The sequence below is a fragment of the Membranihabitans marinus genome (assembly GCF_019802045.1).
Taxonomy (GTDB): Bacteria; Bacteroidota; Bacteroidia; order Chitinophagales; family Saprospiraceae; genus Membranihabitans; species Membranihabitans marinus_A.
In genome coordinates this window covers 1-57,671 of sequence record NZ_JAHVHU010000005.1, presented here as the reverse complement: position 1 = coordinate 57,671, position 57,671 = coordinate 1, and the positions used below count along the sequence as shown (strand labels likewise).

Annotated in this window: 43 protein-coding genes and 1 tRNA gene (1 of these 44 running past the window's edge); 24 read left to right on the top strand and 20 right to left on the bottom strand. The window is 43.4% G+C overall.

The genetic code is table 11. The features are described 5' to 3' along the window. From KUV50_RS04700 to KUV50_RS04680, 5 genes are all read left to right on the top strand, one after another. Window positions 1-1,668, top strand: partial view of a TonB-dependent receptor plug domain-containing protein gene (locus KUV50_RS04700; RefSeq protein WP_261395000.1) — the 3' portion only. It extends 354 nt beyond the left edge of the window; only the last 1,668 of its 2,022 coding nucleotides appear in the window; its start codon lies off the left edge, out of view; its stop codon occupies window positions 1,666-1,668. Between the two features lie 100 nt (window positions 1,669-1,768). Continuing rightward, window positions 1,769-2,797, top strand: a complete 1,029-nt coding sequence (locus KUV50_RS04695; RefSeq protein WP_222578944.1) for a DUF4249 family protein — start codon at window positions 1,769-1,771, stop codon at window positions 2,795-2,797. Window positions 2,798-2,996: 199 nt separating this feature from the next. After that, complete coding sequence (locus KUV50_RS04690) at window positions 2,997-5,312, top strand: TonB-dependent receptor plug domain-containing protein (RefSeq protein WP_222578943.1); 2,316 nt, start codon at window positions 2,997-2,999, stop codon at window positions 5,310-5,312. 6 nt (window positions 5,313-5,318) lie between these two features. Then, window positions 5,319-6,326, top strand: a complete 1,008-nt coding sequence (locus KUV50_RS04685) for a DUF4249 family protein (protein ID WP_222578942.1) — start codon at window positions 5,319-5,321, stop codon at window positions 6,324-6,326. 1,019 nt (window positions 6,327-7,345) lie between these two features. Then, window positions 7,346-7,774 carry a DUF4249 family protein gene (locus KUV50_RS04680; protein WP_222578941.1) on the top strand — a complete coding sequence of 143 codons (429 nt, stop codon included), beginning with the start codon at window positions 7,346-7,348 and terminating at the stop codon, window positions 7,772-7,774. A 124-nt stretch (window positions 7,775-7,898) separates the two neighbouring features. Here the strand turns inward: KUV50_RS04680 and KUV50_RS04675 are convergent, their stop codons facing one another. The 12 genes from KUV50_RS04675 to KUV50_RS04620 all read right to left on the bottom strand — a co-directional run bounded on the left by KUV50_RS04675 (window position 7,899) and on the right by KUV50_RS04620 (window position 20,890). Beyond that, the gene (locus KUV50_RS04675; protein WP_222578940.1) at window positions 7,899-9,221 is read right to left on the bottom strand and encodes a Gfo/Idh/MocA family protein; all 1,323 of its coding nucleotides are present in this window, start codon (window positions 9,219-9,221) and stop codon (window positions 7,899-7,901) included. A 396-nt stretch (window positions 9,222-9,617) separates the two neighbouring features. Beyond that, window positions 9,618-10,730, bottom strand: coding sequence for a DUF748 domain-containing protein (locus KUV50_RS04670; protein ID WP_222578939.1), 1,113 nt, complete (start codon window positions 10,728-10,730; stop codon window positions 9,618-9,620). Window positions 10,731-10,734: 4 nt separating this feature from the next. Beyond that, window positions 10,735-12,729, bottom strand: a complete 1,995-nt coding sequence (locus tag KUV50_RS04665) for a T9SS type A sorting domain-containing protein (RefSeq protein ID WP_222578938.1) — start codon at window positions 12,727-12,729, stop codon at window positions 10,735-10,737. 282 nt (window positions 12,730-13,011) lie between these two features. Then, entirely contained in the window at window positions 13,012-13,977 is a 966-nt protein-coding gene (gene ftsY / locus KUV50_RS04660) for a signal recognition particle-docking protein FtsY (protein ID WP_222578937.1), read from the bottom strand. A gap of 156 nt (window positions 13,978-14,133) precedes the next feature. Continuing rightward, complete coding sequence (locus KUV50_RS04655; RefSeq protein WP_222578936.1) at window positions 14,134-14,310, bottom strand: DUF4295 domain-containing protein; 177 nt, start codon at window positions 14,308-14,310, stop codon at window positions 14,134-14,136. 3 nt (window positions 14,311-14,313) lie between these two features. Beyond that, complete coding sequence (gene rpmG, locus KUV50_RS04650) at window positions 14,314-14,502, bottom strand: 50S ribosomal protein L33 (protein ID WP_222578935.1); 189 nt, start codon at window positions 14,500-14,502, stop codon at window positions 14,314-14,316. A 13-nt stretch (window positions 14,503-14,515) separates the two neighbouring features. Further along, the gene (rpmB, locus tag KUV50_RS04645) at window positions 14,516-14,764 is read right to left on the bottom strand and encodes a 50S ribosomal protein L28 (protein WP_222578934.1); all 249 of its coding nucleotides are present in this window, start codon (window positions 14,762-14,764) and stop codon (window positions 14,516-14,518) included. Between the two features lie 40 nt (window positions 14,765-14,804). Then, window positions 14,805-14,878: transfer RNA gene (locus KUV50_RS04640), tRNA-Arg, on the bottom strand. 300 nt (window positions 14,879-15,178) lie between these two features. Further along, the gene (locus KUV50_RS04635) at window positions 15,179-16,795 is read right to left on the bottom strand and encodes a S8 family peptidase (protein ID WP_222578933.1); all 1,617 of its coding nucleotides are present in this window, start codon (window positions 16,793-16,795) and stop codon (window positions 15,179-15,181) included. A 13-nt stretch (window positions 16,796-16,808) separates the two neighbouring features. Then, entirely contained in the window at window positions 16,809-17,678 is an 870-nt protein-coding gene (locus KUV50_RS04630) for a hypothetical protein (protein ID WP_222578932.1), read from the bottom strand. A gap of 6 nt (window positions 17,679-17,684) precedes the next feature. Beyond that, on the bottom strand, window positions 17,685-19,253 hold the full coding sequence (gene lepB / locus KUV50_RS04625; RefSeq protein WP_315899935.1) for a signal peptidase I: 1,569 nt from the start codon (window positions 19,251-19,253) through the stop codon (window positions 17,685-17,687). Between the two features lie 635 nt (window positions 19,254-19,888). After that, window positions 19,889-20,890 (bottom strand): hypothetical protein, encoded by a 1,002-nt coding sequence (locus KUV50_RS04620; RefSeq protein WP_222578931.1) that lies wholly within the window; start codon window positions 20,888-20,890, stop codon window positions 19,889-19,891. A gap of 328 nt (window positions 20,891-21,218) precedes the next feature. Between KUV50_RS04620 and rpe the strand changes: the two genes are divergently transcribed. The 4 genes from rpe (at window position 21,219) to KUV50_RS04600 (ending at window position 27,131) form a co-directional block, all read left to right on the top strand. Then, on the top strand, window positions 21,219-21,908 hold the full coding sequence (gene rpe / locus KUV50_RS04615) for a ribulose-phosphate 3-epimerase (RefSeq protein ID WP_261394998.1): 690 nt from the start codon (window positions 21,219-21,221) through the stop codon (window positions 21,906-21,908). Further along, window positions 21,898-24,423 (top strand): carboxypeptidase-like regulatory domain-containing protein, encoded by a 2,526-nt coding sequence (locus KUV50_RS04610; protein ID WP_222578930.1) that lies wholly within the window; start codon window positions 21,898-21,900, stop codon window positions 24,421-24,423. Before rpe ends, KUV50_RS04610 begins: the two co-directional genes overlap by 11 nt. A gap of 746 nt (window positions 24,424-25,169) precedes the next feature. Then, on the top strand, window positions 25,170-25,622 hold the full coding sequence (gene rpsP / locus KUV50_RS19575) for a 30S ribosomal protein S16 (RefSeq protein WP_222578929.1): 453 nt from the start codon (window positions 25,170-25,172) through the stop codon (window positions 25,620-25,622). 117 nt (window positions 25,623-25,739) lie between these two features. Further along, window positions 25,740-27,131, top strand: coding sequence for a hypothetical protein (locus KUV50_RS04600; RefSeq protein ID WP_222578928.1), 1,392 nt, complete (start codon window positions 25,740-25,742; stop codon window positions 27,129-27,131). A gap of 249 nt (window positions 27,132-27,380) precedes the next feature. On the opposite strand, the gene hemL is transcribed toward KUV50_RS04600, so the two are convergent. Continuing rightward, a complete protein-coding gene (hemL, locus tag KUV50_RS04595) occupies window positions 27,381-28,658 on the bottom strand; it encodes a glutamate-1-semialdehyde 2,1-aminomutase (RefSeq protein ID WP_222578927.1) in 1,278 nt (425 codons plus the stop codon). Window positions 28,659-28,729: 71 nt separating this feature from the next. Here hemL and KUV50_RS04590 point away from each other — a divergent pair, with 71 nt between their 5' ends. The 5 genes from KUV50_RS04590 to KUV50_RS04570 all read left to right on the top strand — a co-directional run bounded on the left by KUV50_RS04590 (window position 28,730) and on the right by KUV50_RS04570 (window position 33,093). After that, complete coding sequence (locus KUV50_RS04590) at window positions 28,730-29,776, top strand: hypothetical protein (protein ID WP_222578926.1); 1,047 nt, start codon at window positions 28,730-28,732, stop codon at window positions 29,774-29,776. Between the two features lie 6 nt (window positions 29,777-29,782). Continuing rightward, window positions 29,783-30,604 carry a 3-deoxy-8-phosphooctulonate synthase gene (gene kdsA, locus KUV50_RS04585; RefSeq protein WP_222578925.1) on the top strand — a complete coding sequence of 274 codons (822 nt, stop codon included), beginning with the start codon at window positions 29,783-29,785 and terminating at the stop codon, window positions 30,602-30,604. 142 nt (window positions 30,605-30,746) lie between these two features. Beyond that, window positions 30,747-31,559 carry a universal stress protein gene (locus KUV50_RS04580; protein WP_222578924.1) on the top strand — a complete coding sequence of 271 codons (813 nt, stop codon included), beginning with the start codon at window positions 30,747-30,749 and terminating at the stop codon, window positions 31,557-31,559. Between the two features lie 31 nt (window positions 31,560-31,590). Continuing rightward, on the top strand, window positions 31,591-32,016 hold the full coding sequence (locus KUV50_RS04575) for a DoxX family protein (protein ID WP_222578923.1): 426 nt from the start codon (window positions 31,591-31,593) through the stop codon (window positions 32,014-32,016). A 114-nt stretch (window positions 32,017-32,130) separates the two neighbouring features. Continuing rightward, entirely contained in the window at window positions 32,131-33,093 is a 963-nt protein-coding gene (locus tag KUV50_RS04570; RefSeq protein WP_222578922.1) for a D-alanine--D-alanine ligase, read from the top strand. On the opposite strand, the gene KUV50_RS04565 is transcribed toward KUV50_RS04570, so the two are convergent. Further along, window positions 33,094-33,954, bottom strand: coding sequence for an ion transporter (locus tag KUV50_RS04565; protein WP_222578921.1), 861 nt, complete (start codon window positions 33,952-33,954; stop codon window positions 33,094-33,096). 176 nt (window positions 33,955-34,130) lie between these two features. Continuing rightward, window positions 34,131-34,739, bottom strand: coding sequence for a tetratricopeptide repeat protein (locus tag KUV50_RS04560; RefSeq protein ID WP_222578920.1), 609 nt, complete (start codon window positions 34,737-34,739; stop codon window positions 34,131-34,133). 423 nt (window positions 34,740-35,162) lie between these two features. Between KUV50_RS04560 and KUV50_RS04555 the strand changes: the two genes are divergently transcribed. Continuing rightward, complete coding sequence (locus tag KUV50_RS04555) at window positions 35,163-35,576, top strand: hypothetical protein (RefSeq protein WP_222578919.1); 414 nt, start codon at window positions 35,163-35,165, stop codon at window positions 35,574-35,576. Between the two features lie 31 nt (window positions 35,577-35,607). Further along, entirely contained in the window at window positions 35,608-36,144 is a 537-nt protein-coding gene (locus KUV50_RS04550; protein ID WP_222578918.1) for a T9SS type A sorting domain-containing protein, read from the top strand. 5 nt (window positions 36,145-36,149) lie between these two features. Here the strand turns inward: KUV50_RS04550 and KUV50_RS04545 are convergent, their stop codons facing one another. Further along, window positions 36,150-37,184, bottom strand: a complete 1,035-nt coding sequence (locus KUV50_RS04545) for a LacI family DNA-binding transcriptional regulator (RefSeq protein WP_222578917.1) — start codon at window positions 37,182-37,184, stop codon at window positions 36,150-36,152. A 107-nt stretch (window positions 37,185-37,291) separates the two neighbouring features. Between KUV50_RS04545 and nagB the strand changes: the two genes are divergently transcribed. After that, on the top strand, window positions 37,292-39,226 hold the full coding sequence (nagB, locus tag KUV50_RS04540) for a glucosamine-6-phosphate deaminase (RefSeq protein ID WP_222578916.1): 1,935 nt from the start codon (window positions 37,292-37,294) through the stop codon (window positions 39,224-39,226). A 206-nt stretch (window positions 39,227-39,432) separates the two neighbouring features. On the opposite strand, the gene KUV50_RS04535 is transcribed toward nagB, so the two are convergent. Then, the gene (locus KUV50_RS04535) at window positions 39,433-40,125 is read right to left on the bottom strand and encodes a spermidine synthase (protein WP_222578915.1); all 693 of its coding nucleotides are present in this window, start codon (window positions 40,123-40,125) and stop codon (window positions 39,433-39,435) included. Continuing rightward, complete coding sequence (locus tag KUV50_RS04530) at window positions 40,122-41,255, bottom strand: putative sugar nucleotidyl transferase (protein WP_222578914.1); 1,134 nt, start codon at window positions 41,253-41,255, stop codon at window positions 40,122-40,124. The genes KUV50_RS04535 and KUV50_RS04530 overlap by 4 nt, the downstream gene beginning before the upstream one ends. A 198-nt stretch (window positions 41,256-41,453) precedes the next feature. On the opposite strand from KUV50_RS04530, the gene KUV50_RS04525 reads away from it, so the two are divergent. The 5 genes from KUV50_RS04525 (at window position 41,454) to KUV50_RS04505 (ending at window position 52,235) form a co-directional block, all read left to right on the top strand. After that, window positions 41,454-42,440, top strand: a complete 987-nt coding sequence (locus KUV50_RS04525; protein WP_222578913.1) for a Gfo/Idh/MocA family protein — start codon at window positions 41,454-41,456, stop codon at window positions 42,438-42,440. A gap of 242 nt (window positions 42,441-42,682) precedes the next feature. Further along, complete coding sequence (locus KUV50_RS04520; RefSeq protein WP_222578912.1) at window positions 42,683-43,708, top strand: PorP/SprF family type IX secretion system membrane protein; 1,026 nt, start codon at window positions 42,683-42,685, stop codon at window positions 43,706-43,708. A 14-nt stretch (window positions 43,709-43,722) separates the two neighbouring features. Continuing rightward, the gene (locus KUV50_RS04515; RefSeq protein ID WP_222578911.1) at window positions 43,723-46,119 is read left to right on the top strand and encodes a hypothetical protein; all 2,397 of its coding nucleotides are present in this window, start codon (window positions 43,723-43,725) and stop codon (window positions 46,117-46,119) included. 15 nt (window positions 46,120-46,134) lie between these two features. Continuing rightward, window positions 46,135-51,705 (top strand): PKD domain-containing protein, encoded by a 5,571-nt coding sequence (locus KUV50_RS04510; RefSeq protein ID WP_222578910.1) that lies wholly within the window; start codon window positions 46,135-46,137, stop codon window positions 51,703-51,705. A 197-nt stretch (window positions 51,706-51,902) separates the two neighbouring features. Continuing rightward, window positions 51,903-52,235, top strand: a complete 333-nt coding sequence (locus KUV50_RS04505) for a four helix bundle protein (protein ID WP_222578909.1) — start codon at window positions 51,903-51,905, stop codon at window positions 52,233-52,235. Between the two features lie 69 nt (window positions 52,236-52,304). On the opposite strand, the gene KUV50_RS04500 is transcribed toward KUV50_RS04505, so the two are convergent. Beyond that, entirely contained in the window at window positions 52,305-53,339 is a 1,035-nt protein-coding gene (locus KUV50_RS04500; RefSeq protein ID WP_222578908.1) for an NAD(P)H-dependent glycerol-3-phosphate dehydrogenase, read from the bottom strand. A 16-nt stretch (window positions 53,340-53,355) separates the two neighbouring features. Next, a complete protein-coding gene (gene yidC / locus KUV50_RS04495; protein WP_222578907.1) occupies window positions 53,356-55,230 on the bottom strand; it encodes a membrane protein insertase YidC in 1,875 nt (624 codons plus the stop codon). A 64-nt stretch (window positions 55,231-55,294) separates the two neighbouring features. Between yidC and KUV50_RS19570 the strand changes: the two genes are divergently transcribed. Further along, the gene (locus KUV50_RS19570; RefSeq protein ID WP_222578906.1) at window positions 55,295-55,723 is read left to right on the top strand and encodes a DUF3293 domain-containing protein; all 429 of its coding nucleotides are present in this window, start codon (window positions 55,295-55,297) and stop codon (window positions 55,721-55,723) included. Between the two features lie 84 nt (window positions 55,724-55,807). Next, a complete protein-coding gene (ffh, locus tag KUV50_RS04485) occupies window positions 55,808-57,157 on the top strand; it encodes a signal recognition particle protein (RefSeq protein WP_222578905.1) in 1,350 nt (449 codons plus the stop codon). Window positions 57,158-57,671: the final 514 nt, after the last annotated feature.

The window sequence follows — 57,671 nt, the reverse complement described above, 5'->3', positions numbered from 1 at the left end:
TCCGTGGTCGAGGTCATTATGCGGGACGGTCATTTGAATGAATTTCACGGCTCGGGCCAGATCGGATTGGTTTCCTCCAAGCTTTTATTCGAAGGTCCCATCGTCCCGGAGAAGAGTTCATTTCTAGTCTCCGTACGACGATCTTACATTGATATTATCGGCCGACCTATCGCGAAGCTCGCTCAGAAAGATATGAAGGAAAAAGTAGTTCCGACTGCTTATTTTCATGACCTTACTGCTAAAGCCAACCACCGGTTCAATAAAAAGCACCGGTTGCTGTTCAGCGGGTATTACGGCGCAGATAATTATGGGGTGAAGTACCGGGATGTCACCAACGAAACAGATGCCTATGTCAAGTGGGGCAATTATTTGGGATCGCTGAATTGGAATCACCGCATGGCCCCAAAACTATTTGCGAATACCACCCTGACCTATACCCGGTACCGGCTGAATAATGATATTGGTTACTCATACACAGATGGAGAAGACCGTGAATTTTTGAATTCTCTGTACTATTCTGGAATCACGGACTTAGGATTTAAGTATTCGCTGGATTATGCGCCCGGAAACCGACATTCTCTGAAGATGGGGATGGAGTGGACCCATCATACCTATAGCCCGGGTGCTTTGACGTATCGTTATGAATTGGACGGAGAAAAGGATGACCAGGATTACAGTCAATACCATTTGAAATCAATGGAGGGTGCTTTTTATGTGGAAGATGATATGGAATTTGGCCGGCTCAAAATGAATGCCGGATTGCACTATTCCCAGTTTTTTACGGAGGGGGAGTTCCATCATTCTCTGCAACCGCGTCTGAGCATGCGGTATAAACTTCCGGGAAACTGGGCATTAAAAGCATCTTATGCCAGGATGGCTCAGTATGTCAACTTGTTGACCAGTGAAGCGCTAAGTCTTCCCACAGATCTGTGGGTGCCCAGTACGTCGAGCATCCGGCCTCAGACCAGCTGGCAGGGAGCCATCGGTGCAGCAAAAACCCTGTGGGGTGATTATGAACTTTCCATAGAAGGGTATTACAAAGAGATGAATCATGTATTGTCGTATAAACCCGGGGTGAGCTTTATCATTGATCCGGTATCCGCTTCGGATTGGCAGGAGAAGATCACGGAGGGGCGCGGATGGTCCTATGGGGCAGAATTTCTTTTTCAGAAAAAATTTGGTCGGACCACGGGTTGGGTGGCATACACATTGTCCTGGAACAACCGGCAGTTTGATGAGATCAATAAAGGGGAAGTATTTCCTTTTAAATATGACCGACGGCACGATATCAGCGTGGTTCTGTCGCATGACCTTTCCGATAAGTGGTCGTTTTCCGGGGCTTGGATTTATGGAACGGGCAATGCCTACTCCATTCCCGATACTCATTTTCCGGCACCAGACGGTTATTTTGGCGTATATGGAGGCTATTCGGTGTATTCGGATAAAAACAACTACCGGATGTCGGATTATCATCGGTTGGATGTTTCATTCAAGCGGACGAAGGAGAAGAAATGGGGAGAAACCTTCTGGACCTTTGGAGCGTATAATACTTATTCCAGGATGAACCCGTTTTTTGTCACTATGAGTGAGGATTTCTACGGAAGAAGGTTGAAAGAAGTAGCCATATTACCTGTCATTCCATATTTCAGCTGGGGATTTAAATTTTAAAGGAAATAAGCTGTTAACAGGAGCTTGTATCAAAAGGGGGAGCTGGGTGGTGTCTTTAGTTTTAATCGGGGTATTTATTTTTGAAAATGAATTTTAATTGATGAGAATAGGAATATATTTTATAGTTGTTTCATTGAGTATGATCGTACTGCAGTTTTCCTGTGACGGATTTACCAAGCTAATTGATGAAGATTATAGAGATCACAAAGCAAAAGGTGTCCTATTTAGTGTGCTGACCAATACGGACGAAAGAGATACGGCTTTTCTAAGCGGGGATTATTATTCATCATTCGTCACAGAGAATTATAAGAATCGGATTTACATCACGAATAGTGTGCCCCCCTATTTTTCTGGTCGGTCCGGCGATATCTATTATCAAGCAGAACTGGCCTTGAAAACCCACAATATGGAAATCCCGTTGACATTCATCCAACAGAATAGGCCGGAAAATATTCGAAATTCATTCTACGCTGTGGAGGGTGAGATGGTGCCCGGAGCGGTTTACCACATTAGAGCAGCGTATGATCCTGAAAACTCCAAACCAGAGGACTATTATTTTAGCAAATGGTCGCCAGTATCGGCCACGGATACCATGCCTGAGGTGGTGGAATTTGAATTGGAAAATGCAAAACTGGAATATCCCAAGAATGATGTATCACCCAGCGGGGGCTATGTCGATGTCATAGTTAAAGACGATTCGGAACGGAACCAGAGTTACCAAATAGCCATATCAGTTCTTTTGAAGTATTATGATGGACGCCATTCTACTACGCGATTGGTGCATTCGCAGATAGAGCAGCCCGTGGAGAATATCGATTTGGAAATTTTCGGGCCATCGAGAAGTGATATTTTCAAACGGGATGAATTCACTGATAATGGAAAAAAGCGAATCCGATTTAGTTTCAATAGTCAATTTGGACCCTACACCAAGGAGTCCTCTTCGGTGATTTTGGTCCGATTGACTACGCTTTCGAACCATTATGCTCAATTTCTAAAAAGTTCAGATCAATACGTTGTGAACGAAGACAATCCATTTGCCGAGCCGGTCGAAATCTATTCCAACGTCGAAAACGGGTATGGTATTTTTGCATTGGGTTCGCGAAGTTATGGTCGGATTGAAGTAAAATAAAGTAGTAGGCAGGCCGTTACTATAACTAAATAACGGAGGACCTTACGGTCAATGTGTGTTGAATGATTTGGTGATTCAGTTTTGTTTTACTCTGATTGTTAATCATATTATTTATGGTTTGATGTAATTGCGGTATAATATTTGCCGTGGTGTCAGTGCTGTGCTTTTCCCCAAAGCTTTTTTTAATGAAGAGATATCTATGGAAAAGCGTTATCTTATTATTGTGCTTTTATTGATGAGCCTGGGTGTACATGGACAGCCTGTCATCCTGGACGGTACCGTCACAGAATCCGGATCCGGAACGACCTTGATCGGTGCTAATGTGCGGGATATGGGGTCGGACAAAGGGACGATGACCGATGGAGACGGTTCTTTTTCACTGCAGGTTTCTGGGGAAGAAGGTCTTCTGGTCATTAGTTACGTGGGGTATCAGGTGGATACCGTATTTTGGTCCTCATCTCAGGACACGATGTTTCATATAGAACTTGTTTCTTCTGTTTATCTCGGTGAAGTAACGATACAGTCCGGGCGTGCAGGACGGATTGAAGACGAAAGCCAGGCCAGTATGCACCGCATATCAATGGAGCAAATCGAAAAGCTGCCCGGTCTTCTGGGTGAAACGGATGTGCTCAAGTCTTTGCAACTGATGCCCGGGGTCCAGAGTGGAACGGAAGGTACCTCCGGGATTTTCGTACGGGGTGGAAGTATTGATCAAAATCTTATTTTAGTCGATGGCGTCGCGATGTACAATCCATCCCATGTGCTCGGTCTGTTCAGTTCATTCAATTCGGACGCTATTCAGAGTGTGCGTATGACGAAAGGCGGATTTCCGGCTCGCTATGGCGGGCGTTTATCTTCGGTCGTAGAGGTTGATATGCGTGCAGGGGACACAAATGATTTTCATGGTTCTGGCCAGATCGGCCTGATTTCCTCCAAGTTGCTTCTCGAAGGACCCATTGTTCGCGGTAAAAGTTCGTTTCTGTTTTCCGTACGCCGATCTTACACCGATCTGATCGCTCGTCCTGTGATCCGAATGACCCGATCTGAGGATAAAGAACAAGTACTTCCTACCGCCTATTTTCATGATGCCAGCATCAAATTGACCCATCGGTTTAGTGATACCGATCTGTTGACCGTCACTGGCTATATGGGTGCTGATAACTACGGCGTCAAGCGAAGTGATGATACGGAGACCACCGATGCTTTTGTGACATGGGGTAATTATTTGGGCACACTCAACTGGAAACACCGAATTAATCCAAAATTATTTACCAATGCTTCCGTGACTTATTCCCGATACCGGCTCGACAATGACGTGGCTTACTCCTTTTTTAAAAATGGGAAGGAAGATTACTTCAATTCCATATATTATTCCGGGATTAGTGACATAGGACTTAACTACTCCTTTGATTTTATGCCCAATCGACACCATTCGCTCAAGATGGGCATGAAGTGGACCCACCACATCTACAGTCCGGGCGCATTGACGTATGGATATGAATTGGATGGAGAGAATATTCGTGAGGATTACCAACAGGGAGAAATGACTTCTCAGGAACGTGCTTTTTTCCTGGAAGATGACTTGGAATACGGGAATTTTAAAATCAATGCCGGATTCCATTTTTCCCAATTCTATACCGATGAAAAACTGTACTATTCCTTCCAGCCCAGATTGAGCATACGTTATTTATTGCCGGGTCGATGGGCAGTCAAAGCTTCCTATGCACAAATGCAACAATACATCAATCTACTGACGAGTGAGTCCTTGAGTCTGCCCAGTGATCTTTGGATACCCAGTACGGATCGCATCGAACCGCAAACCAGCTGGCAGTGGGTGGTCGGTGTGGCTAAAACACTGTGGAAGGACTACGAATTTACTCTGGAGGGGTATTACAAGGAAATGAATAATGTGCTTTCTTACCAACCCGGTGTCAGCTTTATTTTGGATGTGGCTTCTTCCCATGATTGGCAAAGCTCTATAGCTCAGGGAAGGGGGTGGGCCTATGGTGCCGAATTTTTATTCAAAAAGAAGTATGGCCGCACTTCGGGTTGGGTGGGGTATACGTTGTCCTGGAATTACCGTCAATTTGATGAGATCAATCAAGGCGAAAAATTCCCGTTCACCTATGACCGCCGACACGACCTCAGTCTGGTGTTGTCTCATGAGTTGTCGGATCGCTGGTCGGTGTCCGGTGTCTGGATTTATGGGACCGGCAATGCGTATTCGGTACCCGATCGTTATTTTCCAGCTCCGGAAGGGCTGCCAACTGAGATGGGAGGCTATGCGGTATATTCTCAAAAAAACAATTATCGAATGTCTGATTACCATCGATTGGATGTTTCCTTCACACGTACAGGGCAAAAAAAGTGGGGATCGACTACCTGGGAGTTTGGGGCATACAACACTTATTTTCGTAAAAATCCATTTTATGTGTCTCAGGATCAGAACGGGACTGTGAAAGAGGTGTCCATTTTACCGATTATTCCCTACATCAGCTGGGGATTTAAATTTTGAATTGATATGTACAAAATATTGTTTTTTCTGAGCTTTGCTGCCAGTGCATTGTACTGCAGCTGTGAAGGCGATTTTACCCGGGAGGTTACATTGAAACAGATTGAAGTCAGTACCCGGGGGGTCGTATATGGTTTTCTGACCAATACCGATCCACGTGATTTGGCTTTTCGCAGTTTTGGTCATCCTGTAAAACAGGGGCAGGAGCTGGCCGCCAACCGGATTTATATTTCGCACAGCAGTTCGGTGAAACACAAGCACCAATTGTTTTACCAAGCGGAAGTACGTCTTGATTCGGGAGGTTCGGAGATGGAGCTGATTTTTAACAATAGAATCAATGAAAATGGGAATGGCGGGTCGTATTATTCCATTGTCGATGAGATCCACTCAGGAGGGGTTTATTCTTTGAAGGTCCGATTTTCGGATGGTTCCACTGAAACCTCGTTAAATCATTGGCCTGAAGTGTCTGGGATGGATAGCGTTCCCGAACCAGTTCCTTTTATTTTGGAAGGGGGTTCCCTGGAGGTTTCGGAGAAGAATTCCCAATATTTGGAGGGGTATGTCGACCTGAAAGTGGAAGATGAGCGACATCGGCAGAATGTATATCAGATCGAAATTTCTGCGGTCACTGGAGAAGATACATCGGTCATTCAACCGGGGGACAAGCCGGTCTATGGTGTGATCCAAAAACAAGCGAACCGGGTGGAATCCGAAGTCTATGGCGTGTTGCCCAACGATATGTTTGAAGAGATCAATTTTACCCGGGCGGGGCGAAAGCGGGTTTATTTCAAACTGGATAACGGAACCGGTCAGTTTAATTCCGGTCAGCCTGTGCGTATACTGGTCCGTTTGTCCAATCTGTCCGAAGACTACATCCGGTTTTTAAAAAGTTCGAGGCAGTATACAGCGAATCAGGACAATCCTTTCACGGAACCTGTCGAGATTTATTCCAACATCAAGAATGGGTATGGTGTTTTTGCATCGATGGCGAGGAGCTATGGAGAGATTGGGTTGTAGATTGTAGACTCACACCCGTCCAAAATAAATTTCAGAGATAAATAAAACTGTTCAAAACAAGTAAATTAGACTAAGTAGAATACTCTACTTGGAAATCAAACCTATTTCCAGGATCCCATTTTTTTATCATTTTGCTGAAGCAATTTTAATTTTATTCTCTATAAGCACCCTGATCATTTTCACTCTAAAGCTTAACATTGAACCCCGTACGGGGTTCTTAATTGGGATGGTCTCTATTTCCCCCGGCTGTACTTCGCTTGCCGGGGGTTATTCACTTTGAACCCCATCCGGAGTTCTGAGTAGCGGTGATCTCTAATTATCGTGAGATTTTACTGTATTTGATCCCATATTGACTACCCAAAAACGCCGGAGGTGTTGAAGGTGAATAACCCCGAATAAGCCGATAGGCGCCATTCGGGGAGGGCAATGTTAGTGCTTTGAACTCTGTAGGTGTTCAACCTGACCATCTTATTTTTTTGACTGGGTTTTGGTATTTTAATCACCTGATTATATGGAATTATCAACCACATCTTATTTACTTATTTTGGACGCTTCTATTGTAGACTGTAGATTTTAGATGTTGGCACACATTCGCTGTGGGTAGTTGATACGCTGGGTGTTTCCTTGCTTTGCTACAGGAGATAAACCTTGTCTGGGATCTTTATAACAATCTTCGTGGACACGATCTTTGTTTGTGTGTCGCCTTGAGAAAGTGCCATAGGCTCGATTCCATGTGGTAGCCGCTGGTTTTATAAAAATAAGATTATACTTCCACTTACCCTTTTTCGTTATTATTCATAATTAACTCTTTTTACCACATTAGGGATTGGGATGAAATAAAATAACAGGAATTGACTACGCTATTTTGTGCATTAACGAGACAAAAAATACAGCTATAGCCATATCTAAAGCGAGGCTTTTTAACGAAGTAAATGTGCATTAGAGCAAGTCAAAACTGTTAGGTTATTCCGTACCGGACCCTTAATAATTTTTTCTTTTTTGAAGAAGATGAATTCTGAATGAGAACCATTATAATTATTGGATATATAGCAGGTGTTGTAATACTACTTTTCCAGTCCTGCACCAAAGAAGTTTCTTTCAAGCAAAAGGAAGTAGAACACCGCTTAGTGGTCAACGGGTTGATCGAGCCGGACAGCCTGATCACGGTGCGCATCAGTGGCACGGTGTCGATTATGGAAGACAAGGCTCCGCAGATCGAGGATGCGGTGGTGAACCTGAGCATTGACGGAAATTTTTCAGAGACTTTGCAGTATCAGGGAGAAGGAATGTATTCATCAACGACCCGGGCAATTCCTGGGAGTTCGTATGCCATCGAGGTATCCGCTCCCGGGTATCCGGATGTGTATGCAATGGATACGCTGCCCGTCGCCGTTCCTGTACTGGGTGGTAGTCACCGCTACTCTGGTTCCTGCCAGCTTTTTCGCTAAAGGATGCATGCCTTATTCAGAATCTTTATTTTGAATTATAATCACCATTGATCAATACCCAATGACCATCAACCATTCACCAATACCCATTGACCAATGATCATCAACCAGTCACCATCAATAATCACCTCGGCATTTTCCACCCGTTGTGATAGTCTGCTGCGAGTAATTTATTTGCCGATTTTTCCTTGAATTTATGCTTTTTGTCATCCCAGTGAACCTTCTCGTTGGACTTGAGTGCTATATTGCCCATGTGGCATACCACTGCAGCATCGTAGCCCACTTGCATGGGGGTGTTCAGTGCTGATGCATCCCTGGATTTGACCACATCGATAAAATTGGCGGTATTCAGATCCAGTCCATTGTCTACGGATGGATTCCAATCGATGGCTTCGATTTTATCCTTTCCGCCTTCTTGTTCGGGCATGACTTTCCAGCCGCTGCGGTTCAAAGCTAACGTCCCGTCATTTCCGATAAATCCGATCCCGTGGTTCATGCCAAAGTTTCCTGAATTGATTCCCGTACCATGCTCCCATAACATTGAAAAGTCACCATAATCATACACGGTTTGCATGGTGTCCGGGGTCTCCTCTGCGGTGTCGGGGTACCCGTATTTGCCACCAATGGCCATGACACTCTTGGGGTAGACGACATTCATACCATAGATTCCGTAGTCCATCAGGTGAACCCCCCAATCGGTCATCATCCCACCAGCATAATCCCAGAACCAGCGAAAATTGAAATGAAACCGATTTTCGTTGAAAGGTCTTTGGGGCGCCGGACCCAACCACATGGCGTAATCGACGCCCTCAGGCACCGGTGTGTTGGGTTTGAACGGAACGGGTTTCATCCAGCCTTGAAAAGACCAGACCTTGACTTCCCGTATTTTGCCCAGTTTGCCGGAACGAACATATTGGATGGCATCATTGAAGTGTTTTTGACTCCGCTGCCATTGACCGATCTGGACCATCCGGTCTGAACTATTTACTTTATCCAACATGACATCGCATTCATGAATGGAATTGGCAATCGGTTTTTCACAATAGATGTCTTTTCCGGCATCCAGTGCATCGGTGAGCTGCAAGCAATGCCAGTGGTCCGGTGTGCCGATAACTACCACATCGATGTCTTTATTCTCCAGCATTTTACGGTAATCCGTGTATTGCGCGGGTTTCTTCAACCCATTTTTTTCCAGGTCAGCTGTTCGACGATCCAGCACACGTTGATCGACATCACAGAGTGCAATGCATTCGGTTTCTGGCAACTTAAGTAACGATGAAAGGTCTGAGAATCCCATTCCATTGCATCCGATCAATCCAATTTGTATTTTGTCATTCGGTGCTGTTTTTCGTTTTTTTTGGAGAAAGGAGGTCCAGGCCGATCCGCTGAACAGGCTTCCTGCCGCAAGGGTCATTCCACTGTGTTTTACAAATTTTCTTCGTTTCATGTTGATTGGATAATAGGTATTTAAATAAATGTTTCAGGCCGTCTCCTTCCCAGCAATAGTCCATCATGCTAACTTCTTCCAATATAAAAAAAATATGTCGTTTCTCAGATAAGCAAATTAAAATCCGTGAAGATTAGATGACAAATAAATTAAGATTACATCTCGTCAGATTCTTTGAGGTCTTATAGCGAATTTACGCATCCTTGAGTGCTCAGTTTCATAAATTATTTTAATTAATCCAGGCGCTTCCAGTTCGTTTCACGCTCCCGAATCGCCTGGCTCAATCTGCGATTCGTGAGCCCGTAGGGATCTGGAAGCGCATTTTATTAAATATATAGATTTATGAAACGCACCACTAGTTGGACTATTTGGTATGGGCACAATCTCCTATTGCTGCTAATCATCTTTTTTGAGAAAATCAAAAAATCCTTTTTCCTCCTTCTCCTCATCGACCGTATGGATATCGACCTTATCGTCGATTTGTGCATCAAAGGCTTGTATAAATGCGTTTTTAAGTACGTTTCCAATCGTCGCCAGAATTCCAACATCACTTTCAGTGGTGGTTCCGCTGAATGGGACTTCCGTTGCAAATTGGTCCTTTTTTTGGTTTTGAAATATCTTCATAGTCGTACCGACCACCACTTCCCAGGCTTTTCTCCAGAAACTGGCTGATTCATTGCTAAGATCAATCACCTGGATTTCCTTTAAGATCGGTTTGACATATCCTTCATATTTCCCATCATCCATGGCTACCTCTGAAAACACATCCAGGATGCCTTCTTTAAAGGTGAAAAGAGCATACGCTTCGGTAAAATCATTGAGAAATGGTAAATCAATCTGTTCGATGGCAATATCCAGGTCAAAATCAGGAATCGCTTTGAGCATGTTCAAATCCATCTCCACTGTTAGACTTCCGTTCCCGCTCGTGTTCGCGGAGGCCTCAATGTGAGAAGGCAGCTTCTTTTTCTTTTTGTCCACTGTACTTAAATTCGTTGCTGTTCCATTTAATCCAGAAACCTCAATAGCAACTTCTGGGCTTGCCTGAAGATCCTTATAATGGACTGATCCATGTATTATCTCAAACCGGTTTATTTTGATGGGAACCAAGGCATCCAACGTTTCCAGCCAGTTTTCATCTTCACCCGATTGTTGTTCACCAGCCGGACTTTTGGTGAAGTTAAGAGCTGGGTTCTCCATGAAGACTTCGGCCACGATGGCTCCCCGGAATAAGGCATTCCATTCTATAGAGATATCCGTCAGTGGTATTTCGACAAAGGGTTCTGGAAACTCACCATCTATTTTCTCAATGGTCAGTGAGTCAATGCGATAAGCTCCCCGATATAGGGCAATGTCGATATCATCTACATGCCCACGGTAGCCTTCCAGGTTGTCCAACGCTTTATTAACGTAGTGCAGTGCGACGGGTTCCAGGGCAATGCGAATAGCTACTATCAGAAAGAGGATCAAAGCAATTATCCACCATATTCTTTTTCTGGGTCGTATTTTCATGGGATCAGAAGCGAATAAACTTCTTACTGAATGCAATGCCATCTTTTCTGAAAAATTGAATGAAGTACATTCCCGGCGGGTAAGACTCTAAAGAAAGAATTATTTCATCCTGAAGTTGATCTATTTCTTTAATAATCTGCTGTTGTCCGTTGATCACCCTTATTCTATCATAAGATTGACTGTCATCGGTAAAGCGAATATACAGGGAATTCGAAGATACCGGGTTCGGGAAAAGCTGGATTTTATTCTCGAAATTCTGGGTGTACGCTGAGGTCATGGTGCGGTCTACAATAAGCGATTGGTTGACACAACCCCGGGCATCGGTCACTTTGAGCTGGTATTGTTTCCCATCAGTCACGTTCAACAGATTTTTATTGTCACTGATGACTTTTCCTTCGCGGTACCATTGGTACTGAAGGGGGGAATTGCCACCCGTAATATTTGGAATGATATCTATAAAACCATCGTTTTCAACTACTTTGTTTACTTCGACTTCCAGTGGGGCGGGACCTTCTATATATGCTGATAATTCAAAAACACAGCCTTTGCCCTCTGTCACGGTCACCTTATATTCTTTTTGGTTGACAATGCCATAAATGTAATCCTGGTCCGACCCATCCCCCCACTCATAGGTAACAGGGGTGGCTGAATTTCGTAAAGCTACAGCGATGGAACCATCTTCCCCGGTACTACACTGGGGTTCTTCAATGATCAGAAAAGATCGAACCCTTGAATTAGCCACGATGACCGTGACTTCAGCCCGTAAGGTGTCACCAGGTTTGATCACGTAGTAATACCGGTCCACATAGGTGCCAGATGTGGTAATTTCCCGGGTAGTCGTTTTTACAATACCTCCTGAAGTGGAGTTGGCACAATTCCCCCGGACCATGGGTGGTGTATATTGGGCCACACCGTTGCACAATGCCGTATAAACCGTGTCCTGGTAGATGAGTTGAATCGAGTGGGTGTCTTTGACTTCCACTTGAATTGATTTGGTTGTTGTATTTCCCACACCATCAGAAATGTAAAAGTTAATGTTGTTCACACCCAGATCCTCACAAGTAAAAGCATCAAAATCGAATTCATAGCTCAGGTCATTGTGACAATTATCGCGGGCATTGATCAACACGTCCGATGGACTAATCGTGGCTTTCCCATTGGCATCAAGATGTCGGATTAATCGGGGTCTTACCAGTGCTGCGGGCGGAACCTGGTCTTCGTTGATAATCACAATACTATCTGAAACCGAACATCTTCGCCGGTCGCGAATCGTAAAATGATAGGTCCCGGCTGACAGATTATTTCGTACAACTTGGTTGTTTTGATCTCGCCAATCTACCTGATAGGGCTCTACGGCATCCTCTATGATCAGTTCGATGCGCCCCGATGTCTGTGATTCACATTCTGAAGGATCAACCAATGCGGTGACTAGTAATTGGCAGGGACGTGCATTGACATTAAAGCGGGTCGAATCGACACATCCGTGTGCATCGACTACTGAAAAAAAGTATGCCCCTGTGTCCACTTGCTCCAGGGTATGCATCGAGTCCGTGATGACCTCCAGGGTATCTTGATTAAACACCATCGTCATCTGAAATGGGGCGGTCCCACCGTTGATGGTGAGATCGATAAATCCATCGTTGAGATCGGATTGGGTGGGGGGAGAAATAAAGGGAGCGATTTCAAGTAGGCCGGGTTCTGGTATGAAAAACTCTTTGGTCTTAAATGCCGCTCCATCCGTGTTGAATACGGTGAGCTGGTAATGTCCACCATTCACATAGATCAGATCTTTTGAAGTGGAACTGTCACTCCATTCATACCGGTCAATGGTGCCGGGAATCACAATGTCTTTGAGTAAAATCGCTCCATCAGCGCTTTGATAACAGGTCGGAGAAGCAATGGTGTCAACCGTATAGCTGATTGCTGTACTGTCCGGCATTTGGGCATGCACGAATGTAGCGGTAAAAAACAATGCGAAAAAGCATATCTTTGCACTCATAGTACGGTCTGAATGAAGAATAAGAGTGAAAAGATAACAAATTAGTTGAATCTCTCAAAAATATTTAATTTTTGAATGTTTGAGGCTGGAATCTGGAGACCGTGTACTTCCTTGGTATGTGGGATGAAACCCAATATACCTCAGAAGCGCATCTACCGTTGCGGATTGATCAAACCCCGGTGTCACTATAACGTAGTAATATAGTAGTAACATAATAACCAATAACCAAAGCGAAACGTCCCAAAACCCAAAAGCGCAGCGTCCTAATACCCAATAACCTTTCTACTCCATTTCGCCGCTAAACAACGAATCCACAAAAGCTTGTTTGTTGAATATTTGCAACTGTTCGATGCCTTCACCCACACCGATATATCGAATGGGAATTTGAAATTGATCCGAGATTCCGAGCACGACACCTCCTTTGGCTGTACCATCCAGCTTAGTCAGAGCCAGATCGCTGACTTCAGTGGCTTCGGTGAACTTGGAGCATTGTTCAAAGGCATTCTGACCGGTGGAAGCATCAAGAACCAGCAGCACTTCGTGAGGTGCTCCATCGAGCGCTTTGCTCACAGATCGTTTTATTTTAGACAATTCCCGCATAAGGTTCATTTTTGTATGAAGCCTTCCGGCCGTATCAATAATGGCTATGTCGAGATCGTTTTTGATGGCGTGTTGAACCGTTTCAAAAGCCACCGCTGCGGGATCAGAATGCATCCCTTTGGAATAGAAATCACAACCGACGCGTTCTGACCATATTTGGAGCTGATCCACAGCCGCTGCACGAAATGTGTCTCCGGCACCCAGTACCACCCCGTATCCGTTTTTCTTGTATTGATGAGCCAGCTTTCCAATGGTGGTTGTTTTTCCAACGCCGTTTACACCCACGACGAGGATGACAAAGGGTTTTTTATCTTCAGGAACGACATAATCTTCAAAGTTTTCAGTTCTGTTTTCAGAAAGTAGGGTTACAATCTCATCCTTAAGCAGCGTATTGAGCTCGGTGGTATTGATGTATTTATCTTTGGCCACGCGTTCTTCCAACCGGTCGATAATTTTTATGGTTGTTTCGAGACCGACATCTGCGGAAACAAGAATTCCTTCCAGTTCGTCCAGAAAACCTTCATCTACCGTGCTTTTCCCCGCGACGGCTTTTGTGATTTTTGAAAAAAGGCTTGATTTTGTTTTTTCAAGACCTTTATCCAGGTCTTCTTCTTTTTCCTTCGTAAAAAACTTTTTAAAAAAACTCATTGCAGATTATTTGGACCTTCGGGATACAGATTACGACCTTTTTATATCCCGGGTCTTGATTTTTAAAATGAGAGAAAAATCTTCCATCACTCAAACATACAAAAAAGGCCTTTCACATGGAAAAGCCTTTATCTTGGATTAAATTTTTAATTGGGCCTATTTATTTGCGAAAAATTCTTTGGCCTGATCTTTAGGAATAATCATTTCTTTGAATGAATATTTACCTGTTTCCGGGTTCTTGATACTCTTGATCACTTTTACATGATCTCTTCCAGAACCTGCGTTCGCAGAACGCTGGGCTACCCGGGCGTTTTTTGATACTTTCTTTGCCATAGCTTATTTGATTTCTTTATGAACAGTATATTTTCTTAAGATCGGATTGTATTTTTTCAATTCCAATCTTTCCGGTGTGTTTTTCCGGTTTTTCTGAGTGACGTATCGAGACGTTCCCGCTTGACCGGTTTCTTTGTGCTCTGTGCACTCAAGGATTACCTGTATGCGATTGCCTTTTGATTTCTTTGCCATAATGCTGCTGCTTTTATAGTTTTACAGGAATGTCTCTTCCTTTCTTTTGCAATTTTTTCAGATAGGCATATAAGCCCAGCTTATCGATCGTTTTCATCGCCTTGGTGGACACCTTCAACGTGACGGTTTTATCCAGCTCAGGGATGTAGAACTTTTTTTTGATCAGGTTGGGTTCAAATCGTCGCTTTGATTTCACGTTTGAGTGTGAAATTTTATGTCCGACGACCGGCCGCTTTCCTGTTAACTCACATACCTTCGACATAACTTGTAGTTTAAATATATTTTCAATCAATTCATCGGTGTGACCTCGGCAGGATTCGAACCTGCAACCTCCTGATTCGTAGTCAGGTGCTCTATCCAGTTAAGCTACGAAGCCATTTTTACCCACCTTTCAGGCGAAATAGGGGACAAAGATATTAAAAATATTTTATTCGTGGTAGAATTATTTGAAATTTCAGATTTCAAGTGGTTGTTATTTCCAAAATATCTATAGACCGTCTACTCTTTTACTTAATTATTTTCAGAATGAGGGGGCGTGTAGAAGTAATACCAGTTGTATCTAATAATGCCGTAAAAGATTTTGTTAAAATTCAAAGTTTGTCGAGGAAGAAAAGGAGTTACAACTGACATAGCCTAGCCCCTTTTTCCATTCGCCTTTCACCTACTATTCTTTTCCTTACATCTTCACAAACTGCTGTGTTGTCGCTATGCCGTTTTGAACCAAAGTAATGGCATAAACCCCTGCCGGGAGTTGATGGACACTGATCTTGGCGGGATGGTCCGTGATCGGGTCAATGGTATCCTCTTTGATCAATTTTCCGATCATATCGAATATGAGGACTTGTATCGGCTTATCCGTGGTTTTAACGGCGTAGTCGATGAACAGATCCATTTGTGTTGCATTGGGATACAATTTTTGGATCGCAATGGGCTGATCCGTTTCAGGTATATAATACCGGGCATAAACGCATTCCAGGGTAGCGAGAGCATTGAGGTATCCGCCAGTGGCGTTTTCATCAATCAGGTCCGGGGCCGAGGTGGTGTTCTCCAGCAGGCAGGTCCGGATGGCTGCCGATACCTCGAGGGGGTTGGTCTCTATAGCCCGTTGCATGCTGTCGAGTCCCAAGGAATAGGCCAGACTGATGACGCCCGAAATCTGCGGCGCTGCAAACGAGGTTCCGGAATCTTCAATGTATTCTCCGGGCTTGGATACCACCAATATCTTTTCTGCAGGTGCTGCCAGGTCGATGTTTTCTATTCCCCGACCGGAGTAATTATTTTCCCGATCGCGATCGATGGAATTGACTATGATCAAATCCAGGGAGGAACAGTCACTGGGCAAATCTCCATTGATATCTACATTCACATCCTGATTCGACGTGGCTCCTACACTCAAGATACCCACGGAACCCATCTTATCAAACATCTCGCAAAAAAGAGGGGCGTCTTCTTCATAATATCCATCCAGACCAAAAGAACTGTTGGTTGCAACTATAAAAGCACCCTTTTCTCCGTTTGTCTCGTTGAATGTCTTGCGCATCTGATAGAAGTATTCGTAGGCTTTGATGGTCTCGGCATCTGTATTGCGTGCTTCCAGGGTCAGCGGCAGAACCTTCCCCTGCCAGTTAATACCAGCCACACCAATCCCATTATTACCCAGCGCCGCCATGACCGAAACGACCGCATCGCCGTGGTAGGTGTAGTCGATGTAGTGATTCCCATCCTCGCTGTCAAAATTCCATCCGTGGACATCATCGATGTATCCGTTATTATCGTCATCGATGCCATTCCCTGGAATCTCGCCCGGATTGGTATAAAGAATTCCCTGCAAATCGGGCCGTGAAAAATCATAACCGGCCTCCAGCACGCCGATCACTGGTTCAAAGTATCCCGAGTCAATCATTCCGGTTGCAAGCTGCCAGGCTTCCGGCATATGGATCATGTCCAGATACCATTGCTCGGAGAATTTAGGGTCATTGGGCGTGATTCTTCTCCGTTCATAACTCCTGTTGGGTTGATAAGCGATTATGCCGGGACAATTATTTAGGAGTGGGGTCCATCCCTTTGATTTTCGGGTCGGGGTATGAACGAGTGTGAGCTCATAAGCCCGGATACTCATAGCAACCAAATGAATTTCCGCATGGATGTTGTGTTGTTTAAAGTAGGCGTCTATGGCATGGAGGTCCGACGATTCGGCCAACTGAATGATATACGAATTCTGTGATTGAGCAGAAAGTGAAGTGACACCGTACAGAAGGAAGCCAAGAAGGCAAAGAAAACGGAAATGTTTCACGAATGGAAAATAATTATTGGTTGATAAATATCAGTTGATTGGTACCTATAACGCACAATCGTCCAATATTATTCAATGGGTAGTCTTCGAGGTTGAAAATATTTTCCCAGGACGAAGATAGCCCTGCCGTTAACCGGGTACGGTATATTCGTGACCCTTTGGCCATCCAGAGGTGCTTTTCGTTTTCAAGAAAAAAATCTTCCGCACCGGGGATGGTTTTGCATATGATCCTGATTTGCCCCGTGAGTCGGTCATACGCTTTTATATACCAGGTGTCAGCACTGTATTTATGGACGAAATACAGTGCTCCGTCGGTGTCTCGGGCCAGTGATCGTCCTGCATTGTCGATGATTTTCTTTTTCTGACCCGTTTTTATATTGATTTCATACAAGTTAAGCTGATTGTTTTCGATCAAAACCACTGCAACCAAAGTTGTCGTGACGGAGCTGAAGTAAGCCACATTGCTTTCCGGTAAGACCTTCTCCAGTTGGTGACCGTCGTATTGCCAGAGCTCCTGAAATTTGGTCTCCGGATTCATACGGACAAACAACAGATTTCTGTCAATAACTTGAGGTGAATATTCAGCGTCTTTGGTGTCCGTGACCCTTCTGATGGACTTCTCTCTCAGGTTCAGTGCAATGATATTGGTATTGCTTTGCTTTCGTTCTTTCCATGAAGAGGAAAGATAAAGTTCCTGACCGTCATAGAAGGGCTGGTTGTTGTATCCTTCGGAATTGAATCCGGTCAATAAATCCAATCTTTGAATTTTATTTTGATCGGAGGAGCTGGGATCCCATTCCAATAAGTACGCATTGGAGGATACCTGAGCTATCCCTGTAGAAACCCCTAAAAGAAAAAAGAGGACGTAGACTATCTTTTTCACAGGCATCTATTTTTTGTTGGCGGACATAAATATGCGGTTCCATCGGATACCATCCGACAATTTACTGTTTTTTAATGACATCCAAATAAAGAGAGGTTTTCCAACTACATGAGTATGAGGTACAAAGCCCCAGAACCTGGAATCTTCTGAATTGTGCCGGTTATCTCCCATCATCCAGAAGTAATCTTGTTTAAAGGTGTATTCCGTGGCCGGAGAACCGTTGATGTATATTTGATCGTTCTTGATCTCAAGTTTGTTGCCCTCATATTCCTGGATGACCCGCTGATACATCGAGATGTTCGATGGATCTAATGCCAGCGTTTCTCCTTTCTCAGGGATGTGAATCGGACCATAGTCGTCCACGGTCCAGTCGCTGCAGATATCCTCATCATGAGGAAACAATGCAGTACCTATCTGACTGGGGGGGACATAAGTCACCTCGATGTCATTGCCCAGATTTGTAATAGCCTCTACGGCATCTTTACTCAGATTGTAATAATGTTCCGAAGCCCGTGGATGGTCATTGATATCCACTCCAATCTTATCCAGCGTGTTCACATTAATGGACCCCATACTGGAAGTCACCCGGTAGGTGAATTGGGTCTCTTCAGGATTCTTGATAGCTTTTCCATCTATAAAAACCGTGCCTTCTTTTATTTCCAAATCTTCCCCTGGTAAACCAATGGTTCGTTTGATGTAGTGATCCATCTTATCCATGGGGCGTGAAACGATTGCATTGGGATCCACCTGATTGAGCATGCCTCTCCGTCTCAAATCGTAGACGCTGAAAGTCCGCCCTGGTGTGATGACAACGCTATCTCCCTCCGGATAATTAAAAACAACGTTGTCATACCGGTTTATTTTTTCCAGAGCAGGGAGTCTGAAATAGGGGAGACTCGGTTCCTCAAGGTAAGACTCGGAATTCAGAAACCCGATTCGGTTGTGCAAGAGGGGTACCATGGCTACGGTCATTGGCGTACGTATTCCGTAGTTCACCTTGGATACAAAAAGAAAATCGCCAACCTTCAGGGATCCTTCCATCGATGAGGTGGGGATGATAAAGGCTTCGATCAGAAACATTCGGATAAAGGCTGCCGCAAAAATGGCGAATATAAGGGATTCAGCCCACTCTCTGGAAGGACTTTTTCGGTAAGGATTTTTATTGGTTAGTCGTTGGACTTTAAGGTTATCTCCAGCGAGCTGTGCATTTTTGATTTGTGTATTGTAGTCTTGTTCCAGCTGAACGATCTTTCCTTGATAGGTGCGATTTTGCTTGTCGATCAGATAAAAAGACAACGGGGTATACACCACGGCCAGTACGGCATCCCAAAAACTTAGCTTTCCAAATGCCCGGGCCATATCCACTGCCATGCCGGCATAGATGAAAATATTCACAATCGGAAACAAAAGCCACCATGCATATCGCTTTTTACGTCCAATAATTTCCGCCCATTCACCAAAGTTAACTCCTGGAATCCAGGCTTTCTTTGGATCTGAACCGGCACGGCGAAATAGCGGCGCCAATGTTAAGCAGAGTAACAGATATGATATCAGGACAAACAGTAATATTCCCACGAGTCTTTAAATTTTCTGACAAAAGTAAACAAAAAAGTCTTGATGGTGCATTCGGACCGGTGTTAAGTGGTTCGGGATCCACCATACTTTAATATGTAGTACTCAAAATTAAAATAAAAATATATTTTAGCCTGATTAGTCCTGTCTTGGTCCCCATCTATTAGACCAATGGGTGGGATTATGGGATAAGCTGAATTTCTTTCCTAGGTCAGGAACCATTGCAAGAAACACAGGCAATCACATTTCACAGTAGCCCGCAAAGCGTGACAGGAATAACGAACAACACAAATCGACTTGTAAAATCGATTGCTATTGCCTGGATAAGCTATGCCAGTAGACTTGTGCACTTGGGTAGGAATAAGCATTTTAAAAATCCGTGCCGGTAGTTAGAAGACATAGGAAAATGTGATATGATTCGGCAACATATTGATAGATATAGCAATAATCTGAGCTTTGATCTATCCACACAACTTATTGAAGATATCCACACAACTTATTGAAGAATTTTATCAAGAATATTCAAACGAAATAGATAGAATTCTATCCCCAACGATCAATTACGAAATAAATCGATCATCTACACCTGGAATAGAAAGTTGATTTTGACGTGTCCTTCGAAGATTGATGAAAATAGTTTACCTCAATTTAAAGGTAGTATGCCCCACCAAAAACCCTTTGTTGTACACCTCGACGGCATACAATCCCTCCTGAAAAGGGATCCCGGGTGCCCAAACCAGGCATACCTCTTCCCCTTTGTGTTTGTATTCGATGGATTGTTTAGTAGAATAGGGGATGGGGGTGTTCGTTTTAAGCAGCGTCATGACGCCGGATCCTGCGGCTTGGACGGAGATTGTTTCTCCTGTAGGATTCAGAACCCGTACATAAAAGGTTTCTTCGCCTTCTGCTGCCAGTTGATTGACCTGCGTTTCAAAACAGATATTAAGTATTTCAACATTTTCTGCCCGTCTTCTGCGGACTTCTTTTCCGCTTTCCTTGGTCGCGTAACCTTTCACGTTGATGTCTTCAATGGAAATACGAGAAGCTTCCATCACCTTGACATTGAGTGCTGTATTTTCCTTGGATAGGTTTTCTTTTTCTTCCGTCAACACTTCTTGTTCGGTCAATAGAGAATCGGCTCTTTGTTGGCTGGCTTCAACGGCGACTGTCAGGCTATCTGTCTGGTTTTTGAGCGTTTGGTTTTCTTCCGTAAGAAAAATGTTTTCGTCCTTTAGTTGATTAATTTCTTCTATATATTGGGCCACGGTTGCTCTGAGTTCTTCGATTTCTTCTTGAGCTTCTGAATAGTTTCTGTTTTGCCGGACGAGTAGGGCAATTTGATTTTTCTGCTCCTCCAATTTTCCGATTTGCTCATCGATCAGCTTATTGAGTTCAACATTCTCTCCTTTAAGTGATTCGAGTTCACGTTGGGCAGACTTAAATTCTTCATCAAGTTGAATATTGATATCCTGTAGATCAGTAAATTCTTGATCCATTCTTACCATGTCTTTTCTCAATTGCGTGTTTTGATAGAACAAGTATCCGGAGAGGACCAAGAGCAACAGTGCGATGACGCTGAAAATAGCTATGTTACGAGATGATTGTTCTGACGACATATTTTTCTGGTTGTGTTGTTCCAATAACGATGTTTTAGGTGCAAAATTTTAATAATACCTATAAATGTTAAGATGATTTCGAGGAAAATGTTCAACCGGCTTATTTGACGGCATGAAATACTAAATTTCACCATTCGGGCCAAGAGTAGCATCTGAATCGATGAATACTTGGTTGCGAAATAAAATCAATATAACTCTGGAGAATTTCTTCCAATCCTTCCACTCCAGATGAGATAAATTTAAAGAAAGCGGCTATTTTTGCCAAAATCGGGAGATGGCGTCCGGATTGTATATAAAATTTATGAGCCCTTGCTCAATTTATCCCTGGTTTTTAGAGTTATAACAGTTGAAAATGAACGATATGATTAAAGAGCCTTTACTAGCGCCCTCGTTGTTGGCAGCAGATTTTTTGCATTTGAACAAAGCGGTGAAACTGATCGATGAAAGTGAAGCGGACTGGCTGCATATGGATGTAATGGATGGACGTTTTGTACCCAATATTTCTTTTGGAATGATGGTTGTCGAGCAAGTAGGAAAAGTATTGGAAAAGCCCATGGACGTACATTTAATGATTGAAGAGCCCGAAAAATATGTGACCCAATTTGCAAAAGCCGGGGCAGATACGATCACCGTGCACTATGAAGCTTGCCCTCATTTACACCGAAATATTCAGCAAATCAAAGATCTCGGAGTCAAAGCCGGGGTGGCGATAAACCCCCATACCCCAGTGGCCTTGCTGGAACCAGTAATTGAAGATTTGGATCTGGTCCTAGTGATGTCGGTTAATCCAGGGTTTGGTGGCCAGAAATTTATTTTTGAAACACTCTATAAGATCCGGCAATTGCGACAAATCATGCAGGACCGAAACGCCAAAGCATTGATTGAAGTCGATGGTGGAGTCGGATTGCAGAATGCGGCTAAGATAATGGAAGCGGGAGCCGATGTGCTTGTGGCAGGAAGTTCGGTCTTCGGGTCGGAGGATCCGATGGAAACGATTAAAAAGCTCAAATCGCTGGGCAATCTTCCGGTTTATGAAGTATAATGTACTTGGTGTCATATTAGTCTTCTTATCGGGATCTCTGTATTCACAAGGGGTGGTTACGGTAGATGGGTTTATCGCTGATCCTGCTGAAGAAAAGGTTTTGAGTGATGTGCTCATTTATCTAGAGGGCAGTACCTCAGCGATTACCACCAATGAGAAAGGCGCATTTTCCATGCGTTTTGTGTCTGAAAAAGACACAGTACTTGTGTTTTCCAGAGTGGGTTACAAGAAGGCGACTTATGAAATAGATCATGCCCCGACGGATGAACATCTGTCTTTGAATATTGAGTTGGTCCCAGCCGTGTCCGATTTGGAAGTGGTGGTACAGAGTACGATTTCTCATCAACCGGGAATGGTGGTGGAAGATATGTCAGAGATAAAATTGCTCCCGTCTGTCACCGGAAATTTGGAAAATATACTGCCGCACATCGCATTGGGTGTGAGTGGAGGAACGGGGGGAGAATTGAGTAGCCAATACAATGTACGTGGGGGTAATTACGATGAAAATCTGGTGTATGTAAATGATTTCCAAATATACCGACCTCAGCTTATACGGAGCGGTCAGCAGGAGGGACTGTCGTTTCCAAACCCGGACCTGGTCCGTGATATTACCTTTTCATCCGGTGGTTTTTCAGCCAGATACGGGGATAAAATGTCTTCCGTGCTCGATATAAAATACAAAAGACCCGATTCAGCAGCGTATAGTGCAGAAGTGAGTTTGCTGGGGGCCAGCGCTCATCTGGAAGGAAGCAAGTCTCTGGGGAGTTCCCGGTACAAAAAATTCAGGTATCTGGCCGGAGCCCGGTACCGATCCACCTCATACCTACTCAATTCACTCGACATCAAAGGCGAATATCTTCCAAAGTTTGCCGATGTCCAATCTTATATGACTTATGACCTGAGTGAATCTTGGCAAGCGGGGGTGATGCTGAACTACAACCGATCGGTTTTTGATTTTCAGCCCCAGACCCGGTCCACAGCCTTTGGATTGATTGATTATACCTTGAATCTTTCGTCTTCTTTTTCCGGTGCCGAAAAGGACCTTTTCGAAACGGCCATGGCCGGTGTTTCTGTGACTTATTTGCCACCCAAAAAGAAAAATCCCTTTTTTCTGAAATTTCTGGCTTCCACGTATTCATCTGCAGAGTCGGAGAATTTTGACATCATCAGTACCTACAATCTCAGTCAGATTGAGACATCCATCGGTGCAGAAAACCAGGGAGAAGCGATCGCACTGGTGGGCGAGGGAATCCAGCATGAGTATTCACGAAACTTGCTTCTTTCCAATGTGTCCAACTTTGAAATCAAGGGGGGGCTTGAAAAAAATAATTTCTCTGCAACGGGCAAGGATCAAAGTCATTTTTTACAATGGGGATTGAAATTTCAGCATGAAGATATCCGGGATCGACTGCACGAATGGGAGCGGTTGGATTCTGCAGGATATTCATTGCCATTTAGTGAGAACGAAGTCTTACTGAACAAGGTCTTCCAGTCCCGAAATTCGATTTCTTCTCAGCGGATGGAGGCGTATCTTATGGAAAGCTACAACTTGCGAAACAGGGATCGGTCCTTGTGGACATTCGAAGGCGGGGTGCGGGCTTCGTACTGGAGCTTGAATGAGGAACTCAACATCTCACCGCGAGCTCAGATTTTGTACCGGCCATTGGGAAAAGAAAATAATCAGGTGTGGAAACTGGCCGGTGGGTTGTATTACCAACCGCCTTTTTATAGAGAGTTCCGTCGGTTGGACGGTTCGCTGAATCAGGCAATCAAAGCCCAGAAATCGATGCATCTGGTATTGGGGTACAGCACGGATTTTTACTGGGAGCGGATTAATGCTAAAATGCGGTTTATGACCGAAGCCTACTACAAACGCCTGGATGATTTGATCCCCTATGATGTCAATAATGTACGGATTCGGTATTATGGCGATAATCTGGCAATGGGGCAGGTGATGGGGGTCGATTTTCGACTAAACGGTGAACTGGTGCCGGGTGCTGAAAGCTGGATCAATGTATCGTTTTTAAAAGCTGTGGAAAAATGGGATGGCATAGAACATGAAAAGCTGCTGGAAGGCATCGGAAATGTGGAGAAAACAGAGTTTGTACCTCGGCCCACCGATCAACGGGTGACGGCATCGGTGTTTTTTCAGGATTACCTGCCTCAAAATGAAAACTTCAAAATTCATTTGAGTCTCAATTTTGGATCGGGTCTTCCTTTTGGAACGCCGGGTGATAACATTCAGTTGAGAAACCCATTTCGGTACAAGATCTATTACCGAGTTGATGCCGGGTTTTCAGCGCAATTGTGGGATAAAGCCTGGATCAGTAAGCGCCCTCACAATCCCTTGCGTTTTGCTGAAAATGCATGGCTGAGTCTGGAGGTGTTCAATTTATTGCAAGTGGCCAATACCGCATCGGTGACCTGGATTAAGGCGGTTAACAATGTGCAGTATTCGGTGAAGAACAACCTCACCTCCCGACGGGTGAATCTGAAGTTGCGGTTTGAATTTTAAATTAAGGACGCTACGCTTTTAGGGGGTAGGACGCTGCGCTGCTAGCAGTTAGGGCGCTGCGCTGTTGGTATTGGGTAACTTGATCAATAGGCCCCTGCCATTTTTTGGCAAGATAGTGGATTGGTGTAGGGCACCTTCGAGTGTGCCTTATCCCTGATCTGTTCCAAAAGTTTAGCGAAACTACAGTTCTCCCATATTTTTACGATAAAAAGCCCATCTTTCGGACAGAAAGTTCTCAGACAAAAATGTATATCAAGGAGCAGAAGCTCCTTCTTCCCGGAAATGGAAACGCCTTTACATTTACTGGCTAAGTGGCTCCTCCAGATTGGGTTAGTCCACATCGCGGAGGTAGGTTGCGAGGGTCATGAGAACCAGGAATGTTCACGTTAGTTTTTAAATATAGATGGGGTTTTTATACAGCTTTTCAAGCGTAGGACTATCTTGAATTTCTATTCTCTCCACTTACACATTTTTGAAAAAAGATAATTTGTTTAAATTCACGTCAGCGGTGTGATTCAGGCTATCCAGCCTGTCGCTGCGATATGTTAGAAGTTTCGGAAACAACATACACAGAATTAAAAAATAGTCTTATATTTGCGGCCGATATACCCGATGTCTTTTAGTTGGTTCGGTTGCTTGGTTTTGTACCGACCGAAGATCATCTTATAGGCACAGGGGTATGAAAGCCGGTTATCCGCAGCGTCGGAATAAGCAGGTGATTAAATAACCACAATAGTATTATTAGAATGTCTGTTAAATTACGTTTACAACGAAAAGGACGAAAGAAAAAACCATTTTATCACATCGTAGCAGCTGATACCCGGGCGCCACGGGACGGTAAATTTATCGAGAAAGTCGGTACGTACAATCCGATGACTTCACCGGCAACGATTGATTTGGATCGTGATAAAGCCCTGAAATGGCTCGAAAATGGGGCGTTGCCATCAGATACAGTGCGGGCTATTTTGAAATTCAAAGGAGTGTTGTATCGACGTCATCTCCTGAGAGGTGTACGAAAAGAGGCGTTGACTCAAGAAGAAGCTGACCAAAAGTACAAAGACTTTATGGAAGCCAAAGAGTCGAAAATAGCGGAGCGTTTCGAAAAAACTGCACAAGAAAAGCGTGATTTTCATATTTCTATCTTTGGTAAGGCACCGGAAAAGCCGGCTCCCGAACCGGAAGCATCTGAAGAAGAGTAAGGTAGTCACAAGAAATACGGGCATTGTACAGGCTTTGAAAAGGAAGTTTGTGAAAACCTGGTAGAAGTTCTGCCGGGTTTTTGCTGTATTTAAACATAACAATCAAATTCGATTTATATGAAATCACTGAGTCCACGATATAAAGAGCAAATAGAGAATATCAAACAAACCATACAATCCTCTGATCTTTTGAATACCTATCTCGAATCGGAAGAAGAAGCGGATTATAAAGCCCTGATCGATTATTTTGAACCTCAGATCCAGGAACTCTATGATAAGGTGGTCAATAACAATCCCCTGCAGTTGCTGTCCCTGGAGAATGAAATTCTAGATGATCGACTGGAAGGCTTGTTTTTGCCCAGAATTTTGGGATATGCTGTGCTCCGCGGTGCTATTGATGAGGATTTTAAATACATCCGGCCTCAAACTCATTTCCAGGATATCTTGCTTTTTATCTGTGACTCCGTTTATTTCGATTATATAAAAACAAGAATTGGTCAAACAGTTCAGGTGGGTTTTGCTCTGAATAGTGATATATGGACCACGTCTTTTATCAACCGATTCCAAAACAAGCGGATTGTTTCCTATTTGCGCAATTTGCATTCAGCGGATTTGTGGCAGGTCAAAAACCGGGAAGTGGCCTACAACCGATATAAAAAACAGTTCGAAGGTTATAATTTTTATACGATCGAATTTCCGGATGATGCCATCGAATTAAAAGCCAGTTACCGGCAATTTCTCGATTTCTTGAAATTCCGGATTAAGCACGATCTGGATAATACCTCGTTCGAAGAAGAACTAATTACCTTCCTGGAAAATACAGAGCTTCAGGAGCCGCAAGAATACATCAATATTTTGGGCTTGAGTGCTCATTTTATTGAGTTTGAAGAAGATCGTAAGAAACGACTGGCAAAAATTTATAATGAGCTGCGACAAAAAGAAGGCTTCCATTCAAAGCACTTCCACTTTCTAGAACGACTTATGAAAAGTGATATCAATGTGGGTGTCGATTCGTTTGTCCGTTTGTTCGATCTTTTGCCTGATCAGCCAAAGGATGATTTCTATACGTTTTACTACTTGCAGAATATCATCAAGGAGAATGGGTTGGCGTCTGAAATAACCATTGAGGAAATCCGAAATGTGCACAATCAACACGAAGGCTTATCCGATTTCAATGAGGCGCTCCGACTTGTGATTTATAAGTACTTCAAAGCAGAGCTTCAGAATATTGATCCGGAAGATTATCCAGCCTATTTTGAATTGAATAAACTGATGACGATCTATATTAAAATGTTTGATAACCAGCATTTTAATCAAGAAATCAAGCACGCCAGTATCCGACTCATTAAAAAATTCCTAAAAGTGTATACCTACAAGCGTGGGAAAGATTACCAGGATATCAAGAAATATGTGGTTAGTCAGTTCCAGGACCTCGGATTTATGACAGAAAAAGAAGTACTGGAAATATTCAAGACCAGAAAAAGACGTCGTAAGAAAGCAACCTCCTAGATTTTAGATTTTTCAGATTCCAGATTTCTGTTCATGGTTAATGGGGTACCAGTTGGCCCAACCTAAACCATAGCCTCTACCTTGTTTTGGGGTATCAGTAATTGGTATCAGTAATTGGGTTATAAGTTGGCCCAAAAACAAATATTTCTAAACCTAAACCTTAGCCTTAAATGGTATTCATTAGTCGGGCACCGATAAGCCCGATCAACTTTCATCAATCTCATCTAGTTTCATCCACTTCCTTCAATCTCATAAACTATTAACCACCTCGATCACTGCATCCAGATCGTCCTTCGTGTGCGCAGCTGAAACGAAGCCCACCTCGTACCCGGACGGTCCAAAATAGACCCCGTTTTCCAGTAGGTGCAAATGCAGCCTTTTGTAATGTTCCATGCTGGCCGGATCAATATCTGAAGATTTTTGAACTCTGCCTTTACTAAATGCAATCCAGAAAATAGACCCAATGGTCTGTATATGGGCGGGAACTTCTTTTTGATCCAAAGCGTCCTGCAACCTGTTTGTGAAATCCATTGTCTTCTTTTCCATATTGTGGTAAAACCCTTCCTCCAGACAAACTTGGAGGGTGGCCAAACCTGCCGCCATGCTGACTGGATTGGCAGATAGCGTGCCGGCCTGATAAACGTCGCCGACTGGCGCTACATGAGACATAATCTCCCGGGAAGCCGCATAAGCGCCGACCGGCATACCTCCACCGACGATTTTCCCATAAGTCATGATGTCGGGTTGAATCTGGTAATGTCCGGCCGCTCCTTCAAAGCCAAGCCGGAATCCGGAAATGACTTCATCCCAGATCAACATGACGCCATATTGGGTACACAAATCCCGCATTAATTGCAGGTATTCCGCATCCTGCAGAAGCAATCCATTATTTGCCGGGACAGGCTCTATAATAATGGCCGCCAGATCATCTTTGTATTTTTGAACTGCCTCGACCAGCAGTTCGGGGTCGGCAAGTGGAAGTACGATGGTCTCAGCAATAAACGCTTCCGGGATTCCGGCAGAAGTGGAAGTTCCCAGTGTGGCTAATCCCGAACCCGCTTTTACCAACAAAGAATCTGCATGGCCGTGGTAACAACCCTCAAATTTTATGATTTTGTTTCGGCCGGTGACTCCACGTGCGAGTCTTATGGCGGACATGACAGCTTCTGTCCCTGAACTGACAAATCGGATCATATCGATGTAGCGATGGTGGTCGATGATTGTTTTTCCGAGCTCATAAGAAAGCTCATGGGGAGTACCAAAAGTCAATCCTTTGTTAATGGTTTTGATGACTTTATCAATGACGTCCGGATGCTTGTGTCCCAATATCAAGGGGCCCCAGCTGTTGCAAAAATCGATGTAGGTGTTTCCATCGATGTCATAAATTTTGGATCCCTCCCCGCGATCGATAAACACCGGTGCACCTTGCACAGAATTAAAAGCTCTAACCGGACTGTGTACGCCACCCGGAAACAGTTTTTTTGTTTCTTCAAATATTGCTTCAGATCGTTTTCTGGTAAAGGTCATAGTTCTAAGAATTTTTTACAAATATACAGGAAGACTTGCAAGAATGAAGATTTTATAATTAAATTCGTTCCATGGTTCAGATCAATCAGATAACCCGATTAGCGGTCGCTGTTTTTCAGGAAGAAGGACAGATCACCATTAGTGGAGAAGGTATGTTGAAGAAAATGTTTCTGAGCGCTTATTTATCAGAAGACCATCATCAGATCCTGCCTCCTCGTGAACACTTTTATTTTAATCGGAATAGCCACGCTCTGATCGATAAGGCCTTAGTGCGAAAAGTAGCCACTTACTTTATGCTATCGGATTCAGATGCTGAAAGGGCCGTTCGAAGATGGGAGGATTCTGTTAAGTCAGCGGTGAGGGAAAGCGCTGTGCCATTTGGAGAATATGGCCAGTTTCAGTTTGATAACCAATTGGATTTTGTGCCGGAGGTACTGACCCACTATCAATGGCTGCCCGTATTGCCATATCGTTCCCCCGGTGTTGATGTGGAGGACTATTCTGTGCGCGACCGGGCTCCGGTGGATCTGCGTGCTGCTTTACCGCCGAAACAAACGCGGCCTATGTTAATCCCTGCCTTGTGGGGTGTTTTTGCATCTTTATTTGTGTTGGCATTATTTTTTTGGTCAGAACCGATTCAATTTTTATTTGGTAATCAACAGGAATTCAATACCCGGCTGGTAAATGTTGCGCCGGAGTCATATCTTTCCAATGATATCGAAGATTATTATTCCGATACCCAGGAGTCGGTAACCTTTGATGCTGAACCCGCTACGGAATTGGATGAACATGAAAAGTATTCAGAAACCACGGATGAAGATTTTTCGTCAGCATCGGATCGGGGAGTAGGCGAGGCTATTCAAGTGAATCAGAATAAAACCAATCCGGAAGAGAGGGCTGCAACATCCAGTTCCCGATGCACCTTGGTGCTTGGGGCTTTTGCAAACCCGGAAAATGTTAACCGAATGGTATCCAGGCTGGGTGATTTTGAAGTTGAAGTAATCACCATGGAACGTCAGACCATGACCCTGGTGGCTGCAAAAGTAGAATGCGCTGATCAGTCAGAAATCGATCTTCTTCGCAGTGAAATTGAACCAGATGCGTGGGTATATAAATAATGAGTTATGCTGAGCTTTGATTTACGGCAACGTCTTTTTAACTCACAACAAAATTCATTTTTTTTGTTAGCAGGCCCCTGCGTAGTTGAGGACCGCACGATGGTTATGGAGATCGCCACAGCATTACAAGATATCACCACCGAGCTCAACATTCCTTTTGTGTTCAAAGCTTCTTATAAAAAAGCCAATCGAAGCAGTCTGGATTCTTTTACAGGAATAGGCGATGCAAAAGCCCTTGAAATACTAGCTGAAGTGAAATCTAAGCTAGATCTTCCCATCATGACGGATGTTCATAGTCCGGAAGAGGCACACCGGGCCGGAAAGATCGTTGATATTATTCAGATTCCCGCTTTCCTCTGCCGCCAGACCGAATTATTAGTGGCAGCTGCCAATACACCGTGTATTGTAAATATAAAGAAAGGGCAGTTTATGTCTCCGGAAGCCATGGGATTTGCTGTCGATAAAATCACCCAGTCGGAGAATGATTTTCCAATGCTTACAGAGCGAGGCGTTACTTTTGGTTATCACGAGCTCCTGGTCGATATGCGTGCCATACCTGTGATGCAAAGTTTTGGTTATCCCGTTGTGCTGGATTGTACCCATGCGAATCAAAAACCCAATCAGTCCAGTGGAACGACAGGAGGCCGACCTCAGTTTATTGGAACCCTGGCACGTGCCGGGATTGCTGTAGGCGTTGATGGATTGTTCATCGAGACCCACCCCAAACCAAATCAAGCGCTTTCCGATGGAGCTAATATGCTTCCTTTGCATGAAATGAAGCCTCTGCTTCAGATGCTGGTTAAAATCAGGACTGCGATTACTGAATAATCAGAAGATATTCACAGTAGCTTGCCTCAGTTTGATAAATATGTATTAATTTATAAGCCGGATCTGAGTAATCCGTTGGAATAACGGCGGTGTACTCTAAGTGCAAAGCGCTCCGGACTTTATCATATCAAGAATCGATATTATGAGAACTGTATTTTTGCCGAATGATTTTAGCCACAAATCAGAGAATGCAATGAAGTATGCTGCAGATATGTTTCATAATGAACCCATACATTATGTACTTATTCATTCCTATGATATACCCTACCAACCCAATGAAGTAATTATTTCATCCATTCTGGAAACCCTAAAAGAGGATGTGGACAGAAATCTGCTCAAACAAGAAGAAATATTAAAATCGTATTTTAGGAATGAAGCTAATGTGATCACCAAGCGGGTCGGCGTGGGATCTGTGGTTGATATGATCAATTATAATGAAGACATGAATCCGGATTTTGTAGTAATGGGGACCCGGGGTACTCGGCAAAGTGCCAGTGGTTACCTCATCGGCAGTAATACGCTTCAGGTATTGAAAAGCGTTGATGTTCCTGTGCTGGCGATTCCGGAAAATTGCAGATATTCAAAATTGAAACAAATTGTTTTTGGATCTGATATGAAAGCGATCGCCCACGATGTGATTAAGCCCTTGACGCTTATGCTGGAACGCACTGATGCCGATCTTACTGTGGTACATGTTGGCGATATTTCAGCGGAAAGCAAAAATAATACGCTGCACGAATTAAAATCGTTGCTGGGGGAACGATTGACATCTTTTGTTCAGGTAGCATCCACCAATATTGATGAAGAATTGCGTCGAATGGCGCGTGAAAATGATGCAGATCTGTTGGTGCTAGTGGATCGGAAAAGAAATTTTTTGCAACGGTTGTTCCATAAATCGGTGACCCGCAAGATGGGGTGGAAAACAGAAATTCCTATGTTGGTACTTCATGAATAATCTTTTCAAATAATTTCCCTACTTTCAGCCTATGAAAGATATTATCGATTTATTGGGGCGGGTGTTTTTATCTGCCATGTTCCTGTATGAAGCGTACGACTCGATATATTATTTCCAGCGTACCAAAAACACCATGACCGAGTATGGCATCACCTGGAATCAAGACATGCTGTTATCCGGCGCGATCTTCCTGCTGTTGGTTGGTGGAATTATGCTACTGATAGGGTATCGAGTCACCCTGGCTTCGATATTCCTGTTGATATACTATGTGCCCATTACCTTTATTATCCACAGTTGGTGGAATAAACCAGTGCCTCTGCAGCGTGAAATAGCGATCGATTTTATGCAAAATATGGCTATTGTCGGTGGATTGCTGTTACTCATCGGGCGGGGAAGTGGTCGGTATAGTATTAAGCGGTTGTTTGCTACTACCCGGGTGCCCAGAAAATACAGGTAACCTTTTTCATCGTGTAAAAATAAAGGGGACGGTCTTCGTATTCTCCAATAAAATAGTTCGTTGGATTATAGAATTTAATTATATTTACGCATTGTAAATATTTATAATATATCGATGCATATCGCCATTATAGCCGGAGGTCCATCTGAAGAACGAACCATTTCACTGGCCAGTGCAAAGCTGATTACTGATCATATTGATCCGTCGAAATACAGTTATCGGTTGCTTCTTATGGAGAATCGAAAATTTGTAGATCAGGAAACAGGGGTTGCGCTTGACCTCAATGACTTTTCACTTACCACTCCAAAGGGAAAGGAAAATTTTGATTTTGCATTTTTGATGATTCACGGACGACCAGCAGAAAATGGAAAACTTCAGGGATATCTTGACTTGATGGAGATTCCGCACAACACAGCAAGTGTGCTGACCAGTGCGGTGACTTTTAACAAAGACTTTTGCAAAACTTATCTGAGATCTTTTGATGTGCCCATGGCCCAATCAGTACCAGTGCGAAAAAACGATGAAATATCTCAAAATGATTTTAACCATCTGGGCTGGCCCCTGTTTGTAAAACCCAACAACAACGGATCAAGCGTAGCTGTAACCAAGGTGCAAAAATGGGACGATCTGGATGCCGCATTAAAGAAAATATGGGAGGTAGATACAGAGGCACTCGTTGAGGAATTTGTCGAAGGAGTAGAGTATTCTGCCAGTATTATGAAGCAAGGCAAAGAATATATTCGTTTTCCCATTACAGAAATTCGGCCCACCAAGGAATTTTTTGATTATGAAGCCAAGTACCATGGAGCGAGTGAGGAAATTACACCGGCACGCCTTTCTGCCAGAAGCACACGTGATTGTCTGGATCTAAGCGAAAAGATATTTCGTCTTTTGGACTGTGATGGAATTTGCCGTTTTGATTATATTTTGCGGAATGACACGTTTTATTTTTTAGAAGTCAATACTATTCCGGGGATGGGACCGACGAGTATGGTACCTCAACAGGTGGTGGCAAAAGGCTGGACGATCAGTGATTTTATAGACAAGTTAATCACCAGTAGATTACCATCAGAGTAGTTAGCTTTCTATAATTTCGTCTTTTAGCGGAGCACTGCATTTGAAGCAATACCGGGCGCTGTGATAATGGCCCTCAGCACCACAATCCGGACATGAGATATTAGTATGTTGTATTCTTTTCCCGGTTCGTATAAATTCCGTTGAAACAATACCTGTAGGAACGGCAATGACCGCATATCCCAATATCATGGCGATGGCTGCCAGGAATTGGCCGGTGGAGGTGATGGGGGAGATGTCTCCATATCCCACTGTGGTTACCGTAACGATGGCCCAGTAGATGCTTCTCGGAATACTGTTAAATCCTTCATTAATATCCGATTCGAGTAAATAAAGAGCTGTCCCCAATATGGTCACTACCATGAGTACAAACAGTAGAAAAATTACTATTTTTCGAGAGCTTCGACGCAGCGAATTGACAATAGACAAACTGTCATTGACAAAGTTATGCAACCCAAGGATACGGAATACTCTGAGCAGGCGGAGACCGCGAATCACGATCAAATATTGTGATCCTGTAAAGAAAAAAGCGAGGTACGTGGGTATGATGGAAAGTAAATCTACAATACCAAAAAAAGACGTGGCATAGACCAACGGCTTTCGTACGCTCAATAAACGAACAATGTATTCTATAGTAAATATGAATGTGAAAAACAATTCTAAAATCCACAGAATCTCACTGTAATCCTTGTGATAATCCGGTACACTATCCAACATGACCACCCCAACACTGATCAATATCAGAATGAGAAGAACCACATCAAACAACTTTCCCTGCGGCGTATCTGCTTCGAAAATCAATTCATGCGCTTTCGCACGAAATTTCCTGAACTTAGGCGATTCCTCCCCGATTTGTGGTTTCATACAAGAATTTTTTATTGCCACTGGCGTAGGTCAAATATAGGGTTATTACGCTCATACAAAACAAATAGCTCCTCTATTCTCTGGATATGTTGTAAAACCGATATTATCTTCAGAACCCGACCGGAGAAATGTTGACCATTTGATGGTAATCAAAAGTAGTAAGGTTAGATTATTAATTACCTCATTCGGGGCCGACGTCTTTTCTTACTTTGTTGATTCATTGCTCCGCGGAATCGTCCGCTTTGTGCGGCTTTGATGTTGCCACTGTTTTTGATGACTTTTCCAAATTCTTCCACCTGTTCCTTAATCTGTGGTTCGGTGACCTGCATTCCCTTGACTTCCCGGTATAGCTGCTTGGCCATCGTCCAGTTTCCTCTGTTGGCCTGCATGTTGGCTAATTGAATATTAACCATCGCTTTTTCATTGTCCGTGGGTAATTTGGTTTCTTTGGCTTTTTGAAAATAAAATTCAGACTCGTCGGTATCTTTTTTGTGTTGAGCGATGGTTCCTTTGAGCATATAAAAATAGGCACGATTCGCTGAGTACAATAAACGGGGAGACACGGTGAGTTTCATGCGCTTTTCCGCTCCGGCGATATCCATGGTTTGCATCATTTTGGCTGCTGATTGGACCGTGCCAAAGAGGATGTAGCCGACTAAAAGAATGATGCCGGTCAGAAAGAACGGAAAGGCATACCAAAAGCCATAAAGCGAGGTCAGTACCACACCACCACCCAGACAAAGAATGATCAGTCCAAGCCGTAGGTAAATATTGATTGAAAACATGTTTATTATTATTTGAGCTCAAAAATAGCAGAATTTTATGGGTTAGCGAAATCTCTTGCAAACGAGTTGTGTTTTTGAATTCCTGAGAACTGAGAAATCACACACAGCGGGTGATCTCACATCGGAAAACGAGAGCGGGTCAATGTTTAAGAGGAATAGGAAGTGTGAATTCAGTATAACTTGGTTTATTATATTCAAATTTATATTGACATAGGGTCAATTTGTAATATCCTTATTATGAAATAGAGAATATTTGCATTTCTTGTATGGTTGGTTTTATAGCTGTGTGTTTATCAATGATGAGTTAAATTTTTCACTTCATGAAAAAATTAGGAAAACCTGTTTTATATTTGGCTTTATAAAAGAAACAAAACCTTATAAGTTAATCGCTAATTGACTTTAAGTTAGACTAAACCCCTTAAGATGAAACAACTAATAATTGCTTTTCTAACACTATTCCTATTTCAATTTTCAGCAAATGGGCAATTGCGTGTGTCTTCTTCGGATGGATATGATGTACTAATTTGGTTAGAAGCTACCTCGGTAGATGCACCAAACAGCTGTTCTGATGATTATACCTTTAAAGTGAATATGAAATATGACGTCAAATTTGAAGGGGTTAATGTTCCGGACAATATGTATACTTTGCAATGCTATCTTCTTTGCGATCAGGATTTGTCTATGAATTTTGGACTGCCAGTGAGCGGTGGGGTCGGAGATACGATCACAGCACCTGACAATTGGGTTGGTGACAACTGCAGTGAGGCCACCCCCCCAGTTGCTCGGGTGCGATTCGGTCAGGTTGTTAATAGAAGGACCTGGTATATCGGTATATGAAAAATATCCGCTAAGCAATTTTTTGCTGCCCATGGAATTGATCAATTTTTCGGTAAAGGTGGTGGGGAGTCAAGGTGTACTTCTGAATTGGGAGACGGCTTCTGAACTTAATAATGATTACTTTGCTGTAGAACGATCTAACGACGGTAGAAACTGGAAAACATTGGCAGAATTAAAAGGTGCCGGGACTTCCTCTGACATACAGAACTATGATTATATTGACCCGTCACCCGTCCATGGAATCTCCTATTACCGACTGCGTCAGACGGATTTTGACGGTACGTTCAAATACTCAAAAACCCGGACCGTGGATTTCGAATTTGAAAACCATGAATCAAAGCTGGTGGTTTATCCTAATCCAGCTCAAAATACGATCCAGGTATTTACTGGAAAAAGGGAACAACGGAGTGATATTACGGTCTATAATATGTTCGGTCACGAAATGATGTCAGTGAAAAATATTCAGAAATCATCTGATCCTATAGTTTCAGTCGATATATCCAGCTTACAAAACGGAGTATATATTGTGAAAACAGGCCAGTCTGTAACGAAGTTTTATAAAAATTGAGGTGATTAAATGTAAAAGGGCAGGTTCTCCTTGTATATTATATCCAGCGGAAGGTATTGCTTTTCAGAAATTTCTTTTTCCAGAATGTGGTGATCAACCCATGATTTGACACTAAGGAATCCCATTCTGTAACCGCTTTGGTCAATGAGCAGATCGATCTGTTCTTGTTTTAATAAACTTATATTTTGATCGATCAGGTCGTGACCGATGATGTATAGATCGGGGAACTGGTTTTTTAGAGCATTGGCAAACATATATGCTTTAGAGGTGGTTACGTAAACGGTGTCAATTTCCTTTTCTTTTATAATTGCTGCAAGGGAGGAGCTATCCATTTCACTGTTTTTCTTATTGCTAAATATGACGCTTTCTTTTTGAAAGGAAAGGCTCGATTGATCCAAGGCATCAAACAACCCCAATTCTTTATTTTTAAGATGGATGGTATTGTCAATATTTTCAGTGGTATGGACGACCATCACAGAAGAGCACCCTCTTGTGGATCGGATGATTCTCCCCACCAACTCTCCGACCACGTACGAATTAATGCCGATGTAGGTCAGTACAGGTATTGATTGTATTTCCGCATTCATGACGATACATTGAATGTCTTGTTCGCTGCACTGTCTGACCAGATCAATAGTCTGCCGGTAAAATTCTGAACCGATCAGGATGGCATGTGGTTTTTCTTGTAAAATTTGTTGCGCGATACTTTCAAAATGCCCCGGGTCATTCATGTCGTAAAATACCGTTTGACCTTTGATTCGGTAGGGGGCGAACTCGGTCAGACCTTGTTCGATACCATTGCGGATCATTTTCCAATAAAAATCCTGGTACGGGTAGGGGATCAATATTTTAAGTAGGGATTTTTCTTTTTTGGCCAGCGTTCGGGCGACAATATCCGGTTTATAACGCAGTTCGCGCATGGCTTGCTTTACCTTGTTGTATGTGTGTGACGATACCCGGCCCCTATTGTGTATGACACGGTCTACTGTACCGGTTGAAACGCCGGCATGCTTTGCGATGTCTTTAATTTTGGCTTTCACGGATGATTATAATAAGTAAAGAACAAAGTTGTTACGAAATATAGTGTGTGCGCACACGCAAAGTTATAAAAATTATGTTATCTTTGCTATTCATCAAACGGTTTAAAATGGAAAAGGACATCTTAAAGTATCAATTGCGGTCATTTGAAAAAATTCCAAGCCAGATTTATGAAGATAAAGAAGAGGCAAGTAAGCACGTGGCTAAGACGATTTCACTTCTGATGCGACAAAAACAACAGGAGGGAGAATACACTATTCTCGGCCTGGCTACTGGTTCGACACCGATTAAAGTCTACGATGAACTTATCCGGATGCACCGGGAGGAAGGTTTGAGCTTTAAGAATGTGATTACTTTCAATCTGGACGAATACTATCCCATGCGAAAAGGGGACGACCAGAGTTACTGGAAGTTTATGCACGATCATTTGTTCAATCACATCGATATTGATCCTAAAAATATTCATATACCGGATGGTGAAATCCCGATCGATCAGGTTGAGGAATACTGTCAGGAATATGAAGAGAAAATCGAAGCTTTGGGTGGAATTGATATCCAGCTGCTGGGGATTGGCCGAACGGGGCACATCGGTTTTAATGAGCCTGGGAGCTGGGATTCAAGCCGAACTCGTCTGGTGAAGCTGGATCACCTGACCCGTCAGGATGCTACCAAAAGTTTTATTACAAAAGACAACGTCCCCTACCGGGCTATTACGATGGGGATTGCTTCCATACTAAAAGCGAAAGCGATTTATCTGATGGCTTTTGGACAGGCCAAAGCGGAAGTGATTGCGCAAACATTGGAGGGACCAATTACTGCTTCTTGTCCTGCAACTTACCTTCAGAATCATTCCAATACCCGGTTTTTAATTGACCGACCTGCCGCGTCAGAGCTCACCAAAGTTAAAAAACCATGGAGCGTAGGTTTGGTGAACTGGAACGATAAACTAATCTGTCGGGCAGTAGTCTGGTTGTCTATGAAGACAGGTAAGCCAATTTTGAAACTGACCGAAGAGGATTACAATACGAATGGTCTGAGCGATCTTATCCTGGAATACGACACGGCCTATAACATCAATATTCAAATTTTTAACCGACTTCAACATACGATTACCGGTTGGCCCGGCGGCAAGCCCAATTCGGATGATTCTCAACGGCCCGAACGTGCCGAACCCGCCAAAAAACGTGTAGTTATTTTTAGTCCCCACCCCGACGATGATGTAATATCGATGGGCGGTACATTTATTCGCCTGGTAGAGCAAGGGCATGAAGTGCACGTTGCCTATCAGACTTCGGGTAACTTGGCTGTACATGATCATGACGTTCAGCGGTTTATCGAATTTATTGATGACATCGCAGAAGAATATGGGTTGGATCAGGAAGTAGCGCATAATCAATTGGAAAAAATCAATAAGTTTCTGGAAAGTAAAAAGGGTGGCGAGTCGGATATGGATCTCGTACGAGAAATTAAAGGAATGATCCGACGGGGAGAGGCCCGCGGTGGTGCCCGGATTGCAGGGGCAGATGATGATCACATCCATTTCCTAGATTTGCCTTTTTATGAGACAGGAAAGGTTTCGAAAAAACCTGTTGGACAAGAAGATGTGGACATTATCCGTGATTTTTTGGATGAAATTAAACCACATCAGATCTACGCCGCTGGTGATCTGGCGGATCCTCACGGAACGCACAAAGTTTGTCTGGATGCAATCTTACTTGCATGTGAAGAACTCAAAGAAGAGTCCTGGTTCAAGGATTGCTGGCTTTGGTTGTACCGAGGTGCCTGGCATGAGTGGGGCATCGATGAAATAGAAATGGCTGTTCCGCTGAGTCCGGATGAAGTGCTTCGAAAACGAACCGGAATTTTTATGCATCAATCTCAGAAGGATCGAGCACCATTTCCCGGCAACGATAAGAGAGAGTTTTGGCAACGGGCTGAAGACCGGAATAAGGAAACAGCCGATGAATACAACAGACTGGGTCTGGCTGAATACGAGGCCATGGAAGCTTTTGTGAAATGGAAATGGGAGACGAACAGTATATAATTAAAGTCCTAAACATGCTCCTGGTTTGCACCGGGGGATGAAGACCGCGATGGGGTTCTAAGGCGCTTGAATGCGATACGTCGGAAGATTAATTCCGTGTTCGCATTGGAGCGCCTTATTTTTTTATTGGTGGATGAAAAGCGCTCCTTTCGAACGAGTTTTTGTTCAGTTCAGAGGTGCAATCCGTGTTCGAGTAACCTACGACTCTATTTTTCTGAGTGATTACTTGTAGCTTCATCATTCCATGCCCGATTTGTTAAAATCACATTACCCAAAACCTGGAGTATCTGATAGTCTGGAAAAATCGTGCGAAACTGATATTCTATAAATTTATCTACCGCTCTGGCCTGTTCGTTCGTGTCGTATAGCATATTCCATAAAATGCGTCCTCCAGGAAGAAGGGCATTCTTAAGTTGGCGGATGAAGGCATTAGTTTTGACATGGCTAGGGACGATTTCGCCAATAAAAACATCTATGCATATAAGATTATAGCGGTTACTTTGGGATTGCATGAAGAGCGTCGCATCGGTTTCTATGATTTGAAGTGGAGACTTAAGGCGTTCCTGTTGATATTTTGCAAATAGGTATAGAACGGCATCATCCAGGTCGACTCCTGTGTAATGATAGTCTTTTTGAAAAGTCTTTTCGAGCATAAATGGAATGCTTCCCAGCCCCAGTCCCAAAATCAAAACATGGGCTCCGTTTGGCGGAAGTTCAAAGTGTTCGAATGCTTTATGAAAATTGTAGTACTTGTCGTCAAACGAATAAATGGCGTCCAGCGTCGTGAGTCGAAGTCTGTTTTTTATGAGGTATAGGTCCAGTGCTTCATTCAGTTCGCTGCCTACGCTTTCAAGGTGGACTGGCAGGAGGTATGACCACCATTTTTTCCACCACTTCATTTCAAGTTAGGGTTTTGGGGTTTGAACCTGGATTCGATAAGGTTGATAAGTGCACGCTCCCATTCATCAGTCCATTTGCAATTTCGTAATGCCATCTGCCGCTGGCAATGCGCTCGTAAATCTTTTGGTTTATAATCTGTTCTGTGATCCTCATTCCACCAAGTGAAGGTAGGGATGTTGCCAGTAATGGGTTGATTCGTTGCAATACTGCAAAATGATCCGATAGCAGTGCCTCGATAGGTTCTGGATAGAACACCCAGTTTTACAAAATCACCTGTAATCAGACCTCTTTTTAACGTGTTGTATTCGATGGTATGTCCTGTTTGCCAGTCCTTGAACCGAACGTTGGAAAATGTATTTGCTACGTTGGAAATAGTAGTTCCAGCTCCAAAGTTATTCCATCTACCCAATATACTGTCTCCCAGATAACCATTGTGTCCTTTGGAGCTGTATTCATGAATGATCGTATTTTTGATTTCACCGCTGACCACAACATGTCGCCCGATGGTGCAACCGGGGTAAAGCTTAGCGCCCATTTTTACGGTTGCATGCGGAAAAACCACCACCGGCCCCTTAATTCTCGCCCCGGGTAATATAGTAGCTCCTTTATGAAGTATAACGGGACCTTCCTGATCATCGATGGTGACATCAGAAAGATGAAAACCCGGTGCCGTAAAGGTGTTTTCTAATTGGGCTGGCTGGAACCAATTATTTGCGTTTTCATTGCGGCTCCAATCCTCGTTTATCTGATCTTTGTTGTGTAGGATCATATATTGGAGGGAGTCAATCCACTTGAACGATTTCTCAAAATTAATTACCTCCATTTTATCCAGATCTTCGCTCCCAACATTTTTCATCAGATCACCAGAGTAATGATGATTCGGATGAACCGCGATGACTAATTCATCTTGTTTGAGTACTTGGCCCGTCGACAGTGCTTTAATTGCACTGAGCAGCTCTGGATCCGGAAGAATGGTTGGTTCTATCCATCGCTGTGAAAGCACCGGATTGTTTTCAAAGACCTTATTCCATCGCACTCGAAGAGAATACAGGCCAAACATCATATTCTCGAGTGGCATTGACAGTGTAAGCGGGTAGAAATCAGGCGTCCGAAGGGTTAAAAACGGCATAGCTTAAATGCAAATTTGTAATTTTTAAGGATACAAAAAGTTCTTAATTTTTTGAAAGGTACGGTATTTGCAGGATAATACGTGAAGTTGTGACTAATTAAGATAGTGTTTGACTTCGAGTTATAAGAGGAGGAGTGAAAAATACTCGTTTTGACAGGTAGTAATCCAATGGCGAATAAGCGAATAACAGATGAAATTATGAAGAATAAAATTAAATGGGGTATTATAGGGTTGGGGAAGATTGCCCGCAAATTTGCCCATGATCTTCAATTATCCAATGATGGATTGTTGTATGCGATCGCCAGTCGGTCCGAAGATGGCGTACGAAAATTTCAATCTGAATTCCCGGCTCAAAATATGTACACCAATTATGAGGATTTACTTGATGATCCCGAAGTTGATGTAGTATACATTGCCACTCCGCACAGTCACCATTATCCTTGGATTTTAAAATGTTTGGACAGCGGTAAACATGTGTTGTGTGAAAAACCAATTTGTGTCAATGCAGATCAGGTGGCAGAAGTGATTAAAAAACAAAAAAGTACTGGTCTGTTTGTGATGGAAGCATTGTGGACCAAGTTTTTACCAGCCTACGAACACCTTCAACAAGAACTCCGAAAAGATGGAGAACCAGTTTTGTCACTATCTGCGGATTTTTGTTATTCTTCAGCCCGCCAGAAAGGGTCCCGGATTTATGAACCGGGGTTAGCAGGAGGCTCCTTACTTGACATCGGCATCTACCCTTTGTTTTTAGCACTGGATATTCTCGGGGTCCCGGAGCAATACCATGTATCCGGATGGGTTGATCAGGGCATCGATGTTCGTGTCAGTGCTGTCATGAATTACGATCAGGGGCGAAGCGCATTGGTGTATTCGGACGTCCAGAGTATGGGCCATATGGATGCAGTCATTCGGAAAGAAAACAAGGTGTACGTGTTGCCACATCGATGGCACGAACTGGATTATTTTCATGAAATCGGTCCCGATTACAAGGTGCGTCATGATTTCCCCAAAACAGGTTGGGGGTACTTCCATGAAATCGAGCATGTGAATGAATGTTTGATTGATGGACTGAATCAAAGCCCCATTTATCCGCTATCCTGGTCTTTTAGTCTGGCCCGGTATATGGATGGGTTTAGGGAAAGTTTAAATTTAAGTTATCCGGCAAATATTGAAAAGATTTGATGAATGATGTTAAAATAGGTATGTATTAATATAATTGATATTTGTTGATTGAAGAAATATGTGATGCTGCAGTGCGAGTATTGCCCGGTTGTATTCTGATCTCTACGTAATATGAGAGTAATTTTGCATATATAAAGAGGGACTTATTTTCATATCAATAAAATTATAATCTCTTAAGGTAGTGGCTCGAAGGTTGTTTGGTACAGTATTTGAGAACCTTACCATGAATATATTCTTATTGTATGAAAAAGTTTTACGGTTTACCTTTCATCATAGTATTCTTGTTCGCCCTGGGAAATCAGGTTGACGGGCAGGATATTCATCTGACTCAATATGATCATAGTTTCAGGATCACAAATCCCGCTTTGACCGGTTTGTTTGATGGGGAACACCGCATTGAAGGTAATTTTCGCCGGCAATGGAAACAGGTTCCCGTAGACTATGTGACATTTTCAGGTTCATATGATAGCAATGTCCAGCCAAAAGATTCCGAAAACAGCTTATTTGGATACGGACTTTCACTGAATTATGATCGAGCAGGGTATTCCAAACTAAGTCTGCTTGATATCAACTTATTGGGTAGTTATTCTCATTTTCTTAATCCGCATCACGTCCTGACCGTGGGATTGAATACCGGATTCAACCAACGGTCATTTCGAGAGAATGATTTGAGTTGGGATCAGCAATACCAGAACGGACAGTTCAATGAAAATCTACCCACCGGCGAAAATCTGGAAAATATGAATCTCATGTTTTTTAATCTTGCTGCAGGCGTGAACTATAGATTTCAAAATGAAAAAAATACGTTGAATATCGGGGGTGGGTTTTTCAACATCACAAAGCCCAAACAAAATTTCTTTGAGAACACACCGGAAATACGGTTGCCCATCCGAAGTTCTTTGTACGTGGATTACTGGTTAGGTCTTAGTAATCGTGTTCGATGGAATCTCACGGGGAATGCACAATGGCAAGGCCCTTATGAAGAGCAAAATATGGGAACAAAATTTGAATTCCAATTAATTGACCAACGCGGGAGTGATTTTTATCTCAGTCTGGGTAGTTACGTCAGACTTAGCAACAAATGGGATGCGGTATCCCCATATATCGGTGCTCGGATCAACAGCCTTGATGTCGGTTTTAGCTACGACATTAATGTTTCAGGATTCAATGTCGCGACAGACCAACGAGGTGGTCCGGAAGTGTGGGTTCGATATATTATAAAGGATGTCGACAAGATAAAAGATTTCAAAACCTGTAGAATTTATTAATAGGTATGAGCTTAATGAAAACAGCCAGATATATAATCATCGCAGTGCTTGGCGTGATCAGTGTTTCTCAGTCAACAGCCCAATCAAAGCAAGCATTTATTAATGCTGCTGAAGAGGCATTTGAAGAGAAAAACTTCTATGCGGCACTCAAATATTACAACGAGGTTTTGGAATTCAAGAATCCAAGTCCTTATGTATACTATAAGGCAGCAGAGGCGGCACGTCATTTTTTCGCTTTTGAAACAGCACTGGAATACTATAAAGAAGCTGATGCCCTTAAAGATAAAGATGAACTTCCCCTATCTTCTTTTTACACCGGTGAAATGGCTTATCAGATGGGGGCGTATGAAGAAGCTACGAAATTCTACAACAAATATCTTCGGGAGAATAGCAATGCCGATAATTTTTATACACAGACAGCAAAGAATCAATTGGAATCGATCGAATGGGCCCAACAGAATGAAGAACCCCCATTTATTTCTCAAATCGAAAAACTAGGTGATTCGATCAATACCATTCAATCCGAATTCGCACCGATAAAGTTGGGAGAGAATCTGATATTTTCTGCTTTGCGCTATCCGGATGAAAATCCGGAAGAAAAACCCGTTGGTGTTGTATTTAATGATCGGCTGGATACCGTATTTCATTTTATTGCCGATGAAGATTCCATGAGGTACCAGGCCCATTATGCGATTAATATGGACAGTACCAGAGTTTACTACACGTTGTGTCAATACACGACCGGCGAATTATCTCGCTGTGATATTTATTACAGTGGTTCTGTAGAAGGAAGCTGGTCTGCGCCCATGTATATGCCTGAGTTAAATGATACGGCCTACAGCAACACTTCACCAGCTTATGGAATAGGACCCGATGGAGAAACAGAAGGGTTGTACTTTGCTTCGGATCGGATCGGTGGTCGCGGTGGATATGATATCTATTTTAGTGCGTGGGACGGCTCTGGATTTGAAGCTCCGGAAAATCTGTATCAAATCAATACGCCCCTCAACGAATTGGCCCCTTTTTATCACCAGTCAAGCAATACGTTGTTTTTCAGTTCCGAAGGATATTCCGGTTATGGTGGACTGGATATGTATCAGGTTTTTTTACCAGTGACTTCGGATTCCAAAGTTGAAAACCTGGGAAGTCCGCTAAATTCCAGTTTCGATGATATTTATTTCTTTTGGGAAGAGAACATGAAAGATGCCTACTTTGCATCCAACAGGAATACTTCTTATCAGCTTGATACAGCCTTAAATGCATGTTGCTATGATATTTATAAAGCAGATCTGGAGCCGCGCAAACTGGTGGTGAAAGTACTCGTGTTCAATAAACTCAATGGAGAACCGATCCTGGGTTCTACACTCGAAGTATTGCGATCCGAAAATCTGATCATGGAGGAGACCAATGAGGAATCCAATGAATACATCGTGGATTTACTCCGGGGTACGTACAAGTTGCGCGCAAGTAAGGGGGGCTTTCTTCCGGATTCCACCCTGTTGGATATGAATCAATACGCGGGCCAAGATACCATCGTAAAACGATTGTTCCTGACCCCGAAAGAATTGACCCTCGAACTGCTGACTTTTGATGCCGTCACCCGGGAACCGGTCAATGGACCGACGATTTCTGTCTCTGATGTGGACGATCCCAATAAAGAAAATATTTACCAGCTCAATAATCTCACTAATTCTTTGGTACTGCCGATTGACCGCGACTTTCAGTATGCAATCAATGTTCAGAAAAGAGGGTATGAACAAGAGGATCTGATGGTCAATGGAGCGGATTACCCCAATGAATTAAGAATAGTTAAAAAGATTTATTTAAAACGAGGCAACCTCGAATCATACCTGGTATTGCCTTTGTTTTTTGACAATGATTTCCCGGATCCGAAAACCTGGCGCACTACTTCGACAAAAACGTATCTGGAAACATATCCTCCCTATTATTCAAGAAAAAATGAATTCAAAGAATTATTCGCTGAACCATTAATCGGTCAAAATAAGGATGTCGCAGAAACGGATGTGGAAAATTTCTTTGACAATGAAGTTCTGGCGGGCAAGCAGGATCTGGAACGATTCCTGGAGCAACTGGAGGAAGAATTGGAGAAAGGAGAGAATATCACCTTGGTAGTCAGTGGTTTCGCCAGCCCCAAATATCTTAAAAATTACAATATCAATTTGAGTAAGCGACGTATTAACACCTTGAAAAAGCAATTACAGGATTATGGAGACGGCCTTTTTGAGTCCTACTTGCGCAACGGAATGCTGGACATCGAAGGAAAAGGTTATGGAGCTGAAACGGCACCGGAAACGGTGAGCGACAGCCAGGAAGATGTGCGCAGCTCCGTATATAGTCCGGCTGCATCCAGGGAACGGCGTATAGAAATAGTTGATATCATCAGAAAATAACACGAGTAGATGACCATGAAATACACACAATACCAACATATTACCAAGTTTGTTCTGACCCTGTTGTTTGCTACGCTCAGTTTATGGGCGTATTCCATTCCGTTTACAGGTGGTGATCTGAGCTACAAACGGATCAAAAACGGTGTTTATGAGTTTACACTTGTTTTGGAACGGGACTGCAGACGGTATTCACCCAATTTTGAATTTGAAGATAGGGTTACCGTTGGTGCTTATAACCTTCGCAATGAACTGATCGGAGAATGTGGGGAGCTTGGTAAGATTTTTCTGGATCTACAGTCTATTACCAAGAAGGAAAATAATTTGTCCTCGGCGTGTATAGACGCCGATGACACGGAGTGTCGGGAGATCGCTGTGTACAAAGGGACGGCCAATGTTCCTATTTCGGCCTATGGCTATCAGTTCATATATTCGGAGTGTTGTCGACCGGATAACATTGTTAATATCTTTGATCCTGAAAATGCCGGATTTACTTTAATAGCTACCATGACTTTGAATGGGTACTTGTGGTATACCAGTACACCCGTATTCTCAAATACTGATCCCTTATACAGTTGTCTTGGCGAAGAAAATACTATAAATCCGGGAATTTCTGTGAAGCCTCACGAGGAATACCGGTTTTCGCTTTGTAATCCGTTCGATGGTCAGGCACCTGTGAATCCCTTGTTGGCACCGCAGGCACCACCATATGATTATGTGGATTACGTGTCTGGTTTTACAGCCTTAGACCCACTGGGTGATGATGGAGATATAACCATTGATCCATCGACTGGAGTTATTACGTACACGGGCTCTAAAGCGGGTTCTTATTCAATTGCTGTTTGTGTGGAGCAATTTAAAAAAGGAAAACTCGTGGGAACCAGCATCCGTGAAATCCAATTGAATTTTATCGATTGCGCAGGTAAGACACTCGACGCTGATTTTGATTATACAGTTGATTTTTGCAACCCGGGCAGGGTGTCCTTTGAGAACCGAAGCATGGGCGCCGATGATTTTGAATGGACTTTTTACACCGATGAATCCACAAGCAGCACCTCCACCAATCCCAATCCGGTGATGACCTTTCCTTCGCCCGGAAGTTATGTGGTCGAACTGGCCATATCCAATAACGAAGGATGTGTGGATACTGCCCGAAAAGTGGTAGAGGTTTATGATTTTATTGAGGAAATACAGATACTTAATTTTGGTAGTTGCCAGGATTTGACACAGGAATTGTCTTTGAACAAGGAAGTACAAAATTATGAAATCACGTGGTATCTGGTGGATGGCAATTCAGAATCAGAAATCGGTACAGGAACAGACATATCTTATTTGTTCCCGTCAGAAGGACCTTATACTATCCGCGTTGAAGCGGCATATGAAGATTGTATCGTGTCAGCCACCCGTACGATAAATGTGGTGCAGGGGGTGACTGCACTCATGGATACCATCGCTATTTGCAGTCCCGAAATTGTTGCTTTGAATCCCAATTCCTATGATCGCTACAAATATACCTGGACTATTGATTCGCTCATTGAAGACAAGGCGGATCCCAACCCCCGGGTTTTTGTTTCTACGACCACCTTGTTCCCAGTTACCATTACCGATAAACAAGATCCAAATTGTTCCGGCGAAGGATTTGTCCTGGTGACGGTAGGAGAGAGCCAAACGGCAGATTTTAAAGCTGTACAAGACCTTTGTGCAGATGAGTATACAGTAAAATTTTCTTCCATTTCCGACGGCGTGACGAATCTACACTGGTCTTTTCAAATAGGGAGTGAAACAATTGAGTCTGATGAAGAATCTCCGGTGATTACTTTCCCGACGACTGGATACTATAAGGTCATCTTGGCGGGTGATGGGGATAATGGATGCCCGGCTACGGGAACGCGGGTGATTGAAGTTTTTGACCCTGAAAATGACCTGGGTATTGTCAACTTTGGGAATTGTGAGAATTATGAGCAGGTCCTGAAATTGGATAAAGTTATCGAAGGATACGAGATTGCTTGGACCTTGATAGATGGTGACAATGAAACTGAGATAGGGACCGGTGATCAGGTTACTTATGATTTCGGTGCGGAAGGAAACTATACCGTTCGGGCAGAAATAAGCAATCCAGAATGTACGGTTGTGGTGGAGAATATCCTGGTCGTTAAGTTGGGGGTAACGGTCCCGAAAGATACGATTGATCTGTGCGAAAGTGCCCGTATCCAGTTGAATCCGGTGACCTATGAGGGTTATACCTACCAATGGCTCAATACAGATCTGATCGATGATGTCAATAACCCGAGCCCGGTTGTTGATGTGGATGAAACTACCCGTTTTGAGGTGGTGGTTTCGGATAAGAATGATCCCACCTGTGTGGATACCGGGTTTGTCTTAGTTCGGGTCGATGAGCTGGCACTCGGACAATACAAAGCTTTCCAGGATCTTTGCGCAGAGGGTTACTTTGTCCGCTTTAGTCCGGCGATACATGGTGTTGTCGAAGCGAAGTGGCGATTTAGTATTGGCGGTGAGGTGATAGAAAGTTCAGAAATGAACCCAGTCATAGAATACCCGGAAACTGGGTTTTACGATGTCAGTCTTGTGGTGGTAACGTCGCAAGGGTGTACAGATTCACTTTCACAAATCGTACAAGTTTACGATCCGGCCACGGATTTGGAGATTACCAACTTTGGAAATTGCGAAAATTATGAGCAGGTCCTGAAACTGGATAAACCAATTGAAGGTTTTGAAATTACATGGACTTTGTTGGATGGAGATACGGAAATAGACCTGGGATCCGGGAATCAAATCACTTATGATTTTGGAGAAGCAGGACAATATAGGGTTCGGGCTGAAATCAGTAACCCGGAATGTACAGTAGTCGTGGAGGACATTTTGTTGGTTGAGCTTGGAGTTACGGTACCGCGTGATACGATTGATCTGTGTGTGGAAGGAAATATTACTCTGAACCCTGTATCCTATGAAGGCTATGATTATCAATGGTTGAACTCCGATCTCATAGATAATACCAATGATCCCAGTCCCGTGGTAAATGTGACGCAAACGACCCGTTTTGAAGTGGTCGTTACGGATAAAAATGATCCAAACTGTGTCGATACTGGATTTGTGTGGATTCGTGTAAATGAATTGCCGATTGCGGATTTTAATGCGGTATACGATATATGTGATGTAGATAAAACCATGAAATTTGAACCTGTGCGTTCAAATCTGATCAGTACCACCTGGTATTTTGACGGCAACGATGGTTCCAAAACCAGTACAGCAAGCAACCCCTCATTTACGTATGAAGAATTTGGGAGTTATGAAGTGACTTTGATCGCTGAATCAGCACAAGGTTGCACGGATACATTGACCAAGACCGTCGTAGTTGATGATTTTTTCGCACTGCTGGATTTCAAAACCAATGGGAGTTGTGAAGGATTGGATTATACGCTGGAACTCAATGATCCGGCGATAGGCTATGAGGTGAATTGGTACTTGGATGATGCTGGTGAGTTAACAGAAATCGGACAGGGTGTCAATCTGGACTATACTTTTGCAGCCCCCGGTATGTATGATATTCGAGTCGAACTGGCGAATGCCGAATGTGCCCGATCTTTTGTCAGAACACTACAAGTCACGGATGGTATTCAAGCACCCGATACGACGATTGTGGTGTGTGATCCGAAGCTAATTGCTTTGAATCCATATGGTCGAAATGATCTGACTTACACCTGGACGCCAACAGACAATCTGGATGACCCAACATCTTATAACCCCATGGCGAATATTACAGAAAATATAACCTACCAGGTCACCGTAGAGATACAGGATGGAGACACTACATGCAGTGCCACTGGTTCAGTGCAGGTGATCTTGGATCAGTCCACAGATAGTATTGCATTTGATACCACGACGTTGACCATATGTGAAGGAGATGTTGTATTCCTCAATGAAGGTGGGGATACCACATTTAATTACTACTGGCAACCAGAATCTTTCTTTGAAGATGCACGTGTGGTCAATCCGTCCGCACAATTATTCACTTCGCAAGAGTTCACTGTGACAATTACGAATTCGGAGACCGGATGTTCGTCCTCTTTCCGAAAGCAGGTCAATGTGATTCCGATTAATGATTTGCTGGATATCGACTATTCCTTTGAGTGTGGTGAAACGGTGGCAACACTGATTGCACTGGATGTGCCCCTGGACGGGGATATTGAATGGACCTATGGGGATTCTATCATTTCTACAGAGCCCACGTTTGATTTTGACTTTGGAGAATATGGGACTTTTGAAGTAACGGCTCGTCTATTAGGGGATGATTGCATCGAAAGTTCAGCACAAGTGACCCTGATTAATCCGGATGAATTTCTATTCAGAGATAGTATTTTCTTGTGTGAGTCCGAAACGGTTACGTTGAATCCGGACGGAGATACCAATTTAATTTATAGCTGGACGGGACCCAATCTTAGCGCCAATGACATAGCTAGTCCGACCACGACTGTTGAAATGAACAGCATTTACAATGCGATCATTCTTCACCCGGACGATACCACATGTCAGACCCTTGGTCGCGTGTATGTATTTATCGAGATGGCTTCGGATATCATTTCAGCAAATAAAACGGAGTTCTGTATGGGTGATACCGCCCGACTGTCTGTAGGAAACGGGGGGGAACCGATGAACATCCAATGGTCAGATCCGGACGGTGTGTTGATTGGTACCGATCAGATGATTGAATTTCCATTTGAAAAAATGGGGGAATATACCGTTGTCGCAGATTTGGGTGGCTGTACCTTCATGGATACCATTGATTTGCAGTTTCGAAATGTTCAAATCGTGGCCTCGCAGACTGATGGCATTTGCCCCGGAGATGAAGTGATGCTGGAAGTACAGTTTAACACAGAAGAACCGTACGATAGCATAGTATGGGGACCGGAAAACGTTGTCGTGTCTGAAGCGAATCCGGCGTTCGCCACCTACACACCGGACAGCAACTCGATCGTGACAGCCTGGGTGTATTTTTCTGATGGTTGTCTGAGCATGGACACGGTGATGCTTCAGATCCCGCCAGCTTTGGAGAATCTGACCATCAGTACAGACCGGGATACCTTGTTCCGCGGGGAGAAAGCGACATTGACTGCGAGTGACAACGGGTTTGTCACCTACCGTTGGGAACCGGCAGATTATGTAGACAATCCCGATCAACCACAAACGGAAGTGATTCCTGAAACCACGACGACCTTTACACTTACCGCAAAAGATGAAAATGGCTGTGAGGTTCAAAAAACAATTACCATCGTGGTGCTGAATCCACAGTGTGAGCCTCCCTATGTATTTGTCCCGAGAGCTTTTTCCCCCAATGGAGACGGGACCAATGATATATTGTACGTACGTGGGGAAAGCATTGATATCGTACACTTTATTGTTTACGACCGATGGGGCGAAAAGATGTTTGAGACCAATAATTTGAGTCAGGGATGGGATGGAACATTCCGAGGAAAAATGCTTCCACCGGATGTATATGGCTATTACCTCAGTGTAACCTGTATCGGTGGAGATACCTACACTGAAAAAGGAAATGTGACGATTATACGCTAGTGCATTAACAACTAGGACTATGAAGTGGCTGCTTTTGAGTTTTCAGAGGCAGCCCTTTTTGATTTCAGATTTCAGATTTCAGATTTCGGATTAGGGGAGTTGTTTGTTTTCTGGTTTCAAGGATTGGGTTATCCACTAGACTCGCATTATTTAGCAAGATAATCACCTGTATCCATTCAGACCTCTTGTTAAAAAGTATGCATGCATTGGAGATAATAAAGTTGGTGAATGATTTACCTAATAACCGCGTTGGCTGGACATTTACTAATCAAATTGTGCGATCAGGTACCTCCATTGCTGCAAATTACCGAGCCGTATGTAGGGCAGGAAGTGATAAAACTTTTGTACATAAATTGAATATAGTGTTCGAAGAAGCCGATGACACGTTGTTTTGGCTTGAAATGATAGAGGAAGCTGGAGTAATTGATGGAGATATCGATCTTGAAGGGCTGAAGAAAGAGTGCAATGAATTGATTTCCATTTTTGTCACTTCCTTAAAAACGGTTAAAAAAAGGATTAGGAATTCTTGATTGATAGTGATCGTCTAATAACGAGCTGTCCCCCCCCAAATTTTCAATCTAAATTCCACAATCTACAATCTAAAGAAAGTCCACATCAAAAGTTGTGTTGTGTGCATAGATGTGATCTACAGCCGTTTGGACCTCCATTTTATTGAAGATGACATCGTAGACCATGTGGATGACTGGGCAGGTCAGATTTGCTTTTCGGATATAGTTGAAAATGATTTCGGTGGTCCCTATTCCTTCCACAAGATCCCGGGTTTCATCAAGTGCCCTGGCAATGTTATCGGATTGGCCTATGGTATAGCCAAAGGAATAATTCCGACTGCTTTTTGCGGTGGAGGTGGCGATCAAATCACCAATACCGGCCAGACCAAGAAACGCATCGGGTGCAATATCAAGCGATTGACCGATGATTAACATCTCGCGAAGCCCTTTGGTAATAACGATGGACTCCAGATTCTTACCCAGATTTTGACCATTGATCATTCCACTCGCTATGGCCACGATATTTTTTAACGCACCGGCTATTTCAGTTCCTTTTAAATGCTGGGAGCGATACAATTTAAATTTATTTTGATTCAGCAAGTTTTGAGCAGTCACGATGACTTCATCATAGGCGCTTGCGATCACAGATGCGGCCGGAAGCCGTTTTAGGAGTTCTTTACTCAGATTTGGTCCCGATAGACAGCCGATGCGGATCACATTGGTTTCGGATTTGAGCACCTCGCTCATGGTACGTACCGGGAATCCCTCGTGGGGTGTAATCTGATAGTTGCGATTTTGTTCATCCCGAAGTGCAAACCCCTTCACACCGTGAATGACGATGTGCTGTGGAGTAAGAAAAGGCGACATGGCTCGGGCAAGGTTTGGAAATTCAAACGATGGTATGGCGATAAATAGGACTGAACAGCGTTGACATATTTCTTCCAGATCCGAAATGGCTTTGATCCTGGTGGGGAGTGTCCACCCCATATGGCTATGCGTTCGGTTGATTGTTTCGGACACTTGTTTATTCCTGGCGTACAGAAGTACTCCAGTATTGTGCGCCAGCAGAACACTGATTGCTGTGCCGAAATTTCCTGAACCGATAACACCTATTTGATTGTTCAATGTTTGGTCCTTCTGTTTATTTTTGTTTTTTCTTTAGTTCCTGTTGCCTTTGTTGTTCTTTGATCGCTTCATTAAGTCGTTCTCTGAACTTAGATGTCTTTTTTGGTTTCTTTTTATAGGCATCTAGTTCGCGGTTGATTTTATCATGATCGATCACGAAATTCTTCGTCACAACAGTCTGGCTGATCGTCATCAGGTTACTGAAGAACAAGTACGCCGTCAATCCGGAAGCGTAATTGTTGAAAAAGAAAAAGAACATAAAGGGCATGGCATATTGCATGACTTTCATCATTTTCATCATCTCCTCGTTACCCGTCGAAGCCTGTGTCATGATCTTGGAGTTATAGTAGGTATATCCGATCATACTGATGGTATATAATATGGTAAAGAGGGATATGTGTCCTCCAAGCATGGGTATATCAAACGGAAGATGGAAAAAAGCATCGTACGAGGATAAGTCTGGTGCCCATAAAAAACTGGCTTGCCGGAATTCGATCGAGGCCGGGAAGAACCGGTAAAGTGCGAACCAGATGGGCATTTGCAAGAGCATTGGCAGGCATCCCCCCACCGGATTGACCCCATACTCCTGATAGAGTTTCATCGTTTCCATCTGGACCTTTTTGGAATCGTCTTTATATTTTTCCTTAAGCTTGTCCATTCGCGGTTTCAAGGCCTGGGTTTTGGCCTGCGAGTATAGCATTTTATATGTAATGGGGTACAACGCCATCTTTACCAGGAAGGTCAGTAGAAGTATGGCCAAACCTTTGCTCCCTATGATGTTGTCCAGAAAGACAAACAACGGCCGGATAACCCGGCGGTTAATTGTACCGAAAATACTCCAACCAAAAGGGATGATATCTTCCAATTCATGACCCATTTCGCGCAATTTCTTATAATCATTCGGGCCGATATACATCTCCATATTAAATTGGTTCATTCCCATTTTATTGGGTAAGGTCAATTGGGAGTGAAGTTTTTTTAGATCCGGATTGTTCTCGTCTAAAGTCGTGACTTGCAGGTGGCCGTCTTCGAAAGCCTGATCGGCGAGAAGTGCTGTGTTAAAGAACTGATTGGAATGGGCCACCCATTTAATTTTATTGGTTAGCTCTTCTTCATCGTTGCTGGTATAGCTGGTATAGCTTGTTCGTTCGTCCTGCGGTTTGTAGTGAATGGTACTGTAAGTTCGTTCAAACTGTGTGTTTTTTTCCAGCTTATCCAGATAGCTGAGCCAGTTCAGTGTGATGGGTTGTTGATTGCTGTTTGGTAGCTGATCCCAGGTGACCTGGTATTCGACCTGGAATGATTCAGGCAGGAGCTGGTAGGCTTGTTCGATATAGCCCCCATTGGTAGTTTCTGCCCGAAATCGAATAATATTTCCATCTACGGTTGGCGTAAAGTAGAGATCCTGGGTTGAGATCATTTGGTTGTTGAGCGGAACGAGATATTCAAACCGATCTTTTTCGTCTTCCATAAGACGGAGCGGTACTTCGACCTCCTCTTTGTCTTCATTTTCGATGATCTTCTTATAGCCTTTAAGGAGAACATCGACAATGCGTCCTCCTTTGGATGAAAATTTAATTTTCATCTCTGAATTTTCCAGTGTCGAAAACTCTTCTTTCCCAGAAGCAGCTGGTGCAAACGCTCCATATTGAGCAGTCAGTCGTTCAGTCACTGCCGCATCATTGCCGGACAAAGAGTCTGAGAGTACCGTATCGGTATTATTTGCATTGGTCTGTGGCGTAATCGGTATATCCTGATTTTCAACGCGGGCTAATGAGTCCTGTTTTCTCTGAACCTCAAGCCTTTCTGCCTCCGTGGGTTGATTCATATACAGCCATAAAGCTAATAGTACAAGGATCAATCCAAACCCTAACATTTGTTTTTTGTCCATAGAGGTCTATGTAATTCAAATAAATTTTTGTAAAATCAACGCAAAGGTACAATTTTGTTTATTGGTGAAGAATTTATTCGACGAACAATATGAAAATCTGAACGATGCTTATAGGAATGCCATTTATAAGTGTCTGGATCCCCGGTTGATACTTCGGATCGGTGTTCCCCATCCGGGTGTCGATCAATGGCTTCAGTCATGGGCCGTGGAGACTCTGTGTATATTGACGGCATACAATCCGGTTTCGAAAGTGCACACCGACGCATACAACAAGTACCACCATAAGAAGTTAATGAAGGAAGTAACGCAAAAAGGCTTTTTATGCGTTAACGGTATAAATTGCGACCCGGAAGGAATTTTTCCGGATGAGGCTACTTGTTGGATACCAGGTATGACCCGAGACGAAGGAAAAAGAACCGCGCTCGAATACCATCAAAATGCATTTGTATTCAAGCGGATAAGAGTTGAACCCATGTTGATATGGGTTAAATAGAAAGTGCCCTAGGAAAAATATAAATAGTTCTGTATTTTTGCACTGTTTTTTATAATGAAGACGAAGTAATTAAAACGAAATAATATGTTTGAGAGTTTAAATGATCGATTGGAAGGCGCCTTTAAGAATTTGAAAGGACACGGTCGGTTGTCCGAAGTCAATATTGCACAGTCCGTCAAAGAGATACGCCGGGCATTGGTGGCAGCGGATGTCAACTATAAGATTGCAAAGGAGTTCACCGATAAGGTCAAGGACAAAGCACTCGGACAAGAGAATGTACTCAATGCAGTGCGTCCCGGTGAGATGATGGTGAAGATCGTCCAGGATGAGCTGACCGAATTGATGGGTGGACAAGCTGAAGGAATTAATCTGAATGGGAAACCGAGTACTATTCTGGTGGCCGGTTTGCAAGGTTCTGGTAAAACGACCTTTTCTGGTAAGTTGGCCAAATTTTTGAAATCAAAGAAAAAACTATCACCTCTGCTTATCGCGGGTGATGTGTATCGACCGGCAGCGATCAATCAACTCCAGGTGATCGGTGAACAGATCAAAGTGCCCGTCTTTACGATCGAGGATAATAAAGATCCGGTAGAAATTGCGCTTCAGGGGATTGCGCACGCCAAAGCCAATAATTTTAATGTGGTCATTATCGATACGGCCGGTCGACTGGCGATCGATGAGGCGATGATGAATGAGATCTCAAACATCAATGAAGCGGTTGATCCCAATGAAGCCTTGTTTGTGGTGGATGCCATGACGGGGCAGGATGCGGTCAATACCGCCAAAGCTTTTAATGATGTGATTGACTACGATGGGGTGGTGTTGACAAAACTGGATGGAGATACCCGGGGTGGTGCCGCTTTGACAGTCAAATATACCGTCGGAAAGCCCATCAAATTTACCAGTGCCGGAGAGACGATGGATACCCTGGATGTGTTCCATCCGGAACGGATGGCGCAGCGAATTCTTGGGATGGGTGATATCGTATCGTTTGTGGAAAAAGCGCAGGAGCAATACGATGAGAAGGAAGCGCAAAAGCTGGAGCGCAAGATCAAAAAGAACAAATTCGACTTCAACGATTTTCTGAGCCAGATTGCCCAATTGCGTAAAATGGGAGACCTCAAAGGGTTGATGAGTATGATCCCCGGAATGGGTAAAATGACCAAGGACCTGGATATCGATGATTCGGCCTTCAACAAAGTAGAAGCCATTATTTTTTCAATGACGAAGCATGAGCGAGAAAACCCTGAGGTTCTCAATATGAGCCGAAAACGACGGATCGCCAAAGGTTGCGGTCAGAATTTGCATGAGATCAATATGTTTATCAAGCAGTTTGACCAGATGAAGAAAATGATGCATATGATGAGTAAAGGCAAAGGCATGGGCAATTTGCAGAATATGTTGGGCGGCGGCGGACCCGGGATGAGACGTTAAGAAGAAAGGGGGAAGAACGGTGCATTTTTCGGTGAAAGGAATTGGAGGTGGAATGGGGAGAGTTGACAGTAAGCTCAAAGCAGATCCTCCTGCGCTGAAGCTACGGTGGACGATGAAAGCTGAAAAGGGGTAGGTGAAAGATGGTCGACATTCTGATGTCTGATGCCTTGTTTACAGTAGGGCGACCGATCCCGAGTACTCGAGACGCTGTACTGGGGCTTTTTGGTTTTTGTCCGGCACGAGAGGTAAGCCTAAAACTATAGAACTTTTTCAGGCTGATCTTCCTAGCTAAGAATGAAACCCACGGAAGACTTACAGTACCACTACACCCCCAGTAGCGGGGACTGTCAAGTAGTTTGTGTATTTGTGGAGTTCAAGAAGACTTTCCAAAAAATTTTGTGTTGAGCGGAATTGATCTGATTTTGTGAGTCTAAAAACTTTATACTATGAAAGATCAAACTCAAAAATTACTCGATGAATTGGTCAATCAGATTGCAGACAAGGATGAACTTGC

What these genes read in the sequence shown, in the direction of transcription:
- KUV50_RS04695 (WP_222578944.1), top strand. Translation starts at nt 1,769, where the DNA reads ATGAGAATAGGAATATATTTTATAGTTGTTTCATTGAGTATGATCGTA.
- KUV50_RS04690 (WP_222578943.1), top strand. Translation starts at nt 2,997, where the DNA reads ATGGAAAAGCGTTATCTTATTATTGTGCTTTTATTGATGAGCCTGGGT.
- KUV50_RS04685 (WP_222578942.1), top strand. Translation starts at nt 5,319, where the DNA reads ATGTACAAAATATTGTTTTTTCTGAGCTTTGCTGCCAGTGCATTGTAC.
- KUV50_RS04680 (WP_222578941.1), top strand. Translation starts at nt 7,346, where the DNA reads ATGAGAACCATTATAATTATTGGATATATAGCAGGTGTTGTAATACTA.
- KUV50_RS04675 (WP_222578940.1), bottom strand. Translation starts at nt 9,221, where the DNA reads ATGAAACGAAGAAAATTTGTAAAACACAGTGGAATGACCCTTGCGGCA.
- KUV50_RS04670 (WP_222578939.1), bottom strand. Translation starts at nt 10,730, where the DNA reads ATGAAAATACGACCCAGAAAAAGAATATGGTGGATAATTGCTTTGATC.
- KUV50_RS04665 (WP_222578938.1), bottom strand. Translation starts at nt 12,729, where the DNA reads ATGAGTGCAAAGATATGCTTTTTCGCATTGTTTTTTACCGCTACATTC.
- ftsY (WP_222578937.1), bottom strand. Translation starts at nt 13,977, where the DNA reads ATGAGTTTTTTTAAAAAGTTTTTTACGAAGGAAAAAGAAGAAGACCTG.
- KUV50_RS04655 (WP_222578936.1), bottom strand. Translation starts at nt 14,310, where the DNA reads ATGGCAAAGAAAGTATCAAAAAACGCCCGGGTAGCCCAGCGTTCTGCG.
- rpmG (WP_222578935.1), bottom strand. Translation starts at nt 14,502, where the DNA reads ATGGCAAAGAAATCAAAAGGCAATCGCATACAGGTAATCCTTGAGTGC.
- rpmB (WP_222578934.1), bottom strand. Translation starts at nt 14,764, where the DNA reads ATGTCGAAGGTATGTGAGTTAACAGGAAAGCGGCCGGTCGTCGGACAT.
- rpe (WP_261394998.1), top strand. Translation starts at nt 21,219, where the DNA reads ATGAACGATATGATTAAAGAGCCTTTACTAGCGCCCTCGTTGTTGGCA.
- KUV50_RS04610 (WP_222578930.1), top strand. Translation starts at nt 21,898, where the DNA reads ATGAAGTATAATGTACTTGGTGTCATATTAGTCTTCTTATCGGGATCT.
- rpsP (WP_222578929.1), top strand. Translation starts at nt 25,170, where the DNA reads ATGTCTGTTAAATTACGTTTACAACGAAAAGGACGAAAGAAAAAACCA.
- KUV50_RS04600 (WP_222578928.1), top strand. Translation starts at nt 25,740, where the DNA reads ATGAAATCACTGAGTCCACGATATAAAGAGCAAATAGAGAATATCAAA.
- hemL (WP_222578927.1), bottom strand. Translation starts at nt 28,658, where the DNA reads ATGACCTTTACCAGAAAACGATCTGAAGCAATATTTGAAGAAACAAAA.
- KUV50_RS04590 (WP_222578926.1), top strand. Translation starts at nt 28,730, where the DNA reads ATGGTTCAGATCAATCAGATAACCCGATTAGCGGTCGCTGTTTTTCAG.
- kdsA (WP_222578925.1), top strand. Translation starts at nt 29,783, where the DNA reads ATGCTGAGCTTTGATTTACGGCAACGTCTTTTTAACTCACAACAAAAT.
- KUV50_RS04580 (WP_222578924.1), top strand. Translation starts at nt 30,747, where the DNA reads ATGAGAACTGTATTTTTGCCGAATGATTTTAGCCACAAATCAGAGAAT.
- KUV50_RS04575 (WP_222578923.1), top strand. Translation starts at nt 31,591, where the DNA reads ATGAAAGATATTATCGATTTATTGGGGCGGGTGTTTTTATCTGCCATG.
- KUV50_RS04570 (WP_222578922.1), top strand. Translation starts at nt 32,131, where the DNA reads ATGCATATCGCCATTATAGCCGGAGGTCCATCTGAAGAACGAACCATT.
- KUV50_RS04565 (WP_222578921.1), bottom strand. Translation starts at nt 33,954, where the DNA reads ATGAAACCACAAATCGGGGAGGAATCGCCTAAGTTCAGGAAATTTCGT.
- KUV50_RS04560 (WP_222578920.1), bottom strand. Translation starts at nt 34,739, where the DNA reads ATGTTTTCAATCAATATTTACCTACGGCTTGGACTGATCATTCTTTGT.
- KUV50_RS04555 (WP_222578919.1), top strand. Translation starts at nt 35,163, where the DNA reads ATGAAACAACTAATAATTGCTTTTCTAACACTATTCCTATTTCAATTT.
- KUV50_RS04550 (WP_222578918.1), top strand. Translation starts at nt 35,608, where the DNA reads ATGGAATTGATCAATTTTTCGGTAAAGGTGGTGGGGAGTCAAGGTGTA.
- nagB (WP_222578916.1), top strand. Translation starts at nt 37,292, where the DNA reads ATGGAAAAGGACATCTTAAAGTATCAATTGCGGTCATTTGAAAAAATT.
- KUV50_RS04535 (WP_222578915.1), bottom strand. Translation starts at nt 40,125, where the DNA reads ATGAAGTGGTGGAAAAAATGGTGGTCATACCTCCTGCCAGTCCACCTT.
- KUV50_RS04530 (WP_222578914.1), bottom strand. Translation starts at nt 41,255, where the DNA reads ATGCCGTTTTTAACCCTTCGGACGCCTGATTTCTACCCGCTTACACTG.
- KUV50_RS04525 (WP_222578913.1), top strand. Translation starts at nt 41,454, where the DNA reads ATGAAGAATAAAATTAAATGGGGTATTATAGGGTTGGGGAAGATTGCC.
- KUV50_RS04520 (WP_222578912.1), top strand. Translation starts at nt 42,683, where the DNA reads ATGAAAAAGTTTTACGGTTTACCTTTCATCATAGTATTCTTGTTCGCC.
- KUV50_RS04515 (WP_222578911.1), top strand. Translation starts at nt 43,723, where the DNA reads ATGAAAACAGCCAGATATATAATCATCGCAGTGCTTGGCGTGATCAGT.
- KUV50_RS04510 (WP_222578910.1), top strand. Translation starts at nt 46,135, where the DNA reads ATGAAATACACACAATACCAACATATTACCAAGTTTGTTCTGACCCTG.
- KUV50_RS04505 (WP_222578909.1), top strand. Translation starts at nt 51,903, where the DNA reads ATGCATGCATTGGAGATAATAAAGTTGGTGAATGATTTACCTAATAAC.
- yidC (WP_222578907.1), bottom strand. Translation starts at nt 55,230, where the DNA reads ATGGACAAAAAACAAATGTTAGGGTTTGGATTGATCCTTGTACTATTA.
- ffh (WP_222578905.1), top strand. Translation starts at nt 55,808, where the DNA reads ATGTTTGAGAGTTTAAATGATCGATTGGAAGGCGCCTTTAAGAATTTG.